This is a genomic window from Pseudomonas moorei (assembly GCF_008801475.1).
Taxonomy (GTDB): Bacteria; Pseudomonadota; Gammaproteobacteria; order Pseudomonadales; family Pseudomonadaceae; genus Aquipseudomonas; species Aquipseudomonas moorei.
In genome coordinates this window covers 1-45,705 of record NZ_VZPP01000026.1, presented here as the reverse complement: position 1 = coordinate 45,705, position 45,705 = coordinate 1, and the positions used below count along the sequence as shown (strand labels likewise).

Here is a 45,705-nt window from a genome sequence, read left to right as displayed (position 1 = left end):
AGTACTGAATCACCCCAGTGTCCTGGCAGCTGGGGCGGTCCAGCTTGTCGGCGTAGTCCTGGTTTTCGGCCATGGAGTCGTAGACGGCAATGGCCAGCGGATTGGTCTCCGCAGCGCGCAACTGGGCGGTCTTTTTCTTCACGTCGGTAGGCAGGCGCTTGCCGATATAGGCCGTAAACTTGGCCAACACGTCGGTCAACGTCTCAACTGCTGATTCTTGTTCCACTTTTTATTCTCCTCACTGCATAACAAGGCTATAAGTTTTTGTTGAGTTCTAGCTCTTAATTTTCTAGCGGTCGATTTAGCGCTAGACCTTGCGAGTCCGATTACGGGCTCAGTTCTGATAGCGAACCGAGCCTGGTCCGTAAATGATAAAGATTCGACGCCACAAGGAGCTAGATGACGGCATAGATCTATAACAAGTTTCTTGCAGTTAAAGTTATCAGCTTTCCTAAGCCATGTAATACGCTCCAGGTTAATTCACTATGTCCTATAGGTTAATGATATCAGCCACTCAAACGTGTCATTTTCATGTTGAGCACTTGCCCTACACTACCTTGGCTCTGATCTCGCTTATCTTTTTTAATTTTTGGTAGTGATCGGCTGATGACCGGACAGTCAATCCCCTGGAACGCAAGTCTCAGACACTGTGCGATACGAGAGTATGTTGAGCGCTTATCTTTTCGAGCACTGCATCTGCTTGATAACTAAAAAACGACCTAGTTAACTTGGAGTAATGAATGAGCGGCCCACAAGACCTGGGTTTTTTTCACCTGTTGGCGAAACAGGGCAACCTCGTCGCAACTGCTCGAGAGCTTGGCATTACACCTCCTGCTATCAGTAAACGGCTTGCGGCTCTGGAATCCAGGTTGGGAGTGCGGCTAGTCAACCGCAACACCCGATCCATGAGTTTGACTCCCGAAGGAGAGCTCTATTATGCGCATATCGCGCGTATTCAGGCGCAGATCGATGAGGTCGAGCAGTTGGTCAGCAGCTCCCGCTCCCCCCCTAAAGGCTTGATTCGGGTTAACGCTTCGCTGGGTTTCGGCCGTCGCCACATCGGTCCCGCACTCGCTGCCTTCTACACCGTGTATCCCGAAGTTGAAATTCAACTGGAGATTAGTGACCATCCCTTGGACTTGGCTTCTCACGGATTCGACGTTGGCATTCGTTTTGGCACCTTGCCCGACGCAGCACTTCACACCCGCAAGATTGCCTCTAACCGCCGTCTTCTGTGCGCGTCCCCGTTGTATATCGAGAAGTATGGAACACCAAAAAAAGTATCTGACTTGCAAACCCACAATTGCATTTTCATTCGCCAGAATGAATCGCCTTATGGCATGTGGAGCTTCAATAATAGCGGACGCATGGAGAGTATCAAGGTTCGAGGGACGCTAAGTTGTAATGACGGAGAAGCAGCCATTAATTGGGCATTGGCAGGTTATGGTCTACTACTACGAGCGGAATGGGATATTGCCCGTTATGTTCGCAGCGGACGATTGCGCCTATTGATGGAAGACCATATTCCAACTCCAGCAGCGTATATGCCGTGCAATTACATCTTTCAGCACGCGTGCGCAGCTTGATCGACTTCTTGAGTGACCGCTTTAAGCAACTTGATTCTATAAAAATGTAGGCTGATAGTCGAAAAAAAAGCTGCCGGTCCATAACGGAGCCGGCAGCAAAGTGGAAACTTTATTTAACCTTGCGCAACTTGTCTTTCCAATGGACGAGCGATATCAGTCTCCAAGCTGCGGCTAGGGGAGTTGGTTGCGACCTCCTCCTCAATCGGCTCGTCTTTCCCATCCAGGGCACGGTTCATCTTGGCTGTGTCCAATGCTCCAACCCATTTGGCAATGGCCATAGTGCCGACGCCGTTGCCGATGGTATTGGTGATCGCACGTGCCTCCGACATGAAGCGGTCGACACCTAGGAGGAGCACCATGCCCGCTACCGGAATGGTGCCAAGGGATGACAGCGTGGCCGCCAGAATGATGAAGCCGGAACCGGTGACACCCGCCGAGCCCTTGGAGGTGAACATCAGCACCGCCAGCACGATCAGCTGATCGGTCAGGGTCAGCGGTGTGTTGGTTGCCTGGGCAATGAAGATCGCGGCGATGGTGTAGTAGATCGCCTGCCCGTCCGGGTTGAAGGTCAGGCCGGAGGGAATGACCATCCCCGCCACGGGTTTGGACACGCCGGCCTTTTCCATTTTGGAGATCATCTGCGGCAGTACCGACTCCGAAGAACTGGTGCCCAGCACGGTGAACAGTTCTTCCTTGATGAACTTGAGGAACTTCCACAGGCTGAAGCCACTGTAACGGCAGATCGGGCCGAGCACGAAGATCACGAATACGGCGCAGGTCAGGTACACACAAGCCATCAGCTTGCCAAGCGAGAACAGCGAGCCAAAACCGTATTTGCCGATGGTGAACGCGATAGCGCCGAACGCACCGATGGGAGCCAGGCGCATGACCATGTTGACGATGCGGAACATGCCCTGCATCAGGCTGTCCAGGGTGTCGACGAACACTTTGCCGCGCGGTCCGACATGGGCCAGGGCCACGCCGAGCAGAATCGAAAACAGCAGGATCTGCAGCACGTTACCCTTGGCGAACGCATCGACGATGGTGTCGGGGATGATGTTCATGATGAAGTCCATGAACGACGCGTGCTTCACCGCTGTGGTGTAAGTGGCCAGGCTGGAAGTGTCCAGTGTGGCGACATCGATGTTCATGCCCGCACCGGGCTTGAACACGTCGACCACGACTAGACCGACTACCAGCGCCAATGTGGAGACCACTTCGAAGTAGAGCAGCGCGCGAAAGCCGACACGCCCCAACTCTTTCATGTTTTCCATTTTGGCGATGCCCGTCACCACGGTCAGAAAGATCACCGGAGCGAGGAGCATTTTGATTAGTTTGATGAACGCGTCACCAAACGGCTTTAGGGCGGTTCCGGTCTCGGGTACCAACACGCCAACAATGGCGCCGAGGACCACGGCGATCAACACTTGGACGTAGAGCTTTCCTAGGATACGTTTCATAGCGGGACCTGCTTATATTTGTTGTCAGGAAATCCAAAGGGCAAGTGGCCTCGCAAAAGGCGCACTACCTATAGCGACGCTGTATCGCTTTTGCTGTCCTAGCGCTTGATGATGTTGATCACGGCGTCCGTGATTTGGCGGGTAGTGGCTGTCCCGCCGAGATCTGGAGTGTGCAAGCCGCTTTCGGTTACAGCTTCGATGGCCGACATCAACTGCTTGGCCGCGACTGGTTCGCCGAGGTGTTCAAGCATCATGGCCGCCGTCCAGAAGGTCGCGATCGGGTTGGCGACACCTTTGCCAGTGATGTCGAAGGCCGAGCCGTGGATCGGTTCGAACATCGAAGGGAATTTGCGCGACGGGTTGAGGTTGGCGGTCGGCGCAATGCCCAGGCTGCCGGACAAGGCAGCGGCTAGGTCGGAGAGGATATCGGCGTGCAGGTTGGTGGCGACGATCACGTCCAGCGTCGACGGCTTGAGCACCATGCGCGTAGTCACCGCGTCGACCAGTTCCTTGTCGATCTTCACGTCAGGGAAGTCCTTGGCGACTTCATAGAAGATCTCGTCCCACAACACCATGCCATGCCGCTGGGCGTTGGACTTGGTGACCATGGTCAGGTGCTTACGCGGACGGCTCTGCGCCAGTTCGAAAGCGAAGCGATGGATGCGCTCCACCCCGGCACGGGTGAATACCGAGACCTCGGTGGCGACTTCTTCCGGTAGGCCCCGGTGCACGCGACCGCCGTTGCCGGAATACTCACCTTCGGAGTTTTCCCGCACTACCACCCAGTCGATCTGGTCACCATTGTGCAGCGGGCTTTTCACTCCAGGTAAGACGCGAGCCGGACGCACATTCGCGTACTGGTCGAAGCCCTGGCAGATAGGCAGGCGCAAGCCCCAGAGAGAGATGTGATCAGGCACATTGAGCGCACCGACGGCGCCAAAGAAGATGGCATCGAAGGTTTTCAGTTCTTCCAGGCCGCCTTCGGGGATGTAGTAACCGTTTTTCAGGTAGCTGTCCGAGTTCCAGTCGAAGTGTTTGAAATCCAGTTCAAAGCCGGATTTTTTCGACAGGGCCTGCAACACTTCGACTCCGGCGTCGATTACTTCAACGCCAATGCCATCACCAGGTACAGCAGCAATTTTGTAAGTATTCATTGTCATTCCCATTAAATTTTATTTTTGTGCACCTGAGATGGAGAGCAGCAGGTGTATGGAAACGACTATAGGGAGGCTTTCAGGGCACGTGGTTAACTCAAAATAACTACATAAATGAATTTTGGTTACTAATGGCGCGTACCGATTTTCTTGTGGCTCGCCTAACCCTGCGAGCGCGAGCAATTTCATGCATCAGTATCCCGCGGACCGTATCAAAGAAATCTCGCGCTGGGCCGACTGACGCCAGCGCCCGGACGATCTGGCCGTCACCCACAGCTGGAAGTTGGAATCCCGAAAATTGTCAAAGCTTTCATTTCTCAACAAGAAGAAGAGGAGTCTCTAGCCGCCTGACTGCGCCATCCGAACCCAATTGAATTCGAAGCTCTTCAACCACCTCTCCCGCCTCGGCCTTGTCGGCCTCATCCAGTTCCGCCAGATACTGGGCTATGCGCTTGTCCAGCTTCTCTTCCTGACGCTTGAGTTGCTTGAGGTTCATTGGCGCCGCGAGGAAGCGACCGCCTGAAACTTACTGCCATCGATGGCCACCAAGTCACCTGCGATCAGGCCTGCCATGCGGCAAGGCGCGACACGTCGCCACAAAGGCGAGTTTGTTGTTTTTACGAAAGTCGGCGATGGTCTTGAAGTCGGGTTTGAGTCGGTTAATCAGCCACATCACTTCATTGCGCTGACACTCGGCTTCAAGGCGCCGCGATGAGCGAATCCGCTGGAAATAGTCGTAGAGGTACAGCTTGAGCTGATCGGCGGGGTCATAGGATGGGCGACCGGTGCTCTTGGGAAGCGCTTTGTCAAAACCCAGTTGCACCAAATCCAGCTCGGCGACGTACAGGTCGATGACCCGAACGAGGTGATCCTCAGGGATCAACTCTTCCAGCGAGACCGGGAATAGACTGGTCTGGCTGCGAGACTCTCCTTGGATGTAGGCCATAACGAAAAATGCTCCGTATCTTTCGATACGGAGCATTTTCTTTGAGCGCTGCACAGATTGCTAGGATTTCACACAGTCTGTTTCGGCGGTTTTTTTGTTATACCGACATACAAAAAACCGCGATTCTTCATGGTCTGTAGACTCCGCAAGATTATAAACGCCAAAACGAGCGAACGAAAATCAGACCAAGAAGCTAGGAACTATAATGAAATAACGAAAGACCCGGACAAAAATAATTCCCCTTGATAGTCATTGGAAAAATTTAATTCCCCTTGAATATCATATTCTGGTCAATTTAAATTGCCCTTAGCCATAGGCTACGCACGCTGCCTCGGCCGGGTTGTTCACCAGGCGCTCAAGGGTGGTGCGATCCAATAGTTCGGTGTCCAATTTGATGTAAATGGCCGCTTCATCAGCGACGATCACTGCATCTGTTACCCCTACGACCGCCTTCAGGCGCTCAACCAAACCCGCTTCGCGGATCGCCTCGGGCGCCAACGGCAAGCGCAGGCTCGTGACGTAGGGAGGTTCGCGCATGGTAACAGCAAAGGCCAGCCAGAGGGCAGCCAGACCCGCGCATCCAAGGAACACAACCGACAAACCGCCATGCTGGAACAACCAGCCACCGAGGATGCCGCCCAGTGCCGAACCCAGGAACTGGCTGGTGGAATACACCCCCATGGCCGTGCCTTTGCCGCCGGCCGGTGAAACCTTGCTGATCAGCGACGGCAAGGAAGCTTCCAGCAGATTGAACGCAGTGAAGAACACCACCGTCCCGATCACCAGAGCCCGCAAGCTATCGCCGAACTGCCAGAAGAATAGCTCAGTGAACATCAGCGTCACGACGGCGCCGAGCAAAACTCGTTTCATTTTGCGTTTCTTCTCGCCGTAGATAATGAACGGGATCATGGCGAAGAAGGAAATCAGCAGCGCGGTCAGGTACACCCACCAGTGCTGCTCTTTAGGCAGCCCGGCTTTTTCGACCAGGGCCAGGGGCAACGCAACGAAGCTCGACATCAACATCGCGTGCAACACAAAGATGCCCAGGTCCAGGCGCAGCAGGTCCGGGTGCTTGAGCGTCGGAATCAATGCCTGACGCGCGACGCCGGACTCACGGTGCTGCAACGGCCCGGTGGAACGCGGCACCATGAACATCACGATCACAATGCCGAACAGCGCCATGCCGCCCGTGGCGAGGAACAATCCGCTCAGGCCGAAAGCACGCGTCAGCAACGGCCCGACCACCATGGCGACGGCAAACGACAGGCCAATCGTCATGCCGATCATGGCCATGGCCTTGGTCCGATGCTGTTCCCGGGTCAGGTCTGACAACAAGGCCATGACCGCAGCGGATATCGCCCCGGCACCTTGCAGGATACGTCCGGCAATCACGCCCCAGATGGAATCGGCGTTGGCCGCCAGTACGCTGCCGAGGGCAAAGATAATCAAACCGAGGTAAATCACCGGGCGGCGGCCGATGCGGTCTGAAATGAAACCGAAAGGAATCTGGAAAATCGCCTGGGTCAGGCCGTAAGCGCCAATCGCCAGCCCGATAAGGGCCGGGGTCGCTCCCGCCAGGTCCATCCCATAGGTCGCCAATACCGGCAACACCATGAACATGCCAAGCATACGGAAGGCAAACACCAGGGCCAGACCACTCGCCGCGCGGGTCTCGCTGCCACTCATGCGTTCGCTGTGGGGATCGTGCATGGAAAAACCTCATGTGAACCGGCGGCGATTCTACCAGTCCCATCGATTGGCGGGGTATATCGCGACGCTTTGACGCGCTCATCTGACAGACTCTTCATGTAAGCCAATCCTCCCGTCATTTGATAGTGTGCATCCATCCAGTATTTGGCCGTATACTCCTACGTTTTCGACGCCCGCCAAGCGAGGCCACTTTGGACAAGATCCTGATTCGTGGGGCTCGAACCCACAACCTGAAGAATATCGACCTGACCCTGCCAAGGGACAAGCTGATCGTCATCACCGGCCTGTCCGGCTCCGGCAAGTCGTCCCTGGCTTTCGACACCCTGTACGCCGAAGGCCAGCGCCGCTACGTCGAATCATTGTCGGCCTACGCCCGCCAGTTCCTGTCGATGATGGAAAAGCCCGATGTCGACACCATCGAAGGCCTGTCGCCGGCCATTTCCATCGAACAGAAGTCGACCTCGCACAACCCGCGCTCGACGGTCGGCACCATCACCGAAATCTACGACTACTTGCGTCTGCTTTATGCGCGGGTAGGCATTCCTCGCTGCCCCGATCACGATATTCCGCTGGAGGCTCAGACCGTCAGCCAGATGGTCGACCTGGTTCTGGCGCAACCGGAGGGCAGCAAGCTCATGCTGTTGGCCCCGGTCATTCGCGAGCGTAAAGGCGAGCACCTGTCGGTGTTCGAAGAGCTGCGTGCCCAGGGCTTCGTGCGTGCCCGGATCAACGGCAAGTTGTATGAGCTGGATGAAGCGCCCAAGCTCGACAAACAAAAGAAGCATTCCATCGATGTGGTGGTCGACCGCTTCAAGGTCCGCGCCGACCTGCAGCAACGTCTGGCCGAGTCCTTCGAGACGGCGCTAAAGCTGGCGGACGGCATCGCCCTGGTGGCACCGATGGACGACGAGCCGGGTGAAGAGATGATCTTCTCCGCGCGCTTCGCCTGCCCGATTTGCGGCCACGCCATCAGCGAACTCGAACCCAAGCTGTTTTCTTTCAACAACCCGGCCGGCGCCTGCCCGACGTGTGATGGCCTGGGCGTGAAGCAGTTTTTCGACGTCAAGCGACTGGTCAATGGCGAGCTTACTCTGGCCGAAGGCGCGATTCGCGGCTGGGACCGGCGCAACGTCTATTACTTCCAGATGCTCGGCTCGCTGGCCTCGCACTACAAATTCAGCCTCGAAGTGCCGTTCAACGAACTGCCCGGCGATCAGCAGAAATTCATCCTGCACGGCAGTGGCTCGCAAAACGTCGACTTCAAGTACCTGAACGACCGTGGCGACATCGTCAAACGTTCGCACCCGTTCGAAGGCATCGTGCCGAACCTGGAACGCCGCTACCGCGAAACCGAATCGGCTTCGGTGCGCGAAGAGCTGGCCAAGTTCCTCAGCACCCAGGCCTGCCCGGATTGCCGCGGCACCCGTCTGCGGCGTGAGGCGCGGCATGTATGGGTCGGCGAGAAAACCCTGCCCGCGGTGACCAACCTCCCCATCGGCGATGCTTGCGACTACTTCGGCGAGCTCAAGCTGACCGGACGTCGTGGGGAAATCGCTGACAAGATCCTCAAGGAAATCCGCGAGCGCCTGCAGTTCCTGGTTAACGTCGGCCTTGATTACCTGTCGCTGGATCGCAGCGCCGACACCTTGTCCGGTGGTGAGGCCCAGCGTATTCGCCTGGCCAGTCAGATCGGTGCCGGCCTGGTCGGCGTTCTCTACATCCTCGACGAGCCGTCGATTGGCTTGCACCAGCGCGACAACGACCGGTTGCTCGGCACCCTCAAGCATCTGCGGGACATCGGCAACACAGTGATTGTGGTCGAGCACGACGAAGACGCGATTCGCCTGGCGGACTACGTGGTGGATATCGGCCCGGGCGCCGGGGTTCATGGCGGGCATATCGTCGCCGAAGGCACGCCGGCCGAGGTCATGGCTCACCCAGACTCGCTGACGGGCAAGTACCTGTCGGGTCGGGTGAAGATCGAAGTGCCGGCCAAACGCACGCCGCGCAACAAGAAGCTGTCGATATCGCTCAAGGGCGCTCGCGGCAACAACTTGCGCAACGTCGACCTCGAGATTCCGATCGGCCTGCTGACCTGTGTGACCGGTGTATCCGGCTCAGGCAAATCGACCCTGATCAACAACACGCTGTTTCCTCTGAGCGCCACGGCACTCAACGGCGCAACCACACTTGAAGCGGCCGCTCATGACAGCATCAAGGGTCTGGAGCATCTGGATAAAGTCGTCGATATCGACCAGAGCCCGATTGGTCGTACGCCGCGTTCCAACCCGGCGACCTACACCGGGTTGTTCACGCCGATTCGCGAGCTGTTCGCCGGCGTGCCGGAATCCCGCTCCCGTGGTTACGGGCCGGGGCGCTTCTCCTTCAACGTGAAGGGCGGACGCTGCGAAGCATGCCAGGGCGATGGCCTGATCAAGGTAGAGATGCACTTCCTGCCGGACATCTACGTTCCTTGTGATGTGTGCAAGAGCAAGCGCTACAACCGCGAAACCCTGGAGATCAAGTACAAGGGCAAGAGCATCCACGAAACCCTCGAGATGACCATCGAGGAAGCGCGGGAGTTCTTCGACGCCGTACCGGCTCTGGCGCGCAAGCTGCAGACGCTGATGGATGTGGGCCTGTCGTACATCAAGCTGGGGCAATCAGCGACCACGCTGTCTGGTGGCGAAGCACAACGGGTGAAACTGTCCCGCGAGCTGTCCAAGCGCGACACAGGCAAAACCCTGTACATCCTCGACGAGCCGACCACGGGCCTGCACTTTGCAGATATCCAGCAATTGCTCGACGTGTTGCACAGACTGCGCGACCACGGCAACACGGTTGTGGTGATCGAGCACAACCTGGATGTGATCAAGACCGCTGACTGGTTGGTGGACCTGGGGCCGGAAGGCGGCTCCAAGGGCGGCCAAATCATTGCCGTCGGCACACCGGAGGAAGTTGCAGAGATGAAACAGTCTCATACCGGCTTCTACCTGAAACCGCTGCTGGAACGCGATCGGGCCTGAGACACGGGTCAAGAAAAAGCCCCTGTCACTTCATCAGTGACAGGGGCTTTTTTATATACGCCGCCATCAGGTGTGCGATTGCAGGTAGTTCTCGAGACCGATCAACTTGATGAGACCCAACTGCTTTTCCAGCCAGTAGGTGTGATCTTCTTCGGTGTCATTGAGCTGAACACGCAAGATCTCGCGACTGACGTAGTCCTTGTGTTGCTCGCACAGCTCGATGCCTTTGCACAGCGCTGCACGGACCTTGTACTCAAGACGCAGATCAGCCTCAAGCATCTCAGGCACTGTGGTGCCCACATCAAGATCATCCGGACGCATGCGTGGCGTGCCTTCCAGCATCAGGATCCGACGCATCAGCGCATCGGCATGCCCGGCTTCTTCTTCCATTTCATGATTGATACGTTCGTAGAGCTTGGTGAATCCCCAGTCCTCATACATCCGCGAATGGACGAAATATTGATCACGCGCGGCCAGTTCGCCGGTCAGCAACGTGTTGAGGTAATCGATAACGTCTGGGTGGCCTTGCATCGCCCTACATCTCCCTGCTTGAAAGTCTGTAGTTTGAACCAACCCGCTTGGCAGGTCACTCGATTACGCAATAAAAGCGAAGATATTCTGAGAAAAGCGGCTTAATTAACGCAAAAACCGCCCAATCAAGGGCGGTTCTGCTTCGCATTTAGACTACGTTAAGCTGTACGTTGAGCTGCTTTGCGATTGCTTCTCCATACGCCGGATCGGCCTTGAAGAAATGCTGCAACTGGCGATCAACTACATCACTTGATACACCTGCCATCGCGCCGGCGATGTTGCTCACCAATAACGCACGCTGCTCGTCACTCATCAAGCGAAACAGCGCACCGGCATGGCTGTAATAATCGGTATCTTCACGATGATCGTAGCGATCAGCCGAACCGTTCAACGGTAAAGCGGGCTCAGCGTAACGAGGAGCCTGCTTCGGGGAATCGACATAACTGTTCGGTTCGTAGTTCGGTGCCGCGCCGCCATTGGAACCCAACGCCATCGAACCATCGCGCTGATAGCTGTTAACCGGGCTGCGCGGCGCATTCACCGGCAATTGCTGATGGTTGGTACCGACACGGTAGCGGTGAGCATCCGCGTAAGCGAATACGCGGCCTTGCAGCATTCGGTCTGGCGACAGACCGACGCCTGGCACCATGTTGCTCGGACCAAAGGCCGCTTGCTCGACCTCCGCGAAGTAATTGAGCGGATTGCGATTGAGCTCCAGTTCACCGACTTCAATCAACGGGAATTCTTTCTGCGACCAGGTTTTGGTCACGTCGAATGGGTTCTCATAATGCGCGGCGGCTTGAGCCTCAGTCATGATCTGGATGCACACACGCCATTTTGGAAAGTCACCACGCTCGATAGCGTTGAACAGGTCCCGTTGGGCGTAATCCGGGTCAGTACCGGCAAGGCGCGCTGCTTCCGCCGGTGCCAGGTTCTTGATCCCCTGCAGAGTCTTGTAGTGCCATTTCACCCAATGACGCTCGCCTGTGGCGCTGATCAGGCTATAGGTATGGCTGCCAAAGCCGTGCATATGACGATAGCCATCAGGAATGCCCCGGTCCGAAAACAGAATGGTGATCTGATGCAATGCCTCGGGCGAATACGACCAGAAGTCCCACATCGCCTGCGCACTTTTGAGGTTGCTTTGCGGCAAACGCTTTTGCGTATGGATGAAGTCCGGGAATTTCAGCGGATCGCGGATGAAAAACACTGGGGTGTTGTTGCCAACGATGTCCCAATTACCTTCCTCGGTGTAGAACTTCAACGCAAAGCCACGAGGGTCGCGCTCGGTATCAGCGGACCCTCGCTCACCGCCCACGGTGGAAAAACGTAGAAATGTTGGCGTTTGTTTGCCCACTGCTTCGAACAGCTTGGCGCTGGTGTAGCGAGTGATGTCACGCGTCACAGTAAATGTGCCGTAAGCACCCGAGCCTTTGGCGTGAACACGACGCTCTGGAATGTTTTCACGGTTGAAGTGTGCAAGCTTCTCGATCAGGTGGAAATCGTCGAGCAACAGAGGACCACGAGGGCCGGCGGAGCGAGAATTCTGGTTGTCGGCGACAGGAGCGCCACTGGCGGTTGTAAGTGTTTTGTTCTGGCTCATGCGTCTCTTCCTTTGTCAGTCTTGAACTGCCGGCGAATCGGCTTGGAGGGAGTATTGATCATCATCATGACAGCAACAAATTCATTAACTTGCTGACATCGATAGAAAATTACTAATGATCAACCTACGGATATAGTGCCGACCGGGAAGGTTTGAAGCTTGTACGTAGAGCGCATTTCTAACAGGCACAAAAAACCGGGCGCTAGGCCCGGTTTCTTGTTTCAGACTGACGTCTTACTCAGCGGATACAGCTTCACCGCCGACAGCACGATCAACCAACTCGACGTACGCCATAGGCGCGTTGTCGCCAGCGCGGAAACCGCACTTGAGGATGCGCAGGTAGCCACCCTCACGGGTAGCGTAACGCTTGCCCAGGTCGTTGAAGAGCTTACCAACGATAGCTTTCGAACGAGTACGGTCGAAAGCCAGACGGCGGTTAGCCAGGCTGTCTGTCTTGGCCAGAGTGATCAGCGGCTCAGCAACGCGGCGCAGTTCTTTGGCTTTTGGCAGAGTAGTTTTGATCAGCTCGTGCTCGAACAGCGACACCGCCATGTTCTGGAACATGGCCTTGCGGTGCGAGCTGGTGCGGCTGAGGTGACGACCACTTTTACGATGACGCATGGTTCATTCCTTACCAAACACTACGTTCGGTGATTACGACGATCAGGCAGTCGCCTTGTCGTCCTTCTTAAGACTTGCAGGCGGCCAGTTGTCGAGGCGCATGCCGAGGGACAGACCGCGGGAGGCCAGAACGTCCTTGATTTCAGTCAAGGATTTCTTGCCAAGGTTCGGAGTCTTCAACAGTTCTACTTCGGTACGCTGAATCAGGTCGCCGATGTAGTAAATGTTTTCCGCCTTAAGGCAGTTAGCCGAACGTACAGTCAGTTCCAGATCGTCAACCGGGCGAAGCAGGATCGGATCGATCTCGTCTTCTTGCTCGATTACCACTGGTTCGCTGTCACCCTTGAGGTCGACGAACGCAGCCAACTGCTGTTGCAGGATGGTTGCGGCGCGGCGGATAGCCTCTTCAGGATCCAGAGTACCGTTGGTTTCCAGATCAATAACCAGCTTGTCCAGGTTAGTACGCTGCTCGACACGGGCGTTTTCCACCACGTATGCGATACGGCGAACCGGGCTGAACGAAGAGTCAAGCTGCAAGCGACCGATGCTGCGGCTTTCGTCTTCATCGCTCTGACGCGAGTCTGCCGGTTCATAACCACGACCACGAGCTACAACGAGCTTCATGTTCAGGGCGCCGTTAGACGCCAGGTTAGCGATTACGTGATCGGGGTTAACGATCTCGACATCATGATCCAGCTGAATATCGGCAGCGGTAACCACCCCCGAACCCTTCTTCGACAAGGTCAGCGTAACTTCGTCACGGCCGTGCAGCTTGATAGCCAGACCTTTAAGGTTCAACAGGATTTCAATTACGTCTTCCTGTACACCTTCGATGGCGCTGTACTCGTGGAGCACACCGTCAATCTCGGCCTCGACTACTGCACAGCCGGGCATTGAGGACAACAGGATGCGGCGCAGCGCGTTGCCCAGGGTGTGGCCAAAACCACGCTCGAGAGGCTCGAGAGTGATCTTGGCGCGGGTTGGACTGACAACCTGCACATCAATGTGGCGGGGTGTCAGGAACTCATTTACCGAAATCTGCATGGATGCACCTATTTTCTAGCCCTTACTTGGAGTAGAGCTCGACAATCAGGCTTTCGTTGATGTCGGCGGACAGATCACTGCGAGCTGGAACGTTCTTGAAAACGCCCGACTTCTTCTCAGTGTCTACTTCTACCCATTCTACGCGGCCACGTTGGGCACACAGATCGAGAGCTTGGACAATGCGAAGTTGGTTTTTTGCTTTCTCGCGAACAGCAACCACGTCACCAGCACGAACCTGGTAGGACGGAACGTTAACGGTTTGACCGTTTACGCTGATCGACTTGTGCGATACCAGCTGACGGGATTCGGCACGAGTCGAACCAAAGCCCATACGGTATACAACGTTGTCCAGACGGCATTCGAGCAGTTGCAACAGGTTTTCGCCAGTTGCGCCTTTCTTGCCAGCAGCTTCTTTGTAGTAGCCGCTGAATTGACGCTCGAGAACGCCGTAGATACGACGGACCTTCTGCTTTTCACGCAGTTGGGTGCCGTAATCGGACTGGCGACCGCGGCGTTGGCCGTGGATACCAGGTGCTGCTTCAATGTTGCACTTCGATTCGATCGCGCGCACGCCGCTCTTCAGGAAGAGATCGGTGCCTTCGCGACGAGCGAGTTTGCATTTTGGACCAATGTAACGAGCCATTCTTTACAATCTCCTGGATTACACGCGGCGCTTCTTCGGCGGACGGCACCCGTTGTGCGGGATTGGCGTCACGTCGGTGATGCTGGCGATCTTGTAGCCACAGCCGTTCAAAGCGCGGACTGCGGATTCACGACCTGGACCTGGACCTTTGACGTTTACGTCGAGGTTTTTCAGGCCGTATTCCAGCGCAGCTTGACCAGCACGTTCAGCAGCTACTTGAGCGGCAAACGGGGTGGACTTGCGGGAACCGCGGAAACCCGTACCACCGGAGGTAGCCCAGGAAAGAGCGTTACCTTGACGGTCGGTAATGGTCACGATGGTGTTGTTAAAAGATGCATGGATGTGGGCGATGCCATCAACCACTGTCTTTTTAACTTTTTTACGAGGACGAGCAGCAGGTTTTGCCATGATTAATTTCCTGTCGATTCGCTGGGGCGATTACTTGCGGATCGGCTTACGCGGACCTTTACGGGTACGCGCGTTGGTCTTGGTACGCTGACCGCGTACTGGCAGACCACGACGATGACGCAGACCGCGATAGCAACCGAGGTCCATCAAGCGCTTGATTTTCATGTTGATTTCGCGACGCAGGTCACCTTCAGTGGTGAACTTCGCCACTTCGCCACGCAGCTGTTCAATTTGCTCGTCGCTCAGATCCTTGATCTTTGCTGCTGGGTTTACCCCAGTATCTGCACAAATTTTCTGTGCAGTAGTGCGACCAACACCATAGATGTAGGTCAGCGAGATAACAGTATGCTTGTTATCTGGAATGTTAACGCCTGCAATACGGGCCATTCAGTGGGACTCCAATTGACAGCTACCTACGCCCCGGAAGCCAAGAAATAGGGCGCGAGATAATATCGCTGTAATAACAAATAATCAACCCGGCAGCGCACTAGCTGCCGGGCTTGAAGCACAATCACACTCAGCCTTGGCGCTGTTTGTGACGCGGTTCCGCGCTGCAAATTACTCGAACAACACCTTCGCGGCGAATAATCTTGCAGTTACGGCACAGCTTTTTCACCGATGCACGAACTTTCATCACCAACTCCTCGAACCTTATGGGTACTCAGCGCAACATGCCGCTGCCGTAACCCTTCAGGTTGGCTTTCTTCATCAGGGATTCGTACTGGTGCGAAACGAGGTGCGATTGTACTTGGGACATGAAGTCCATCACAACCACGACCACGATCAGCAACGAGGTCCCGCCAAGGTAGAACGGAACGTTGGCTGCAACCACCAGGAACTGGGGCAACAGGCAGACGGCCGTCATGTAAAGAGCACCGAACATGGTCAAGCGAGTCAGAACGCCATCAATGTAGCGCGCAGACTGCTCACCTGGACGGATGCCCGGAATAAAGGCACCGGACTTCTTCAGGTTTTCCGCTACGTCTTTCGGATTGAACATCAACGCCGTATAGAAGAAGCAGAAGAAAATAATCCCTGCACTAAACAGCAGAATATTCAACGGCTGACCAGGAGCGATCGACTGCGAGATGTCCTGCAACCAGCCCATACCTTCAGACTGACCGAACCAGGCACCCAACGAAGCCGGGAACAGCAAAATGCTGCTCGCGAAAATAGCCGGAATAACACCGGCCATGTTCACCTTCAGCGGCAAGTGGCTGGTCTGCGCAGCGAAGACCTTCCGGCCCTGCTGACGCTTGGCGTAGTGAACAGCAATACGACGCTGACCACGCTCAATGAACACCACGAAACCGATAATCGCTACTGCCAGCAAACCGATGGCAACCAGGGCGAAGATGTTGATATCACCCTGACGTGCAGACTCGAAAGACTGCCCGATCGCTCTCGGAAGACCGGCGACGATACCCGAAAAAATCAACATCGAGATACCGTTGCCAACACCACGCTCAGTAATCTGCTCACCCAGCCACATCATGAACATCGCACCAGCCACAAAAGTGGATACCGCGACGAAATGGAAGCCAAAGTCACCAGTGAACGCTACGCCCTGCCCCGCCAGACCAATGGACATGCCAATGGCCTGAACGAGAGCGAGGACGACAGTGCCGTAGCGGGTGTACTGGCTGATCTTGCGACGGCCAGCTTCACCTTCCTTCTTCAACTGCTCCAGCTGCGGGCTGACGGCGGTCATCAGCTGCATGATGATCGATGCCGAAATGTACGGCATGATCCCCAATGCAAAGATACTCATCCGTTCCAGCGCGCCGCCGGAAAACATGTTGAACAAGCTAAGAATGGTCCCCTCATTCTGTCGAAACAGGTCCGCGAGACGGTCCGGGTTGATACCTGGAACCGGGATGTGTGCGCCTATTCGGTAGACGATAATCGCCAGGAACAGAAAACGCAGACGAGCCCAGAGTTCAGACATACCGCCTTTGCCGAGCGCAGAGAGAGCACCTTGCTTAGCCATTTATTCCTCGAACTTGCCGCCAGCTGCTTCGATAGCCGCACGCGCACCTTTGGTGGCGCCGATTCCCTTGCCGATAGTGACAGCGCGAGTCACTTCACCGGACAGCATGATTTTCACACGCTGTACGTTGACGTTGATCACGTTGGCATCTTTCAGGGACTGCACGGTGACGATGTCGCCTTCCACTTTAGCCAGCTCGGACAGACGCACTTCTGCGCGATCCATGGCCTTCAGGGAAACAAAACCGAACTTCGGCAGGCGACGATGCAGCGGCTGTTGACCGCCTTCAAAGCCTGGAGCAATGGTGCCACCGGAGCGGGAAGTCTGACCTTTGTGACCACGGCCACCAGTCTTACCCAAACCACTACCGATACCACGGCCCGGACGATGCTTTTCGCGACGGGAACCCGGCGCTGGACTCAGATCATTGAGTTTCATCGATTAACCCTCGACACGCAGCATGTAGTAAGCCTTGTTGATCATCCCGCGATTCTCGGGAGTATCCTGGACTTCTACAGTGTGACCGATGCGACGCAGACCCAGACCCTTAACGCACAGTTTGTGGTTAGGGATGCGGCCGGTCATGCTTTTGATCAGCGTAACTTTAACGGTAGCCATGATCAGAAGATCTCCTTGACGCTTTTGCCACGCTTGGCGGCAATGGATTCAGGAGACTGCATAGCTTTCAAACCTTTGAAAGTGGCGTGAACCACGTTTACCGGGTTAGTCGAGCCGTAGCACTTGGCCAGAACGTTCTGAACGCCAGCAACTTCGAGAACGGCACGCATAGCGCCGCCAGCGATGATACCGGTACCTTCAGAAGCAGGCTGCATGTACACCTTCGAAGCGCCGTGAGCGGACTTCATTGCGTACTGCAGAGTGGTGCCGTTCAGATCAACCTGGATCATGTTGCGGCGAGCAGCTTCCATTGCCTTCTGGATCGCAGCAGGCACTTCACGCGACTTGCCACGGCCGAAGCCAACACGCCCTTTACCATCACCAACCACGGTCAACGCGGTGAAAGTGAAGATACGGCCGCCTTTAACGGTTTTGGCTACGCGGTTAACTTGAACCAGCTTCTCGATGTAGCCTTCGTCGCGCTTTTGGTCGTTATTTGACATAACTTAGAACTCCAGCCCAGCTTCACGAGCAGCATCAGCCAGCGCTTTAACGCGGCCGTGGTACTTGAAGCCAGAGCGGTCGAAAGCCACCTGCGAGACGCCAGCGGCCTTAGCACGCGTAGCGACCAGCTGGCCAACCTTAGTGGCCGCGTCGATGTTGCCAGTGGCGCCATCACGCAGTTCTTTATCCAAAGTCGAGGCGCTTGCCAGGACTTTGTTGCCGTCGGCCGAAATGACCTGGGCGTAGATGTGCTGCGAAGAGCGGAACACGCAGAGACGCACGACTTCGAGTTCGTGCATTTTCAGGCGTGCTTTGCGAGCGCGACGCAGTCGAGTAACTTTTTTGTCGGTCATTTGCTATGCCCTACTTCTTCTTGGCTTCTTTACGACGGACGACTTCGTCCGCGTAGCGCACACCTTTGCCTTTGTACGGCTCTGGTGGACGGAAGTCGCGGATCTCGGCGGCCACTTGACCTACCAGCTGCTTGTCGATGCCCTTGATCAGGATATCGGTCTGGCTAGGAGTCTCAGCGGTGATGCCTTCCGGCAGTTCGTAATCCACTGGATGCGAGAAGCCAAGAGCCAGGTTCAGCACTGTGCCTTTTGCTTGCGCTTTGTAACCAACACCGACCAGCTGGAGCTTGCGCTCGAAGCCTTGGCTTACGCCTTGGACCATGTTGTTTACCAACGCACGAGTGGTACCAGCCATTGCGCGAGTCTGTTGATCGCCATTGCGAGCAGCAAAACGCAGCTCACCAGCCTCTTCAACGATCTCAACGGACGAATGGATGTTCAGTTCGAGAGTGCCCTTGGCACCCTTCACCGAAAGCTGTTGGCCTGCGAATTTTACTTCGACACCGGCTGGCAGCTTAACGGGGTTCTTAGCGACGCGAGACATGCTTATCCCCCCTTAGAACACAGTGCAAAGAACTTCGCCGCCGACACCGGCAGCGCGCGCAGCACGATCAGTCATCACACCTTTGTTGGTGGAGACGATAGACACACCGAGACCGCCACGAACTTTCGGCAGATCTTCGACGGACTTGTACTGACGCAGACCTGGACGGCTAACGCGCTTCACTTCTTCGATAACCGGACGGCCTTCGAAGTATTTCAGCTCGATAGACAGCAGTGGTTTGGTTTCGCTGCTGATCTGATAACCCGCGATGTAACCTTCGTCCTTCAGGACTTTGGCAACAGCTACCTTCAACGTGGAAGATGGCATGCTTACGACGGACTTTTCAGCCATCTGGGCATTACGGATTCGAGTTAGCATGTCCGCTAACGGGTCCTGCATACTCATGGGCTAGACGCTCCTAATACAGAAAAATTAGCCTTGCGGCTACTACGTGTCGCCGAGAATCTCCGAGCATAGAAAACACGGGCTCAGGCGAGCCGGGTATTCTAGACACACCCCAGAAATGAATCAAGCCCCAAAAGGGGCTTGATCCAGATTCAAGGCCACCGGCGGTCAGGATCTTGCAATCCTGAACACCGAGACTTTGACAGTACTTACCAGCTGGCTTTAACCAGACCAGGTACGTCACCACGCATTGCCGCTTCACGCAGTTTGTTACGACCGAGGCCGAACTTGCGGTAAACGCCGTGTGGACGACCGGTCAGGCGGCAGCGGTTACGCATGCGCGAAGCGCTTGCGTCACGTGGCTGCTTCTGCAGTGCTACTGTAGCTTCCCAACGCGCTTCTGGACTTGCGTTCAGATCAACGATGATAGCTTTCAGTGCTGCACGCTTTTTGGCGTACTTGGCAACCGTGAGCTGACGCTTCAGCTCGCGGTTTTTCATGCTCATCTTGGCCATGGTCCTACTCCAATCAGTTGCGGAACGGGAATTTGAACGCACGCAGCAGAGCGCGGCCTTCATCATCGTTCTTGGCAGTGGTGGTCAGGGTGATGTCCAGACCGCGGAGAGCATCGATCTTGTCGTAGTCGATTTCCGGGAAGATGATCTGCTCTTTCACGCCCATGCTGTAGTTACCACGACCATCGAAGGACTTGGCATTCAGGCCGCGGAAGTCGCGAACCCGTGGCAGGGAGATCGACAGCAGACGATCCAGGAACTCGTACATACGCTCACGGCGCAGGGTCACTTTGACGCCGATCGGCCAACCTTCACGGACTTTAAAGCCAGCGATGGATTTGCGAGCGTAGGTCACAACGACTTTCTGGCCGGTGATCTTTTCCAGGTCAGCAACAGCGTGCTCGATGACTTTTTTGTCGCCGATCGCTTCGCCCAGACCCATGTTCAGGGTGATTTTGGTAACGCGCGGAACTTCCATCACGTTCGAAAGCTTAAGTTCTTCCTTAAGTTTCGGAGCGATTTCCTTCCGGTAAATCTCTTTTAGTCGTGCCATGGTCTTCTACCTAGCAGTGTTCAAGCATCAACCGCTTTTTGGGTCGACTTGAAGACACGAATTTTCTTACCGTCTTCTACCTTGAAACCAACGCGGTCAGCCTTGTTGGTTTCGCCGTTGAAAATGGCGACGTTGGAAGCGTGCAGTGGCGCTTCTTTCTCGACGATACCGCCTTGTACGCCCGACATCGGGTTAGGCTTGGTATGGCGCTTGACCAGGTTCAGACCACCAACAACCAGACGGTTGTCAGCAAGAACCTTCAGCACCTTACCGCGCTTACCTTTGTCTTTGCCGGCGATCACGATGATCTCGTCGTCACGACGAATCTTTTGCATGTCGGATCTCCTTACAGCACTTCTGGGGCGAGCGAGACGATCTTCATGAACTTCTCAGTACGAAGTTCACGGGTCACTGGCCCAAAGATACGGGTGCCGATTGGCTCTTGCTTGTTGTTCAGAAGAACAGCAGCGTTGCCATCAAAGCGGATAATGGAGCCATCAGCACGACGTACGCCGTGACGAGTGCGGACTACAACAGCAGTCATCACTTGGCCTTTTTTCACTTTACCGCGAGGAATTGCTTCCTTGACGGTTACTTTGATGATGTCACCGATACCAGCGTAACGACGATGGGAGCCACCCAGCACCTTGATGCACATAACGCGGCGAGCGCCGCTGTTATCGGCCACATCGAGCATGGATTGAGTCTGAATCATATAATTTCTCCGACCCCTAGTCCTTAGACTTCCACAGCGCGTTCGAGAACATCAACCAGCGCCCAAGACTTGGTCTTGGCCAAAGGACGAGTTTCACGAATAGTGACTTTGTCGCCAATGTGGCACTGATTGGTTTCGTCGTGCGCGTGCAGCTTAGTCGAACGCTTAACGTATTTACCGTAGATCGGGTGCTTAACGCGACGCTCGATCAGAACGGTGATGGTTTTGTCCATCTTGTCGCTGACAACACGGCCAGTCAGCGTACGGACAGTTTTTTCGGCTTCAGCCATGATTACTTACCTGCCTGCTGGTTGAGCACAGTCTTCACGCGAGCGATGTCACGCTTAACTTGCGAGAGCAGATGAGACTGCCCCAACTGGCCAGTTGCTTTCTGCATACGCAGATTGAACTGGTCGCGCAGCAAGCCGAGCAGTTGCTCGTTCAGCTGCTGTGCGGATTTTTCACGAAGTTCATTCGCTTTCATCACATCACCGTCCGTTTAACAAAGGAGGTGGCGAGCGGCAGCTTTGCAGCAGCCAGGGCGAAAGCCTCACGCGCCAGCTCTTCAGAAACACCCTCGATTTCATACAGGACTTTGCCTGGCTGAATCTGGGCAACCCAGTATTCGACGTTACCCTTACCTTTACCCATCCGAACTTCGAGTGGCTTCTTGGAAATAGGCTTGTCCGGGAATACACGGATCCAGATCTTGCCACCACGTTTTACGTGACGGGTCAGAGCACGACGCGCTGACTCGATCTGACGAGCGGTGAGACGACCACGAGCAACAGACTTCAGCGCGAACTCGCCGAAGCTGACTTTGCTACCGCGCAATGCCAGGCCACGGTTGTGACCAGTCATTTGCTTGCGGAACTTCGTACGCTTTGGTTGCAACATTTGGCGTACCCCTTACTTAGCAGCTTTTTTACGAGGCGCTGGTGCTTGTGGTTTCAGTTCTTCTTGGCGACCACCAATTACTTCGCCTTTGAAGATCCAAACCTTTACACCGATCACACCGTAGGTGGTGTGAGCTTCGTAGTTGGCATAGTCGATGTCGGCACGCAGGGTGTGCAGTGGCACACGACCTTCGCGATACCATTCAGTACGTGCGATTTCAGCACCGCCGAGACGACCGCTCACTTGGATTTTGATGCCTTTGGCACCAATGCGCATTGCGTTCTGTACAGCGCGCTTCATGGCGCGACGGAACATAACGCGACGCTCCAGCTGCTGAGCTACGCTCTGCGCAACCAGCATACCGTCGAGTTCCGGCTTGCGGATCTCTTCGATATTGATGTGCACAGGCACACCCATTTGCTTGGTCAGGTCCTGGCGCAGTTTCTCAACATCTTCACCTTTCTTCCCGATAACGATACCTGGACGAGCGGTGTGGATGGTGATACGTGCAGTTTGGGCCGGACGATGGATATCGATACGGCTTACGGACGCGCTTTTTAGTTTGTCTTGGAGATACTCACGCACCTTCAGATCAGCGAACAAGTAGTCCGCATAAGTCCGACCGTCTGCGTACCAGACGGAGGTGTGCTCCTTGACGATTCCCAGGCGAATGCCAATGGGATGTACTTTCTGACCCATCTCTTCGACTCCGTTACTTGTCAGCAACCTTGACAGTGATATGGCAAGACCGCTTGACGATGCGATCAGCACGGCCTTTGGCACGCGGCATGATGCGCTTCAGCGAACGCCCTTCGTTAACGAAAACGGTGCTGACTTTCAGGTCATCAACGTCTGCGCCTTCGTTATGCTCGGCGTTGGCTACGGCCGACTCCAGCACTTTCTTCATGATCTCGGCGGCTTTCTTACTGCTGAAAGCCAACAGGTTGAGCGCTTCGCCCACCTTCTTCCCGCGGATCTGGTCGGCGACCAAGCGGGCTTTCTGGGCGGAGATTCGAGCGCCCGACAACTTAGCGGCTACTTCCATTTCCTAACCCCTTAACGCTTGGCTTTCTTGTCTGCCACGTGCCCGCGATAAGTGCGGGTACCGGCGAACTCGCCCAGTTTGTGGCCGACCATGTCTTCGTTAACGAGAACTGGGACGTGTTGACGACCGTTGTGTACTGCGATGGTCAGACCGACCATTTGTGGCAGGATCATCGAGCGACGCGACCAGGTTTTAACTGGTTTGCGATCGTTCTTTTCCGCCGCCACTTCGATCTTCTTCAGTAGGTGAAGATCGATAAAAGGACCTTTTTTCAGAGAACGTGGCACTGTCGTATCCCTCTATTTACTTGCGACGACGGACGATCATTTTGTCGGTACGCTTATTACCACGAGTCTTCGCGCCCTTAGTCGGGAAGCCCCATGGCGATACCGGATGACGACCACCAGAGGTACGACCTTCACCACCACCATGTGGGTGGTCAACCGGGTTCATGGCAACACCACGAACGGTTGGGCGAACGCCACGCCAGCGTTTGGCACCAGCTTTACCCAGCGAACGCAGGCTGTGCTCGGAGTTCGAGACTTCGCCCAGGGTCGCGCGGCATTCAGCCAGCACTTTACGCATCTCACCAGAACGCAGACGCAGGGTCACGTAGACACCTTCACGAGCGATCAGCTGAGCCGAAGCACCAGCGGAACGAGCGATCTGTGCGCCTTTACCTGGCTTCAATTCGATGCCGTGTACGGTGCTACCAACTGGAATGTTACGCAGTTGCAGAGCGTTGCCCGGCTTGATCGGTGCCAGAGCACCTGCGATCAGCTGGTCGCCAGCGCTCACGCCTTTAGGGGCGATGATGTAGCGACGCTCGCCATCTGCGTACAGCAGCAGAGCGATGTGAGCAGTACGGTTTGGATCGTATTCGATACGCTCGACAGTGGCAGCGATGCCATCTTTGTCGTTGCGACGGAAATCGACCAGACGATAATGCTGCTTATGACCACCACCGATGTGACGAGTGGTAATACGGCCATTGTTGTTACGACCACCAGACTTCGATTTCTTCTCGAGCAGCGGTGCGTGAGGAGCGCCTTTATGCAGCTCCTGGTTGACCACCTTGACCACAAAACGGCGGCCAGGGGAAGTCGGTTTGCATTTAACGATTGCCATGATGCACCCCTTCCTTACTCAGCACTGCTGCTGAAATCGAGATCTTGGCCTGGCTGAAGGGAGATAACTGCCTTCTTCCAGTCATTACGCTTGCCCAGACCGCGAGCAGTGCGCTTGCTCTTACCCAGAACGTTCAGGGTAGTGACGCGCTCTACTTTCACGCTGAACAGGCTTTCGACGGCCTTCTTGATTTCCAGCTTGGTTGCATCAGTAGCAACCTTGAAAACGAACTGGCCTTTCTTGTCTGCCAGAACCGTAGCCTTCTCGGAAACGTGCGGGCCAAGCAGAACTTTAAATACGCGTTCCTGGTTCATCCCAGCAGCTCCTCGAATTTCTTCACGGCCGACACGGTGATCAACACCTTGTCGTATGCGATCAGACTAACTGGATCGGAACCTTGCACATCACGTACATCTACGTGTGGCAGGTTACGAGCAGCCAGGTACAGGTTCTGATCAACAGCGTCCGACACGATCAATACATCGGTCAGGCTCATGTTGTTCAGCTTGCCCAGCAGGTCTTTGGTTTTCGGCGTTTCAACAGCGAAATCCTGAACCACGACCAGACGATCAGTACGCACCAGCTCAGCAAGAATGGAACGCATTGCTGCGCGATACATCTTCTTGTTCAGCTTCTGGGAGTGATCCTGAGGACGAGCTGCGAAAGTGGTACCGCCGCCACGCCAGATTGGGCTACGGATAGTACCGGCACGAGCACGGCCAGTACCTTTCTGACGCCATGGGCGCTTACCGCCACCAGAAACGTCGGAACGGGTCTTTTGCTGCTTGCTACCTTGACGGCCGCCAGCCATGTAGGCCACGACTGCTTGGTGAACCAGCGTCTCGTTGAATTCGCCGCCAAATGTCAGTTCGGAAACTTCGATCGCTTGAGCGTCATTTACATTTAATTGCATGTCAGCTTCCCCTTAACCGCGAGCCTTGGCTGCTGGACGTACAACCAAGTTGCCGCCAGTAGCGCCAGGAACAGCGCCCTTGACCAACAACAGATTGCGTTCAGCGTCCACGCGCACTACTTCGAGGGACTGCACGGTCACGCGCTCAGCGCCCATATGACCGGACATTTTTTTGCCCTTGAATACACGACCAGGAGTCTGGCACTGGCCGATAGAGCCTGGAACGCGGTGGGATACGGAGTTACCGTGGGTGTTATCTTGCCCGCGGAAGTTCCAACGCTTGATCGTACCCTGGAAGCCTTTACCCTTGGACTGACCGGTTACATCAACCAGTTGACCAGCGGCAAAGATTTCAGCGTTGATCAGATCGCCGGCCTGGTACTCGCCTTCTTCAAGGCGGAATTCCATTACGGTACGACCAGCGGCTACGTTCGCCTTAGCGAAGTGGCCAGCCTGAGCTGCTGTTACACGCGAAGCGCGACGCTCGCCGACAGTGACTTGCACTGCACGATAGCCATCGGTCTCTTCAGTTTTGAACTGGGTGACGCGATTCGGCTCGATCTCAATGACCGTGACCGGAATGGAGACACCTTCTTCGGTGAAAATACGGGTCATACCGCATTTACGACCGACTACACCAATAGTCATGTTGTAAACCTCATGAGTGTACGGGGCTTTCACCCGCTATGGCCGCCCATTTCAGAGCGTTACACGACTAAGACCGAGTCTTAGCCGAGGCTGATCTGCACTTCCACACCGGCCGCAAGATCAAGCTTCATAAGTGCATCAACGGTTTTATCCGTTGGCTGGACGATGTCCAGAACGCGCTTATGAGTACGGATCTCGTACTGGTCACGCGCGTCTTTGTTGACGTGCGGGGAGACCAGAACGGTGAACCGCTCTTTACGGGTAGGCAGTGGAATTGGACCACGCACTTGAGCACCAGTACGTTTCGCGGTTTCCACGATTTCCTGGGTGGATTGGTCGATCAGGCGATGGTCGAAAGCCTTCAACCTGATACGGATTTGCTGATTTTGCATTGGATTTCAGACTCCGGCTGCTATTCCCACCGGGCGCAATACGCCCGTTAAAAGGAGGCGCAATTCTATAGACGCCCCCGATAGGTGTCAACCCAATAAAAAAGCCCCCGCTGAGCGGGGGCTTTTTCAAAGCATCAAAGCTGACTCGAAAAGAGCTTACTCGATGATTTTAGCTACAACGCCAGCACCAACGGTACGGCCGCCTTCACGGATAGCGAAGCGCAGACCGTCTTCCATTGCGATGGTTTTGATCAGGGTAACAGTCATTTGAATGTTATCGCCTGGCATTACCATTTCAACGCCTTCTGGCAGCTCGCAGTTACCAGTCACGTCAGTAGTACGGAAGTAGAACTGTGGACGGTAGCCTTTGAAGAACGGAGTGTGACGACCGCCTTCTTCCTTGCTCAGAACGTAAACTTCTGCGGTGAACTTGGTGTGCGGCTTAACCGAACCTGGCTTAACCAGAACCTGGCCACGCTCAACGTCGTCACGCTTGGTACCACGCAGCAGAACGCCGCAGTTCTCGCCAGCACGACCTTCGTCGAGCAGCTTGCGGAACATCTCAACACCGGTGCAGGTGGTGGTGGTGGTGTCACGCAGACCAACGATTTCCAGAGCATCTTGAACGCGAACGATACCGCGCTCGATACGACCAGTCACAACAGTACCACGACCGGAGATCGAGAATACGTCTTCGATTGGCATCAGGAATGGCTTGTCGATAGCACGCTCTGGCTCTGGGATGTAGCTGTCCAGAGTCTCAACCAGCTTACGAACGGCAGTGGTGCCCATTTCGTTATCGTCCAGACCTTCCAGCGCCATACGGGCAGAGCCGATGATGATTGGAGTGTCGTCGCCTGGGAAGTCGTAAGTGCTCAGCAGATCGCGCACTTCCATCTCAACCAGTTCCAGCAGCTCAGCGTCGTCTACCAGGTCAGCCTTGTTCAGGAAAACCACGATGTACGGAACGCCTACCTGACGGGACAGCAGGATGTGCTCACGAGTTTGTGGCATCGGACCATCAGCGGCCGAGCAAACCAGGATCGCGCCGTCCATCTGGGCAGCACCAGTGATCATGTTCTTCACGTAGTCAGCGTGACCTGGGCAGTCAACGTGAGCGTAGTGACGAATGTTCGAGTTGTACTCAACGTGTGCAGTGTTGATGGTGATACCGCGAGCTTTCTCTTCTGGTGCGCTGTCGATCTTGTCGAAGTCAACACGAGCCGAACCGAAAACTTCGGAGCAGACGCGAGTCAGAGCAGCGGTCAGAGTGGTTTTACCGTGGTCAACGTGACCGATAGTGCCAACGTTGACGTGCGGTAGGGAACGATCAAATTTTTCTTTAGCCACGACAATTAACTCCTTGCCTAAAGGACTGAATCAGCCTTGTTTTTTGGTAACGGTTTCGACGATGTGCGACGGAGCCGTATTGTATTTTTTGAATTCCATAGAGTAGCTTGCGCGACCCTGGGACATCGAACGAACGTCGGTCGCATAACCGAACATCTCGCCCAACGGAACTTCAGCACGGATAACCTTACCGGAAACCGTATCTTCCATACCCAGAATCATGCCGCGACGACGGTTAAGGTCGCCCATCACGTCACCCATATAGTCTTCAGGCGTAACAACCTCTACCGCCATGATCGGCTCAAGCAACTCACCACCGCCCTTCTGGGCCAGTTGCTTGGTCGCCATGGAAGCAGCCACCTTAAACGCCATCTCGTTCGAGTCGACGTCGTGGTAAGAACCATCAAACACGGTAGCCTTCAGGCCGATCAGCGGATAGCCGGCAACAACACCGTTCTTCATCTGCTCTTCGATGCCCTTCTGGATAGCCGGGATGTATTCCTTAGGAACCACACCACCCACTACTTCGTTCAGGAATTGCAGACCTTCCTGACCTTCGTCAGCAGGTGCAAAACGGATCCAGCAATGACCGAACTGGCCACGACCGCCGGACTGACGAACGAACTTGCCTTCGATTTCGCAACTCTTCGTGATGCGCTCACGATAGGAAACCTGAGGCTTACCGATGTTGGCTTCGACGTTGAACTCACGGCGCATCCGGTCAACCAGGATGTCCAGGTGCAACTCGCCCATGCCGGAGATGATCGTTTGACCAGTCTCTTCATCAGTTTTGACGCGGAAAGACGGGTCTTCCTGAGCAAGTTTGCCCAGAGCGATACCCATTTTTTCCTGGTCATCCTTGGTCTTGGGCTCAACGGCAACCGAAATAACCGGTTCCGGGAAGTCCATACGAACCAGGATGATTGGCTTGTCAGCGTTGCACAAAGTTTCACCAGTGGTGACGTCCTTCATGCCGATCAAGGCCGCGATGTCACCAGCGCGTACTTCCTTGATTTCTTCGCGGGCGTTTGCGTGCATTTGCACCATACGACCCACACGCTCTTTCTTGCCTTTAACCGAGTTGATCACGCCGTCGCCGGAGGCCAACACACCCGAGTAAACACGGACAAAGGTCAAGGTACCCACGAATGGGTCGGTAGCGATCTTGAACGCCAGAGCCGAGAACGGCTCGTTGTCGTCTGCGTGACGCTCCATCTGCTTTTCCTCGTCATCCGGGTCAGTACCCTTGATGGCAGGAATGTCAGTTGGCGCAGGCAGGTAGTCGATAACGGCGTCGAGAACCAGGGGAACACCCTTGTTCTTGAAGGAAGAACCGCAAACAGCCAGAACGATCTCACCGGCGATGGTACGCTGACGCAGAGCGGCCTTGATTTCCTCGATGGAGAGCTCTTCGCCTTCGAGGTACTTGTTCATCAGCTCTTCGCTGGCTTCGGCCGCAGCCTCAACCATGTTGCTGCGCCACTCTTCAGCCAACTCCTGCAGCTCAGCAGGGATAGGCTCGCGACGTGGAGTCATGCCCTTGTCAGCATCGTTCCAGTAAACCGCTTCCATGGTCATCAGATCAATCTGACCCTGGAAGTTGTCCTCGGAACCGATAGCCAACTGGATCGGCACCGGAGTGTGACCCAGACGCTGCTTGATCTGAGCGATCACGCGCAGGAAGTTCGCACCGGCACGGTCCATCTTGTTCACGTAAACGATACGTGGAACACCGTACTTGTTGGCTTGACGCCATACGGTTTCGGACTGAGGCTCAACGCCGGAAGTACCGCAGAACACAACGACCGCGCCGTCGAGCACACGCAGGGAACGCTCAACTTCAATAGTGAAGTCTACGTGACCCGGGGTATCGATGACGTTGAAACGGTATTGGTCCTTGTGCTGCTTAGCGGAACCCTGCCAGAAGGCGGTAATAGCAGCAGAAGTAATGGTAATACCACGCTCCTGCTCCTGCACCATCCAGTCCGTGGTCGCGGCGCCGTCATGCACCTCGCCCATCTTGTGACTTTTGCCAGTGTAAAAAAGGACGCGCTCAGTGGTGGTGGTTTTACCAGCATCCACGTGAGCAACGATACCAATGTTACGGTAGCGATTAATCGGTGTAGTACGAGCCATAAAGCCCTCGCAAAATTAGTGACGCTAAAATTAGAAGCGGTAGTGCGAGAAAGCTTTGTTAGCTTCAGCCATACGGTGCACGTCTTCACGCTTCTTAACTGCAGCACCTTTACCTTCGGCAGCGTCCAGCAGTTCGCCAGCCAAACGCAGAGCCATAGACTTCTCGCCGCGCTTACGGGCGAAGTCTACCAACCAGCGCATTGCCAGAGCGTTACGACGGGACGGACGAACTTCAACCGGAACCTGGTAAGTAGCACCGCCTACACGGCGCGACTTTACTTCGACCAGCGGAGCGATGGCGTCGAGAGCTTTCTCGAAGATTTCCAGGGGGTCGCTGTTCTTGCGTTCTTTAACCTTTTCCAGCGCGCCATAAACGATACGCTCGGCAACGGCTTTCTTACCGCTTTCCATCACGTGGTTCATGAACTTGGCCAGGATTTGGCTTCCGTATTTTGGATCGTCAAGCACTTCGCGCTTGGCTGCTACGCGTCTTCTTGGCATGGATAAGCCCTCAAACGGTCTTCAGGTTCGCTCGGAATCGGTGCCCTTGACGGGACGCCTCCGACCTTACTCTTATCGACTCAGAAAAATAGAAATCAGTTTTTTGCAGCAAGCGACTATTACTTCGGACGCTTGGTACCGTACTTCGAACGACCCTGGTTACGACCTTTAACGCCGGAAGTATCCAAAGAACCGCGTACGGTGTGGTAACGAACACCTGGCAAGTCTTTTACACGACCGCCGCGGATCAGTACCACGCTGTGCTCTTGCAGGTTGTGGCCTTCACCGCCGATGTACGAGGAAACCTCGAAACCGTTGGTCAGACGCACACGGCATACTTTACGCAGTGCCGAGTTAGGTTTTTTCGGCGTAGTGGTGTACACACGGGTGCACACGCCACGACGTTGCGGGCAGTTCTGCAGCGCAGGCACGTCGGATTTCTCGACGATACGCTTACGCGGCTGACGTACCAGCTGGTTGATAGTTGCCATCTACTAGCTCCACTGTTGTCTTGCGACGCTATTGTCTTGCAAGAAAAGCAAAATGGCAGGAACGAGTTCCCGCCAAATTTAGGGGTACAAGAGTCTAAAGAGGATCTTGTCCCCAGTCAAGGCAAGGCCCCGACCTCCCCGCTCATCCAACCTCGACAATTTGTCTCGATTCGATGAACGGAGTGACCAGGGCCTTACGCTCATTTACCGCAGAACTCAGTTACCGCTCGAGTTCAGCGCTTCGGTCAGTGCAGCTTCCACTTCACTGGCGCTTACGCGCAACGGCTTGTCTGCATCACGGCGACGCTTACGCTCGCTGTGATAAGCCAGACCGGTACCAGCCGGGATCAGACGACCCACGACCACGTTTTCTTTCAGGCCGCGCAGGTAATCGCGCTTGCCGGTTACCGCCGCCTCGGTCAGTACGCGAGTGGTTTCCTGGAAGGAAGCCGCCGAGATGAACGATTCGGTGGACAACGACGCCTTGGTGATACCCAGCAGAACGCGAGTGAACTTGGAGACAAACTTGTCTTCCGCGCTCAGACGCTCGTTCTCTACCAGTACGTGAGTCAGTTCCATCTGGTCGCCCTTGATGAAACTGGAATCGCCGGATTCAGCGATCTCAACTTTACGCAGCATCTGACGCAGGATGGTCTCGATGTGCTTGTCGTTGATTTTCACGCCTTGCAGACGGTAAACGTCCTGGATCTCGTTGACGATGTACTTGGCCAGCGCACTCACACCCAGCAGACGCAGGATGTCGTGTGGATCGCTTGGGCCGTCGGAGATAACTTCGCCGCGGTTTACCTGTTCGCCTTCGAACACGTTCAGGTGACGCCACTTCGGAATCAGCTCTTCATACGGATCGCTACCGTCGTTCGGAGTGATAACCAGACGGCGCTTGCCTTTGGTCTCTTTACCGAACGCGATGGTGCCGCTGACTTCAGCCAGAATCGACGCCTCTTTCGGACGACGAGCTTCGAACAAGTCGGCAACACGCGGCAGACCACCGGTGATGTCACGGGTCTTCGAAGTTTCTTGCGGGATACGGGCGATAACATCACCGATCGCAATCTTCGCACCGTCCGCTACACCGACCAGGGCGTTGGCTGGCAGGAAGTACTGAGCGATAACGTCAGTGCCTGGCAGCAACAGATCCTTGCCGTTGTCGTCGACCATCTTCACGGCAGGACGGATGTCTTTACCGGCAGCTGGACGATCTTTGGCGTCGAGTACCTCAATGTTGGTCATACCGGTCAATTCGTCAGTCTGACGCTTGATCGTGATGCCTTCTTCCATGCCCACGTAGGTCACGGTACCTTTCATTTCGGTAACGATCGGGTGAGTGTGCGGGTCCCACTTGGCCACGATTGCGCCAGCGTCGACCTTGTCACCTTCTTTAACCGAAATCACGGCACCGTACGGCAGCTTGTAACGCTCGCGCTCACGACCGAAGTCATCAGCGATAGCCAGTTCGCCAGAACGGGACACGGCAACCAGGTGGCCATCCACTCGTTCAACGTGTTTCAGGTTGTGCAGACGGACGGTACCGCCATTCTTCACCTGAACGCTGTCGGCTGCGGAGGTCCGGCTTGCCGCACCACCGATGTGGAACGTACGCATCGTCAGCTGGGTACCCGGCTCACCGATGGACTGGGCAGCGATAACGCCGACTGCTTCACCGATGTTCACCTGGTGACCACGAGCCAGATCGCGGCCGTAGCACTTGGCGCAAATGCCATAGCGGGTTTCACAGCTAATCGGCGAGCGAACGATCACTTCGTCGATGCTGTTGAGTTCGATGAACTCGACCCACTTCTCGTCTACCAGGGTGCCGGCAGGAACGATGACGTCCTCGGTACCTGGCTTGAATACGTCACGGGCGATAACACGACCCAATACGCGCTCACCCAATGGCTCTACAACGTCACCGCCTTCAATGTGCGGAGTCATTACCAGGCCGTGTTCGGTGCCGCAATCGATCTCGGTTACAACCAGATCTTGCGCTACGTCTACCAGACGACGAGTCAGGTAACCGGAGTTAGCTGTTTTCAACGCGGTATCCGCAAGACCCTTACGAGCACCGTGAGTGGAGATGAAGTACTGGAGTACGCTCAAACCTTCACGGAAGTTCGCAGTAATCGGCGTTTCGATGATGGAGCCGTCCGGCTTGGCCATCAGGCCACGCATACCGGCGAGCTGACGGATCTGCGCGGCAGAACCCCGTGCGCCCGAGTCGGCCATCATGTACATCGAGTTGAAGGATTCCTGGTCGACTTCGACGCCATGACGGTCGATGACCTTCTCTTTCGAGAGGTTGGCCATCATCGCCTTGGAAACTTCGTCGTTCGCCTTGGACCAGAGGTCGATCACTTTGTTGTACTTCTCGCCCTGGGTTACCAGGCCGGAGGCGTACTGACTTTCGATCTCTTTCACTTCATCGGTGGCTGCACCGATGATGCGGGCTTTTTCATCCGGGATAACGAAGTCGTTAACACCGATGGAAACGCCGGAAATGGTCGAATAGGCAAAACCGGTGTACATCAACTGGTCAGCGAAGATCACGGTCTCTTTCAGACCAACCACGCGGTAGCACTGGTTGATCAGCTTGGAGATCGCCTTCTTCTTCATCGGCAGGTTGACGACGTCGTACGACAGACCTTTTGGCACAACCTGGAACAACAGCGCACGGCCGACAGTGGTGTCGACGATACGGGTGTTGGTCACGCTGCCGCCATCACGGTCGTTGACGGTTTCGTTGATCCGCACTTTGACCTTGGCGTGCAGAGCGGCTTCGCCGGCACGGAACACACGGTCAACTTCCTGCAGGTCCGCGAATACACGACCTTCGCCCTTGGCGTTGATCGCTTCACGAGTCATGTAGTACAGACCCAATACAACGTCCTGCGACGGAACGATGATTGGCTCACCGTTGGCTGGCGACAGAATGTTGTTGGTCGACATCATCAACGCACGCGCTTCCAACTGGGCTTCCAGTGTCAGCGGTACGTGCACGGCCATTTGGTCGCCGTCGAAGTCGGCGTTGTACGCGGCGCAGACCAGAGGGTGCAGCTGGATAGCCTTACCTTCGATCAGTACCGGTTCAAACGCCTGGATACCCAGACGGTGAAGGGTCGGTGCACGGTTGAGAAGCACTGGGTGTTCGCGAATCACTTCAGCGAGAACGTCCCAAACTTCTGGCAGCTCGCGCTCGACCATCTTCTTGGCGGCTTTGATGGTGGTCGCGAGACCACGCATTTCCAGCTTGCCGAAAATGAACGGCTTGAACAGCTCAAGAGCCATTTTCTTCGGCAGACCGCACTGGTGCAGACGCAGGGTCGGGCCTACGGTAATTACCGAACGACCCGAGTAGTCAACACGCTTACCGAGCAAGTTCTGACGGAAACGACCTTGCTTCCCCTTGATCATGTCAGCCAAGGATTTCAGAGGACGTTTGTTGGAACCAGTGATAGCGCGGCCACGACGACCGTTGTCGAGCAATGCATCGACGGCTTCCTGCAACATACGCTTTTCGTTGCGCACGATGATGTCCGGAGCGGACAGATCCAGCAGGCGCTTCAAACGGTTGTTACGGTTGATCACACGACGATACAGATCGTTGAGGTCGGAAGTCGCGAAACGACCGCCATCCAGCGGGACCAGTGGACGCAGATCTGGCGGCAGAACCGGCAGAACGGTCAGCACCATCCACTCTGGCAGGTTGCCGGAACCCTGGAAGGCTTCCATCAACTTCAGACGCTTGGACAGCTTCTTGATCTTGGTTTCGGAGTTGGTTTGCGGAATTTCTTCACGCAGGCGACCAATCTCGTGCTCCAGGTCGATAGCGTGCAGCAGTTCGCGGACAGCTTCGGCACCCATACGGGCATCGAAATCGTCGCCGAACTCTTCCAGCGCTTCGAAATACTGCTCGTCGTTGAGCAGTTGACCTTTTTCAAGGGTGGTCATGCCTGGATCGATAACGACATAGCTCTCGAAGTAGAGAACGCGCTCGATATCACGCAGGGTCATGTCCATCAGCAAGCCGATACGAGACGGCAGCGACTTCAGGAACCAGATGTGGGCAACCGGCGAAGCCAGTTCAATGTGCGCCATGCGCTCACGACGAACTTTTGCCAGTGCTACTTCAACGCCGCACTTCTCGCAGATCACACCGCGGTGCTTCAAGCGCTTGTACTTACCGCACAGGCACTCGTAATCCTTTACCGGGCCAAAGATTTTGGCGCAGAACAGACCGTCACGCTCAGGTTTGAACGTACGGTAGTTGATGGTTTCCGGCTTTTTAACTTCACCGAACGACCACGAACGGATCATCTCAGGCGATGCCAATCCGATACGGATGGCGTCGAACTCTTCGACTTGACCCTGGTTTTTCAGCAAATTCAGTAGGTCTTTCAAGGCCTTTCCTCCTGGCGGAGCAGAGAGCGGGCAATCCAGCCCCGCTCTCGATTCGCGTCACGTGTTATTCGGTTTCCAGATCGATATCGATGCCGAGGGAACGAATTTCCTTGATCAACACGTTGAAGGACTCGGGCATGCCCGGCTCCATACGGTGATCGCCGTCCACGATGTTTTTGTGCATCTTGGTCCGGCCGTTCACATCGTCCGACTTCACTGTGAGCATTTCTTGCAGAGTGTATGCAGCACCGTATGCTTCCAGTGCCCAGACCTCCATCTCCCCGAAACGCTGACCACCGAACTGCGCCTTACCACCCAGCGGCTGCTGGGTAACCAGGCTGTACGAACCGGTAGAACGAGCGTGCATCTTGTCGTCTACCAAGTGGTTCAGCTTCAGCATGTACATGTAGCCAACGGTAACCGGGCGCTCGAACTTGTTGCCGGTACGGCCATCGGTCAGCTGCATCTGGCCGCTTTCTGGCAGGTCTGCAAGTTTCAGCATGGCCTTGATTTCGCTTTCCTTGGCACCGTCGAACACCGGAGTGGCCATCGGTACGCCGCCGCGCAGGTTTTGAGCCAGATCCAGAATTTCCTGGTCCGAGAAGTCATCGAGGCTTTCCTGACGACCGCCGATTTCGTTGTAGATCTCGTGCAGGAATTTACGCAGCTCGGCAACTTTACGCTGCTCTTCAATCATGCGGTTGATCTTCTCGCCCAGACCTTTGGCCGCGAGGCCCAGGTGGGTTTCAAGGATCTGACCAACGTTCATACGCGAAGGTACGCCCAACGGGTTAAGGACAACGTCGACCGGGGTGCCATTGGCATCGTGCGGCATGTCTTCAACCGGCATGATCACGGAGACCACACCCTTGTTACCGTGACGACCGGCCATCTTGTCACCCGGCTGGATGCGACGACGGATTGCCAGGTAAACCTTGACGATTTTCAGCACGCCCGGAGCCAGGTCATCGCCTTGCTGCAGTTTGCGCTTCTTGTCTTCGAACTTGTCATCCAGCAGACGACGACGATCAACGATGTAGGCCTGGGCCTTCTCGAGCTGCTCGTTCAGAGCATCTTCAGCCATGCGCAGCTTGAACCACTGGCCGTGCTCAAGACCGTCGAGTACTTCGTCGGTGATGTCCTGGCCCTTCTTCAGACCGGCGCCGCCTTCGGCTTTGTGGCCGACCAGAGCGGAGCGCAGACGTTCGAAAGTAGCGCCTTCGACGATACGGAACTCTTCGTTGAGGTCCTTGCGAATCTCGTCCAGCTGGGACTTCTCGATCGACAGGGCACGAGCATCGCGCTCAACACCATCGCGGGTGAAGACCTGTACGTCGATGACAGTACCCTTGGTACCGGTAGGTACGCGCAGGGAGGTGTCTTTAACGTCGCTGGCTTTTTCACCGAAGATCGCACGCAGCAGCTTCTCTTCCGGAGTCAGCTGGGTCTCGCCTTTCGGAGTGACCTTACCAACCAGGATGTCGCCAGCGCCTACTTCAGCACCTACGTAAACGATACCGGCTTCGTCCAGCTTGTTCAGTGCAGCTTCACCCACGTTCGGGATGTCCGCAGTGATTTCCTCTGGGCCAAGCTTGGTGTCACGAGCCACACAGGTCAGTTCCTGGATGTGGATCGTGGTGAAACGGTCTTCCTGAACAACACGCTCGGACAGGCAGATGGAGTCTTCGAAGTTGAAGCCGTTCCATGCCATGAACGCGATGCGCATGTTCTGACCCAGTGCCAGTTCACCCATATCGGTGGACGGACCATCGGCCATGATGTCGCTACGCTGAACCCGATCACCTTTACGCACCAGCGGACGCTGGTTGATGCAGGTGTTCTGGTTGGAGCGGGTGTATTTGGTCAGGTTGTAGATGTCGACACCGGCTTCACCGGTTTCAACTTCGTCATCGGCAACACGAACCACGATACGGCTGGCATCAACGGAGTCGATCACGCCGCCACGACGAGCCACGACGCAAACGCCGGAGTCACGGGCTACGTTACGCTCCATACCGGTACCGACCAGCGGCTTGTCAGCACGCAGGGTTGGTACGGCTTGACGCTGCATGTTCGAACCCATCAACGCGCGGTTGGCGTCGTCGTGCTCGAGGAACGGGATCAGCGACGCTGCAACCGAAACTACCTGCTTCGGCGATACGTCCATCAAGGTGACGTCTTCAGGCGCCTTGACGGTGAACTCGTTCAGGTGACGAACAGCTACCAGCTCGTCGATCAGGACTTTTTTGTCGTTCATCGTGGCCGAGGCCTGAGCGATCACGTGATCAGCTTCTTCGATGGCGGACAGGAACACGATCTCGTCGGTGACCAATGCGTCCTTCACCACGCGGTACGGGCTCTCGAGGAAGCCGTACTGGTTGGTGCGCGCATAAGCAGCCAGGGAGTTGATCAGACCGATGTTCGGACCTTCCGGCGTTTCGATCGGGCAAACACGACCGTAGTGCGTCGGGTGTACGTCACGAACTTCGAAGCCCGCGCGCTCACGAGTCAGACCGCCAGGGCCGAGTGCAGAAACACGGCGCTTATGGGTGATTTCGGACAGCGGGTTGTTCTGGTCCATGAACTGGGACAGCTGGCTGGAACCGAAGAACTCTTTCACCGCCGCCGCGACAGGCTTGGCGTTGATCAGGTCTTGCGGCATCAGGCCTTCGCTTTCAGCCATCGACAGACGCTCTTTGACCGCACGCTCAACACGTACCAGGCCAACGCGGAACTGGTTCTCGGCCATTTCGCCTACGCAGCGAACACGACGGTTACCCAGGTGGTCGATGTCATCGACGATGCCTTTACCGTTACGGATGTCGACCAGGGTCTTCAGTACCGCGACGATGTCTTCCTTGCACAACACGCCCGAACCTTCGATTTCGGTACGACCGATACGACGGTTGAACTTCATCCGGCCGACCGCAGACAGGTCATAGCGCTCAGGGCTGAAGAACAGGTTGTTGAACAGGGTTTCGGCAGCGTCTTTGGTTGGCGGCTCGCCAGGACGCATCATGCGATAGATCTCGACCAGCGCTTCGAGTTGGTTGCTGGTGGAGTCGATCTTCAGCGTATCGGAGACGAACGGACCGCAGTCGATATCGTTGGTGTACAGAGTTTCGATGCGAACAACGCCGGCCTTGGCGATTTTCGCCAGGATCTCGGTGTTCAGCTCGGTGTTGCACTCTGCCAGGATTTCACCGGTTGCCGGATGCACGATGACCTTGGCGGTGGTGCGACCTAGGACGTAGTCCAGAGGCACTTCCAGCTCTTTGATCCCTGCTTTTTCCAGCTGGTTGATGTGGCGAGCGGTGATACGACGACCTTGCTCGACAATAACCTTGCCTTTGTCATCCTGGATATCCAGGACCGCAATTTCACCACGCAGGCGCTGAGGCACCAGCTCCAGGCTCAGGCTCTCGCCTTTCACGTGGAATACGTTGGTGGTGTAGAACGCGTCCAGCACTTCTTCGGTGGTATAGCCGAGCGCGCGCAGCAGTACCGATGCAGGCAGCTTGCGACGACGGTCGATACGCACGAATACGCAGTCTTTCGGGTCGAACTCGAAGTCCAGCCACGAACCGCGATAAGGAATGATGCGCGCGGAGTACAGCAGTTTACCGGAGCTGTGCGTCTTGCCACGGTCGTGGTCGAAGAACACGCCCGGGGAACGGTGCAGCTGGGAAACGATTACACGCTCGGTACCGTTGATTACGAAGGTACCGTTTTCAGTCATCAGGGGGATTTCACCCATGTAGACTTCTTGCTCTTTGATGTCCTTGATCGCTTTGTTCGACGACTCTTTGTCGAAAATGATCAGGCGCACTTTTACCCGCAAAGGTACGGCGTAAGTTACACCGCGCAATACGCATTCTTTGACATCAAATGCCGGTTCGCCCAGGCGATAACCGACGTACTCCAGCGCAGCATTGCCGGAGTAGCTGATGATCGGGAAAACGGATTTGAAGGCCGCATGCAGGCCCACGTCGCGGAACTGATCTTTAGTCGCTCCCGCTTGCAAGAATTCACGATACGAATCCAGCTGGATGGCCAGGAGGTAAGGCACATCCATGACGTCCGGCAACTTGCTAAAGTCCTTGCGGATACGTTTTTTCTCAGTATATGAGTAAGCCATCAGCGTTCCCCAGCTTGGTCACCTGCTTGTTTGGCCCCTCCCGACGGGAGCAGCCAGAAAATCGTGCAAACCCCATGGTTTGCGCCACCACATCGGGTGGTTACAGCTCGTTATCGGCGCCGACCGTGCCGGCTGCCAATAACGGAAAAAGGCCGGTGGCAAGAGCCACCAGCCATCAGCCTGTCGCTTAACGCTCGGGCTGGAAACGCAAAGTCAATGCTTACTTCAGCTCGACTTTAGCGCCTGCTTCTTCCAGAGCTGCTTTGGCTTTGTCAGCTGCGTCTTTGGCAACGCCTTCCAGAACCATTGCAGGAGCACCGTCAACTACAGCCTTGGCTTCTTTCAGGCCCAGACCGGTCAGTTCACGTACAGCCTTGATCACGTTAACTTTCTTCTCGCCAGCTTCGGTCAGCATGACGTTGAATTCAGTTTGTTCTTCAACAACGGCAGCAGCAACAGCTGGACCAGCAGAAGCAGCAGCAGCCGAAACGCCGAACTTCTCTTCCATTGCCTTGATCAGCTCAACGATTTCCATTACGGATTTTTCGCCGATTGCTTCGATGATTTGCTCGTTAGTCAGAGACATGACTATTAATTCCTGTATTGGGGTGACAGCCTACGCGGCCATCGAAATAAACAATAAACGCTGAAAGGAGTCGCTCAGCCTTAGGCTGCAGCAGCTTCTTTCTGGTCGCGAAGGGCCGCCAGAGTACGAGCCAATTTGCTGGTTGCGCCTTGAATCACGCTCATCAGCTGAGAAATTGCTTCGTCACGGGTCGGCAGAGTTGCCAGCACGTCGATTTGGTTAGCTGCGAGGAACTTGCCCTCGAACGCAGCTGCCTTGATCTCGAACTTATCCTGACCTTTTGCGAACTCTTTGAAGATACGGGCAGCAGCGCCCGGATGCTCTTTCGAGAATGCAATCAAGGTAGGGCCGGTGAACACGTCGTTGAGGACACTGTATTCAGTGTCAGCAACAGCGCGCTTGAGCAGGGTGTTACGTACAACACGTACGTAAACGCCAGCTTCACGAGCCTCTTTACGGAGTCCGGTCATCGCGCCTACTGTTACGCCACGGGCATCAGCCACGACAGCGGACAGAGCGACTTTGGCAGCCTCGTTGACTTCAGCGACGATGGCCTTCTTGTCTTCGAGTTTAATTGCCACGGGTTTAACTCCTGCTTGTTACCGTTTCATCCAGTCGAAACCAGATGTCGTTTTGGTGTCTGATTCGGTAAGGAACCGGGAGCACCATCTGCGTAGGCTTGAGGTTTAAGACTTGCGTCGCCTACGGTCTTGGACAGCCCCCGCCAGGCAGGGACCCCAATTTTTCAATTGACGCAATCGCTTACGTCAATCCGCGTCTTACGCGTCCAGCGAGCTCTGGTCGATGACCAGACCTGGGCCCATAGTGGTGCTCAGGGTAACGCGCTTGACGTAAATACCTTTCGAGGAAGCCGGCTTGATACGCTTCAGATCAGCGATCAGGGCTTCAACGTTTTCCTTCAGCTTGACGGCGTCGAAGCCGATCTTGCCAACGGAAGTGTGGATGATGCCGTTTTTGTCGGTGCGATAACGAACCTGACCAGCCTTGGCGTTTTTAACCGCGGTAGCTACGTCTGGAGTTACGGTGCCGACTTTAGGGTTAGGCATCAGACCACGTGGACCGAGGATCTGACCCAGTTGACCTACTACGCGCATGGCATCCGGGGATGCGATCACTACGTCATAGTTCAGGTCGCCGCCTTTCATTTCGGCAGCGAGATCGTCCATACCTACGCGATCAGCGCCGGCGGCCAGAGCAGCTTCAGCAGCTGGACCCTGGGTAAACACGGCAACGCGTACGGTCTTGCCAGTGCCGTGTGGCAGCACAGTAGCGCTACGAACGACCTGGTCGGATTTACGCGGGTCAACGCCCAAGTTTACAGCAACGTCGAACGACTCGCTGAACTTGACAGTCGACAGCTCGGCCAGCAGTGCAGCGGCGTCTACAAAGTTGTAGGCCTTGCCTGCTTCGATTTTGCCGGCGATAGCCTTTTGACGCTTGGTCAGCTTAGCCATTACACACCCTCCACGTTAAGGCCCATGCTACGAGCAGAACCGGCGATAGTACGCACGGCTGCTTCCATATCAGCTGCAGTCAGATCCGCGTTTTTGGTTTTCGCGATTTCTTCCAGCTGAGCACGGGTAACGGTGCCAACCTTAACGGTGTTCGGACGAGCGGAACCGCTGGTCAGACCGGCCGCCTTCTTCAGCAGAACCGAAGCAGGAGTGGATTTGGTTTCGAACGTGAAGCTACGGTCGCTGTAGACAGTGATGATCACTGGAGTCGGCAGACCTGGCTCAAGACCCTGAGTACGGGCGTTGAAAGCCTTGCAGAACTCCATGATGTTCACGCCGTGCTGACCCAGAGCAGGACCAACAGGTGGGCTTGGGTTAGCCTGAGCGGCCTTCACTTGCAGCTTGATGTAAGCGGTAATCTTCTTGGCCATGAGGCACTCCAATTACGGGTTCAAACGCCTCGAAAGGCTCCCCGGTTACTTGCGCGTTTATCCCAGTGACGACAAAACCCCACAGCCTAAGGCTGCGGGGTTGGGATGCTTGCTCAGTTAGACCTTTTCGACCTGACTGAACTCCAACTCTACCGGAGTAGAGCGACCGAAAATGAGCACAGCCACCTGGATGCGACTCTTTTCGTAGTTAACCTCTTCGACCGTGCCGGTAAAGTCAGCAAACGGACCATCGTTGACGCGTACCGACTCGCCCGGCTCGAACAGCGTCTTCGGCTTAGGCTTATCGCTACCATCGGCGACGCGACGCAGAATCGCTTCTGCCTCTTTATCAGTGATCGGTGCTGGCTTATCAGCGGTACCGCCGATAAAACCCATCACCCGAGGAGTATCCTTGACCAAGTGCCAAGTACCCTCGTTCATATCCATCTGAACCAGCACGTAACCAGGGAAGAACTTCCGCTCGCTTTTGCGTTTCTGGCCATTACGCATCTCAACCACTTCTTCAGTGGGAACCAGAATTTCGCCGAAGCCATCTTCCATGCCAGCCAGCTTTACGCGCTCGATCAACGAACGCATGACATGCTTCTCGTAACCCGAGTAAGCATGCACAACATACCAACGCTTAGCCACGGGACACCCTTAGCCGACAATCAAGGAAACAAGCCAGCCGAGCAGGGAATCAAGCCCCCACAACAGCAACGCCATAACCAGAACAACAGCCACAACGATCAACGTGGTCTGCGTGGTTTCTTGACGAGTTGGCCATACGACTTTACGAATCTCGGTACGCGCTTCCTTGACAAGCACAAAGAAAGACTTGCCCTTGACCGTCTGCAAGCCTACAAAGGCAGCTACAGCAGCAATCACAAGCAAAGCGAGCACACGGTACAGGATCGGCGAAGCAGAGTAATACTGATTGCCAACAACGCCAACAACCACCAAAGCAACTACTACTAGCCACTTGAGCAGATCGAAGCGCGAGCCTTGAGCTTCAGCTTTAGGAGTCATCTATGAAGATCCTGTGAAAAGAAAGCCAGACACACCTGGTGAATCTGGCAGGTCAGGAGGGAATCGAACCCCCAACCTACGGTTTTGGAGACCGTCGCTCTGCCAATTGAGCTACTGACCTAAAACAAAATCAGGCCGACCATTATGCCGGCCCGAAAAAGACTTTACAACATTTTACTCAATGACCTGGAATGCTTCATCTGCACCGGAGCGAACACCTCACCCTCACGAACAACAAAGCACCATCGCCAGCCATTAAAACAAAGGCAGATATTTTCATATCTGCCTTGTCATATGGAGCTCTTGAGCGGATTTGAACCGCTGACCTCACCCTTACCAAGGGTGTGCTCTACCAACTGAGCTACAAGAGCGAAACACTGCGCAAAACCTGCAAACGTGGAGCGGGTAGCGGGAATCGAACCCGCATCATCAGCTTGGAAGGCTGAGGTTCTACCACTAAACTATACCCGCGAGGCTTGCAGCTCTCGCTAAAAATGGTGGAGGGGGAAGGATTCGAACCTTCGAAGTCGTAGACGTCAGATTTACAGTCTGATCCCTTTGGCCGCTCGGGAACCCCTCCTAAGCGAGCCGGCATTCTACATCATGCCAGCCTTCTGTCAAGCACTTTTCTCATAAAAAACCTGAGGTTAGCTGCATTGACCTCGCTTCACACCGCTTACCGCTTTAGGTCTTCGCTGTGGAGCGGGCGCCATTCTATGCAAACTATTCGGCGGGTGCAACCCCCTCGCAAGGCATTATTTTATGTTTTAACTCATTGAATTCTTTAGAAAGGTTTTGCAACTGCACATCGTCCAGCCAACGCCTGCTTTCCGGAGCCACTCGCACCCAGTAACCAGCGACTTCGGAGCTCCCCTTGGGCAATGACTGATACTTCACATCCATCCCGTTTAACCTGCGCTCAAGCCCCTGAGCCACGTCCTGCCGAGCAAAACCACCTATATAGAGACAGCCTGCGTCGACCTGTGCAGTTTTTCCTTTATCTCTCCCCACATCAGGCGCCTCACTCAACAGGCGAATATCCTGCTGAGACCCTCGGTACAAACTCAAAGGCGTTACGTCTTTCGCACGCAGAGGGGCTTCCTGTTGATGCCAGATGTAATAGAAGACGTTGAGAACAAGCAAAAGCAGAAACAACCAACGCATAAGGACCTCAGGACAAAGGACACGCCATAGCCAAACCTACGAACACGAGGTCCGGAACCACCCTCGCCTGTGGCACAACTCCTGATACCAGGGCCGCATCCCCACCCGTAAGGAACACCACGAACTCTTCCCCCCAGTAGCTGCGCGCCAGCTCCATCTGAGTCAGCACAAAGCCTTGAAGCATCAACAAGCACCCACGTTCGACTGCTTCAACAGTTGTCCTACCCGGAGCAAGGCTTTCCAATGCCTGCTCTGCAGCGACATCGCCGTAGCGAATTTTGCGGGTATGCGTACGAAGCTGATTACGCATCAAGGGCATTCCCGGACAGATAAACCCTCCAAGGTGCTCTCCATCCCCAGCAACAAAATCAGCGGTAACAGCCGTGCCAAAATCAAGCACGAGGCACGCACCCGCCGCCAGATGAAACCCACCCAGCATCGCAAGCCAACGATCGAGCCCCAGGCGCTCGAACTCCTCATAGCCATTACGAACGCCGGACATCTCTCGAGCAGGAGCAGCACAGACCACCGATACATTGAATGCCCCCTTCAGCGAAGCGATCAATTCACCGGTCTCCTCTGCAGTCCTGACACTCACCAACCGACAAAATCTGAGCGAGAGGCCCTTCAGCGCCTTCAACCCTTGCAGCAACGCAAAGTCAGAGTCGACGACACCTTCTCCCACGATCAACAGGGTGCCTGCATCCAGCACGCGCCACTTGATGAAACTATTTCCGCAGTCGAGCTCAAGAATCATTGCGCAACCTCAGACTCAACTCACCACCACTGAAAATTTTTTCAACACCGGCGACCCTCAAGCGCAAAGCACCCTGGGTATCGATACCCAGCACTTCGCCATCTATTTGGTTAACACCAGCGATCAACGACACTGCATGCCCCTGCCATAGATGATTCTGCTCCCACTCAGCATGCACAGCTGAGAACCCACCAGCCTGATGGCGAGCCAGGTATCGCTGCAGCATGGTACCGAGCTCCGCAACCAGATGATTACGATCAAACACCCTGCCCGACTCCAGCCTCATGGACGTCCACTGCTGATCAACCTCATCGGTCATCTGCATGTTCACATTAATTCCAACGCCTAGTACCACATGACAAACGTCGGCAGGATCCCCGACCAGCTCAAGCAGAATTCCCGCAATTTTCTTTTGGCCAACCAGGACATCGTTGGGCCACTTCAACCCCACTCCCGAGACGCCAAGCTCGCGCAAGGCTTGCATAACCGCGAGCCCCACAACGAGACTCAAGCCTTCCAGCTGACGCATTCCGCCATCAATACGCAAAACCAGGCTGTAGTAGATATTTTCAGCGAAGGGGCTAGCCCATTTCCTTCCCCGCCGCCCACGACCCGCCGTCTGACGCTCGGCAAGCACAAGAAAGGGGGCAGCCTGACCACGATCTATGGCACGCAATGCCTCGGCGTTTGTAGAGTCGATAGAATCGAAAACCAAGACAGGCCAGTCACAGGAAGGCGCCAGCTGCCCTATCACCGCAGGATCAAGCAGCGTCAACGGTGCGGCCAACTGATAACCACGCCCTCGAACCTTATGTATGGAAAGACCCAGCTCAGCCTCCAGGTGCTGAAGCTGCTTCCAGACAGCGCTACGACTGACACCCAGGGCAGCACCCAGGGCTTGCCCCGAATGGAATCGGCCATCTTTAAGAAGCTTTAACAACGTCAGCATGCAAGTCTCGCCTCACAATGAGGCCCGCATGATAGCCACGCCCCGAGCAGTTGCATAGAAACCCAGAGAGACAGATTTTCCTGCGGACAAAAACAAAACCCCTACCTGCATACGCAGATAGGGGTTTCGGAATTTAATCTTGACGATGACCTACTCTCACATGGGGAAACCCCACACTACCATCGGCGATGCATCGTTTCACTTCTGAGTTCGGGATGGGATCAGGTGGTTCCAATGCTCTATGGTCGTCAAGAAATTCGGGTACCGAACCGTCTTTCGACGCTTCAGCAAATTGGGTATGCGATAGTTTGTGTGTGGTGCGAACTTTCG

Annotated in this window: 50 protein-coding genes, 4 tRNA genes, 1 rRNA gene and 2 pseudogenes; 2 read left to right on the top strand and 55 right to left on the bottom strand. The window is 55.3% G+C overall.

Annotated features, from left to right (window positions below; all coding sequences use genetic code 11):
• Nucleotides 1-226: fumarate hydratase (locus F7R06_RS29920; RefSeq protein WP_212613256.1), on the bottom strand; the 226-nt coding region annotated here is incomplete at its 3' end.
• A gap of 514 nt (nucleotides 227-740) precedes the next feature.
• Between F7R06_RS29920 and F7R06_RS29915 the strand changes: the two are divergent.
• A pseudogene (locus F7R06_RS29915) lies at nucleotides 741-1,636 on the top strand (LysR family transcriptional regulator).
• A gap of 63 nt (nucleotides 1,637-1,699) precedes the next feature.
• Here the strand turns inward: F7R06_RS29915 and F7R06_RS29910 are convergent.
• From F7R06_RS29910 to F7R06_RS29895, 4 genes and pseudogenes are all read right to left on the bottom strand, one after another.
• On the bottom strand, nucleotides 1,700-3,046 hold the full coding sequence (locus tag F7R06_RS29910; RefSeq protein ID WP_090325630.1) for a dicarboxylate/amino acid:cation symporter: 1,347 nt from the start codon (nucleotides 3,044-3,046) through the stop codon (nucleotides 1,700-1,702).
• 98 nt (nucleotides 3,047-3,144) lie between these two features.
• On the bottom strand, nucleotides 3,145-4,200 hold the full coding sequence (locus F7R06_RS29905) for a tartrate dehydrogenase (RefSeq protein WP_090325632.1): 1,056 nt from the start codon (nucleotides 4,198-4,200) through the stop codon (nucleotides 3,145-3,147).
• 370 nt (nucleotides 4,201-4,570) lie between these two features.
• Nucleotides 4,571-5,146: pseudogene (locus F7R06_RS29900) on the bottom strand (transposase); the annotation flags it as partial.
• Between the two features lie 306 nt (nucleotides 5,147-5,452).
• Nucleotides 5,453-6,856, bottom strand: a complete 1,404-nt coding sequence (locus F7R06_RS29895) for an MFS transporter (protein ID WP_090325634.1) — start codon at nucleotides 6,854-6,856, stop codon at nucleotides 5,453-5,455.
• A 191-nt stretch (nucleotides 6,857-7,047) separates the two neighbouring features.
• Here F7R06_RS29895 and uvrA point away from each other — a divergent pair, with 191 nt between their 5' ends.
• Nucleotides 7,048-9,882 (top strand): excinuclease ABC subunit UvrA, encoded by a 2,835-nt coding sequence (uvrA, locus tag F7R06_RS29890; RefSeq protein WP_090325636.1) that lies wholly within the window; start codon nucleotides 7,048-7,050, stop codon nucleotides 9,880-9,882.
• A gap of 66 nt (nucleotides 9,883-9,948) precedes the next feature.
• On the opposite strand, the gene bfr is transcribed toward uvrA, so the two are convergent.
• The 50 genes from bfr to rrf form a co-directional block, all read right to left on the bottom strand.
• Nucleotides 9,949-10,413 (bottom strand): bacterioferritin, encoded by a 465-nt coding sequence (gene bfr / locus F7R06_RS29885; protein ID WP_003228714.1) that lies wholly within the window; start codon nucleotides 10,411-10,413, stop codon nucleotides 9,949-9,951.
• A 148-nt stretch (nucleotides 10,414-10,561) separates the two neighbouring features.
• Nucleotides 10,562-12,016, bottom strand: a complete 1,455-nt coding sequence (locus F7R06_RS29880) for a catalase (RefSeq protein ID WP_090325637.1) — start codon at nucleotides 12,014-12,016, stop codon at nucleotides 10,562-10,564.
• A gap of 234 nt (nucleotides 12,017-12,250) precedes the next feature.
• Nucleotides 12,251-12,637, bottom strand: coding sequence for a 50S ribosomal protein L17 (gene rplQ, locus F7R06_RS29875; protein WP_007924175.1), 387 nt, complete (start codon nucleotides 12,635-12,637; stop codon nucleotides 12,251-12,253).
• 42 nt (nucleotides 12,638-12,679) lie between these two features.
• The gene (locus F7R06_RS29870) at nucleotides 12,680-13,681 is read right to left on the bottom strand and encodes a DNA-directed RNA polymerase subunit alpha (protein ID WP_007924176.1); all 1,002 of its coding nucleotides are present in this window, start codon (nucleotides 13,679-13,681) and stop codon (nucleotides 12,680-12,682) included.
• Nucleotides 13,682-13,703: 22 nt separating this feature from the next.
• The gene (gene rpsD / locus F7R06_RS29865; RefSeq protein WP_003176404.1) at nucleotides 13,704-14,324 is read right to left on the bottom strand and encodes a 30S ribosomal protein S4; all 621 of its coding nucleotides are present in this window, start codon (nucleotides 14,322-14,324) and stop codon (nucleotides 13,704-13,706) included.
• Nucleotides 14,325-14,342: 18 nt separating this feature from the next.
• Entirely contained in the window at nucleotides 14,343-14,732 is a 390-nt protein-coding gene (gene rpsK, locus F7R06_RS29860) for a 30S ribosomal protein S11 (RefSeq protein ID WP_090325639.1), read from the bottom strand.
• 30 nt (nucleotides 14,733-14,762) lie between these two features.
• Entirely contained in the window at nucleotides 14,763-15,119 is a 357-nt protein-coding gene (gene rpsM / locus F7R06_RS29855; protein ID WP_008374135.1) for a 30S ribosomal protein S13, read from the bottom strand.
• 130 nt (nucleotides 15,120-15,249) lie between these two features.
• Nucleotides 15,250-15,366 carry a 50S ribosomal protein L36 gene (gene rpmJ / locus F7R06_RS29850; RefSeq protein ID WP_002555468.1) on the bottom strand — a complete coding sequence of 39 codons (117 nt, stop codon included), beginning with the start codon at nucleotides 15,364-15,366 and terminating at the stop codon, nucleotides 15,250-15,252.
• 27 nt (nucleotides 15,367-15,393) lie between these two features.
• Entirely contained in the window at nucleotides 15,394-16,722 is a 1,329-nt protein-coding gene (secY, locus tag F7R06_RS29845; protein ID WP_003228718.1) for a preprotein translocase subunit SecY, read from the bottom strand.
• The gene (gene rplO / locus F7R06_RS29840) at nucleotides 16,723-17,160 is read right to left on the bottom strand and encodes a 50S ribosomal protein L15 (protein WP_003228720.1); all 438 of its coding nucleotides are present in this window, start codon (nucleotides 17,158-17,160) and stop codon (nucleotides 16,723-16,725) included.
• A 3-nt stretch (nucleotides 17,161-17,163) separates the two neighbouring features.
• Nucleotides 17,164-17,340, bottom strand: coding sequence for a 50S ribosomal protein L30 (gene rpmD / locus F7R06_RS29835; protein WP_003176408.1), 177 nt, complete (start codon nucleotides 17,338-17,340; stop codon nucleotides 17,164-17,166).
• A gap of 2 nt (nucleotides 17,341-17,342) precedes the next feature.
• Entirely contained in the window at nucleotides 17,343-17,843 is a 501-nt protein-coding gene (gene rpsE, locus F7R06_RS29830; RefSeq protein WP_003186035.1) for a 30S ribosomal protein S5, read from the bottom strand.
• Between the two features lie 3 nt (nucleotides 17,844-17,846).
• Entirely contained in the window at nucleotides 17,847-18,197 is a 351-nt protein-coding gene (gene rplR, locus F7R06_RS29825) for a 50S ribosomal protein L18 (protein ID WP_003186037.1), read from the bottom strand.
• A 10-nt stretch (nucleotides 18,198-18,207) separates the two neighbouring features.
• Entirely contained in the window at nucleotides 18,208-18,741 is a 534-nt protein-coding gene (rplF, locus tag F7R06_RS29820; protein ID WP_003176412.1) for a 50S ribosomal protein L6, read from the bottom strand.
• A 12-nt stretch (nucleotides 18,742-18,753) separates the two neighbouring features.
• Nucleotides 18,754-19,146, bottom strand: a complete 393-nt coding sequence (rpsH, locus tag F7R06_RS29815) for a 30S ribosomal protein S8 (protein WP_003228724.1) — start codon at nucleotides 19,144-19,146, stop codon at nucleotides 18,754-18,756.
• A gap of 209 nt (nucleotides 19,147-19,355) precedes the next feature.
• On the bottom strand, nucleotides 19,356-19,661 hold the full coding sequence (gene rpsN / locus F7R06_RS29810; RefSeq protein WP_003176414.1) for a 30S ribosomal protein S14: 306 nt from the start codon (nucleotides 19,659-19,661) through the stop codon (nucleotides 19,356-19,358).
• Nucleotides 19,662-19,674: 13 nt separating this feature from the next.
• Nucleotides 19,675-20,214: a 50S ribosomal protein L5 gene (gene rplE / locus F7R06_RS29805; protein ID WP_003210069.1), complete on the bottom strand. Its 540-nt coding sequence runs from the start codon at nucleotides 20,212-20,214 to the stop codon at nucleotides 19,675-19,677.
• Between the two features lie 20 nt (nucleotides 20,215-20,234).
• Nucleotides 20,235-20,549 carry a 50S ribosomal protein L24 gene (gene rplX / locus F7R06_RS29800; protein ID WP_003186046.1) on the bottom strand — a complete coding sequence of 105 codons (315 nt, stop codon included), beginning with the start codon at nucleotides 20,547-20,549 and terminating at the stop codon, nucleotides 20,235-20,237.
• 11 nt (nucleotides 20,550-20,560) lie between these two features.
• A complete protein-coding gene (rplN, locus tag F7R06_RS29795) occupies nucleotides 20,561-20,929 on the bottom strand; it encodes a 50S ribosomal protein L14 (protein ID WP_002555479.1) in 369 nt (122 codons plus the stop codon).
• Nucleotides 20,930-20,952: 23 nt separating this feature from the next.
• Entirely contained in the window at nucleotides 20,953-21,219 is a 267-nt protein-coding gene (rpsQ, locus tag F7R06_RS29790) for a 30S ribosomal protein S17 (protein WP_003176419.1), read from the bottom strand.
• A gap of 2 nt (nucleotides 21,220-21,221) precedes the next feature.
• The gene (gene rpmC / locus F7R06_RS29785) at nucleotides 21,222-21,413 is read right to left on the bottom strand and encodes a 50S ribosomal protein L29 (RefSeq protein ID WP_002555481.1); all 192 of its coding nucleotides are present in this window, start codon (nucleotides 21,411-21,413) and stop codon (nucleotides 21,222-21,224) included.
• On the bottom strand, nucleotides 21,413-21,826 hold the full coding sequence (gene rplP, locus F7R06_RS29780) for a 50S ribosomal protein L16 (protein ID WP_003228729.1): 414 nt from the start codon (nucleotides 21,824-21,826) through the stop codon (nucleotides 21,413-21,415). The genes rpmC and rplP overlap by 1 nt, the downstream gene beginning before the upstream one ends.
• A gap of 12 nt (nucleotides 21,827-21,838) precedes the next feature.
• Nucleotides 21,839-22,525 (bottom strand): 30S ribosomal protein S3, encoded by a 687-nt coding sequence (gene rpsC, locus F7R06_RS29775; protein ID WP_003176422.1) that lies wholly within the window; start codon nucleotides 22,523-22,525, stop codon nucleotides 21,839-21,841.
• Between the two features lie 13 nt (nucleotides 22,526-22,538).
• Nucleotides 22,539-22,871 (bottom strand): 50S ribosomal protein L22, encoded by a 333-nt coding sequence (gene rplV, locus F7R06_RS29770; RefSeq protein ID WP_003103908.1) that lies wholly within the window; start codon nucleotides 22,869-22,871, stop codon nucleotides 22,539-22,541.
• 11 nt (nucleotides 22,872-22,882) lie between these two features.
• Entirely contained in the window at nucleotides 22,883-23,158 is a 276-nt protein-coding gene (rpsS, locus tag F7R06_RS29765; RefSeq protein WP_002555486.1) for a 30S ribosomal protein S19, read from the bottom strand.
• A gap of 16 nt (nucleotides 23,159-23,174) precedes the next feature.
• Nucleotides 23,175-23,999, bottom strand: a complete 825-nt coding sequence (rplB, locus tag F7R06_RS29760; RefSeq protein ID WP_003186055.1) for a 50S ribosomal protein L2 — start codon at nucleotides 23,997-23,999, stop codon at nucleotides 23,175-23,177.
• 14 nt (nucleotides 24,000-24,013) lie between these two features.
• A complete protein-coding gene (rplW, locus tag F7R06_RS29755) occupies nucleotides 24,014-24,313 on the bottom strand; it encodes a 50S ribosomal protein L23 (protein WP_002555488.1) in 300 nt (99 codons plus the stop codon).
• Nucleotides 24,310-24,912: a 50S ribosomal protein L4 gene (gene rplD, locus F7R06_RS29750; protein WP_007924200.1), complete on the bottom strand. Its 603-nt coding sequence runs from the start codon at nucleotides 24,910-24,912 to the stop codon at nucleotides 24,310-24,312. Before rplD ends, rplW begins: the two co-directional genes overlap by 4 nt.
• Before the next feature lie 12 nt (nucleotides 24,913-24,924).
• Entirely contained in the window at nucleotides 24,925-25,560 is a 636-nt protein-coding gene (gene rplC, locus F7R06_RS29745) for a 50S ribosomal protein L3 (protein WP_003186059.1), read from the bottom strand.
• 80 nt (nucleotides 25,561-25,640) lie between these two features.
• Entirely contained in the window at nucleotides 25,641-25,952 is a 312-nt protein-coding gene (rpsJ, locus tag F7R06_RS29740; protein ID WP_003186070.1) for a 30S ribosomal protein S10, read from the bottom strand.
• Between the two features lie 156 nt (nucleotides 25,953-26,108).
• Nucleotides 26,109-27,302 (bottom strand): elongation factor Tu, encoded by a 1,194-nt coding sequence (tuf, locus tag F7R06_RS29735; RefSeq protein ID WP_090325641.1) that lies wholly within the window; start codon nucleotides 27,300-27,302, stop codon nucleotides 26,109-26,111.
• 30 nt (nucleotides 27,303-27,332) lie between these two features.
• Complete coding sequence (fusA, locus tag F7R06_RS29730; protein WP_090325643.1) at nucleotides 27,333-29,438, bottom strand: elongation factor G; 2,106 nt, start codon at nucleotides 29,436-29,438, stop codon at nucleotides 27,333-27,335.
• A 30-nt stretch (nucleotides 29,439-29,468) separates the two neighbouring features.
• On the bottom strand, nucleotides 29,469-29,939 hold the full coding sequence (gene rpsG / locus F7R06_RS29725) for a 30S ribosomal protein S7 (RefSeq protein WP_002555493.1): 471 nt from the start codon (nucleotides 29,937-29,939) through the stop codon (nucleotides 29,469-29,471).
• Between the two features lie 119 nt (nucleotides 29,940-30,058).
• Nucleotides 30,059-30,430, bottom strand: a complete 372-nt coding sequence (rpsL, locus tag F7R06_RS29720) for a 30S ribosomal protein S12 (protein WP_003186084.1) — start codon at nucleotides 30,428-30,430, stop codon at nucleotides 30,059-30,061.
• A gap of 216 nt (nucleotides 30,431-30,646) precedes the next feature.
• Nucleotides 30,647-34,846: a DNA-directed RNA polymerase subunit beta' gene (gene rpoC, locus F7R06_RS29715; RefSeq protein ID WP_047534044.1), complete on the bottom strand. Its 4,200-nt coding sequence runs from the start codon at nucleotides 34,844-34,846 to the stop codon at nucleotides 30,647-30,649.
• A 64-nt stretch (nucleotides 34,847-34,910) separates the two neighbouring features.
• On the bottom strand, nucleotides 34,911-38,984 hold the full coding sequence (rpoB, locus tag F7R06_RS29710) for a DNA-directed RNA polymerase subunit beta (RefSeq protein WP_090325645.1): 4,074 nt from the start codon (nucleotides 38,982-38,984) through the stop codon (nucleotides 34,911-34,913).
• Between the two features lie 220 nt (nucleotides 38,985-39,204).
• Nucleotides 39,205-39,570, bottom strand: a complete 366-nt coding sequence (gene rplL / locus F7R06_RS29705) for a 50S ribosomal protein L7/L12 (RefSeq protein WP_090325646.1) — start codon at nucleotides 39,568-39,570, stop codon at nucleotides 39,205-39,207.
• Nucleotides 39,571-39,650: 80 nt separating this feature from the next.
• A complete protein-coding gene (rplJ, locus tag F7R06_RS29700) occupies nucleotides 39,651-40,151 on the bottom strand; it encodes a 50S ribosomal protein L10 (RefSeq protein ID WP_007933724.1) in 501 nt (166 codons plus the stop codon).
• A 198-nt stretch (nucleotides 40,152-40,349) separates the two neighbouring features.
• Nucleotides 40,350-41,045, bottom strand: a complete 696-nt coding sequence (gene rplA, locus F7R06_RS29695; RefSeq protein ID WP_003186095.1) for a 50S ribosomal protein L1 — start codon at nucleotides 41,043-41,045, stop codon at nucleotides 40,350-40,352.
• Complete coding sequence (rplK, locus tag F7R06_RS29690) at nucleotides 41,045-41,476, bottom strand: 50S ribosomal protein L11 (RefSeq protein WP_007933726.1); 432 nt, start codon at nucleotides 41,474-41,476, stop codon at nucleotides 41,045-41,047. The genes rplA and rplK overlap by 1 nt, the downstream gene beginning before the upstream one ends.
• Nucleotides 41,477-41,593: 117 nt before the next feature.
• Complete coding sequence (nusG, locus tag F7R06_RS29685; protein ID WP_007933727.1) at nucleotides 41,594-42,127, bottom strand: transcription termination/antitermination protein NusG; 534 nt, start codon at nucleotides 42,125-42,127, stop codon at nucleotides 41,594-41,596.
• Between the two features lie 9 nt (nucleotides 42,128-42,136).
• On the bottom strand, nucleotides 42,137-42,505 hold the full coding sequence (secE, locus tag F7R06_RS29680; protein WP_007896620.1) for a preprotein translocase subunit SecE: 369 nt from the start codon (nucleotides 42,503-42,505) through the stop codon (nucleotides 42,137-42,139).
• 45 nt (nucleotides 42,506-42,550) lie between these two features.
• A tRNA-Trp gene (locus F7R06_RS29675) sits at nucleotides 42,551-42,626 on the bottom strand.
• A gap of 174 nt (nucleotides 42,627-42,800) precedes the next feature.
• Nucleotides 42,801-42,876: transfer RNA gene (locus F7R06_RS29670), tRNA-Thr, on the bottom strand.
• A 26-nt stretch (nucleotides 42,877-42,902) separates the two neighbouring features.
• Nucleotides 42,903-42,976, bottom strand: a tRNA-Gly gene (locus F7R06_RS29665).
• Nucleotides 42,977-43,000: 24 nt separating this feature from the next.
• Nucleotides 43,001-43,085: transfer RNA gene (locus F7R06_RS29660), tRNA-Tyr, on the bottom strand.
• 143 nt (nucleotides 43,086-43,228) lie between these two features.
• Entirely contained in the window at nucleotides 43,229-43,669 is a 441-nt protein-coding gene (locus F7R06_RS29655) for a hypothetical protein (RefSeq protein WP_090325648.1), read from the bottom strand.
• A 7-nt stretch (nucleotides 43,670-43,676) separates the two neighbouring features.
• Complete coding sequence (locus F7R06_RS29650; protein WP_090325650.1) at nucleotides 43,677-44,426, bottom strand: pantothenate kinase; 750 nt, start codon at nucleotides 44,424-44,426, stop codon at nucleotides 43,677-43,679.
• Nucleotides 44,416-45,375 (bottom strand): bifunctional biotin--[acetyl-CoA-carboxylase] ligase/biotin operon repressor BirA, encoded by a 960-nt coding sequence (birA, locus tag F7R06_RS29645; RefSeq protein ID WP_090325652.1) that lies wholly within the window; start codon nucleotides 45,373-45,375, stop codon nucleotides 44,416-44,418. The genes F7R06_RS29650 and birA overlap by 11 nt, the downstream gene beginning before the upstream one ends.
• Before the next feature lie 137 nt (nucleotides 45,376-45,512).
• Nucleotides 45,513-45,628 (bottom strand): 5S ribosomal RNA (gene rrf / locus F7R06_RS29640).
• Nucleotides 45,629-45,705: the final 77 nt, after the last annotated feature.

Coding starts and splice junctions, on each gene's coding strand:
- rpmD (WP_003176408.1), bottom strand. CDS start 17,340: ATGGCTACCGTTAAAGTTACGCTGATCAAAAGCATGACCGGCCGCATC.
- rplO (WP_003228720.1), bottom strand. CDS start 17,160: ATGAAACTCAATGATCTGAGTCCAGCGCCGGGTTCCCGTCGCGAAAAG.
- rplQ (WP_007924175.1), bottom strand. CDS start 12,637: ATGCGTCATCGTAAAAGTGGTCGTCACCTCAGCCGCACCAGCTCGCAC.
- rpmC (WP_002555481.1), bottom strand. CDS start 21,413: ATGAAAGCGAATGAACTTCGTGAAAAATCCGCACAGCAGCTGAACGAG.
- birA (WP_090325652.1), bottom strand. CDS start 45,375: ATGCTGACGTTGTTAAAGCTTCTTAAAGATGGCCGATTCCATTCGGGG.
- F7R06_RS29905 (WP_090325632.1), bottom strand. CDS start 4,200: ATGAATACTTACAAAATTGCTGCTGTACCTGGTGATGGCATTGGCGTT.
- fusA (WP_090325643.1), bottom strand. CDS start 29,438: ATGGCTCGTACTACACCGATTAATCGCTACCGTAACATTGGTATCGTT.
- rplF (WP_003176412.1), bottom strand. CDS start 18,741: ATGTCTCGCGTCGCTAAGAACCCCGTTAAGCTGCCAGCCGGTGTCGAA.
- rpsJ (WP_003186070.1), bottom strand. CDS start 25,952: ATGCAAAATCAGCAAATCCGTATCAGGTTGAAGGCTTTCGACCATCGC.
- rpsL (WP_003186084.1), bottom strand. CDS start 30,430: ATGGCAACTATCAACCAGCTGGTACGTCAGCCGCGTAAGCGTATCGTC.
- rpsQ (WP_003176419.1), bottom strand. CDS start 21,219: ATGGCTGAAGCCGAAAAAACTGTCCGTACGCTGACTGGCCGTGTTGTC.
- F7R06_RS29880 (WP_090325637.1), bottom strand. CDS start 12,016: ATGAGCCAGAACAAAACACTTACAACCGCCAGTGGCGCTCCTGTCGCC.
- rplD (WP_007924200.1), bottom strand. CDS start 24,912: ATGCAATTAAATGTAAATGACGCTCAAGCGATCGAAGTTTCCGAACTG.
- rplC (WP_003186059.1), bottom strand. CDS start 25,560: ATGACTATTGGTGTAGTCGGTCGTAAATGCGGTATGACCCGTATTTTC.
- rpsG (WP_002555493.1), bottom strand. CDS start 29,939: ATGCCAAGAAGACGCGTAGCAGCCAAGCGCGAAGTGCTTGACGATCCA.
- rpsD (WP_003176404.1), bottom strand. CDS start 14,324: ATGGCTCGTTACATTGGTCCAAAATGCAAACTCGCTCGTCGCGAAGGC.
- rplA (WP_003186095.1), bottom strand. CDS start 41,045: ATGGCTAAGCTGACCAAGCGTCAAAAGGCTATCGCCGGCAAAATCGAA.
- rplW (WP_002555488.1), bottom strand. CDS start 24,313: ATGAACCAGGAACGCGTATTTAAAGTTCTGCTTGGCCCGCACGTTTCC.
- secY (WP_003228718.1), bottom strand. CDS start 16,722: ATGGCTAAGCAAGGTGCTCTCTCTGCGCTCGGCAAAGGCGGTATGTCT.
- rpsM (WP_008374135.1), bottom strand. CDS start 15,119: ATGGCCCGTATTGCAGGCGTTAACATTCCAGATAACAAGCATACTGTT.
- rplL (WP_090325646.1), bottom strand. CDS start 39,570: ATGTCTCTGACTAACGAGCAAATCATCGAAGCAATCGGCGAAAAATCC.
- bfr (WP_003228714.1), bottom strand. CDS start 10,413: ATGCAAGGCCACCCAGACGTTATCGATTACCTCAACACGTTGCTGACC.
- secE (WP_007896620.1), bottom strand. CDS start 42,505: ATGACTCCTAAAGCTGAAGCTCAAGGCTCGCGCTTCGATCTGCTCAAG.
- rplN (WP_002555479.1), bottom strand. CDS start 20,929: ATGATTCAGACTCAATCCATGCTCGATGTGGCCGATAACAGCGGCGCT.
- F7R06_RS29870 (WP_007924176.1), bottom strand. CDS start 13,681: ATGCAGATTTCGGTAAATGAGTTCCTGACACCCCGCCACATTGATGTG.
- rpsH (WP_003228724.1), bottom strand. CDS start 19,146: ATGAGTATGCAGGACCCGTTAGCGGACATGCTAACTCGAATCCGTAAT.
- rplR (WP_003186037.1), bottom strand. CDS start 18,197: ATGACCGACAAAAAAGTTACTCGACTGCGTCGCGCTCGCAAAGCACGC.
- rpsC (WP_003176422.1), bottom strand. CDS start 22,525: ATGGGTCAGAAAGTACATCCCATTGGCATTCGCCTGGGAATCGTCAAG.
- rplB (WP_003186055.1), bottom strand. CDS start 23,999: ATGGCAATCGTTAAATGCAAACCGACTTCCCCTGGCCGCCGTTTTGTG.
- rplX (WP_003186046.1), bottom strand. CDS start 20,549: ATGCAAAAGATTCGTCGTGACGACGAGATCATCGTGATCGCCGGCAAA.
- rplK (WP_007933726.1), bottom strand. CDS start 41,476: ATGGCCAAGAAGATTACCGCTTACATCAAGCTGCAAGTGAAGGCCGCT.
- rpsE (WP_003186035.1), bottom strand. CDS start 17,843: ATGTCAAATAACGACCAAAAGCGCGACGAAGGCTACATCGAGAAGCTG.
- F7R06_RS29895 (WP_090325634.1), bottom strand. CDS start 6,856: ATGCACGATCCCCACAGCGAACGCATGAGTGGCAGCGAGACCCGCGCG.
- rplP (WP_003228729.1), bottom strand. CDS start 21,826: ATGTTGCAACCAAAGCGTACGAAGTTCCGCAAGCAAATGACTGGTCAC.
- rplE (WP_003210069.1), bottom strand. CDS start 20,214: ATGGCACGACTAAAAGAGATTTACCGGAAGGAAATCGCTCCGAAACTT.
- F7R06_RS29910 (WP_090325630.1), bottom strand. CDS start 3,046: ATGAAACGTATCCTAGGAAAGCTCTACGTCCAAGTGTTGATCGCCGTG.
- rpmJ (WP_002555468.1), bottom strand. CDS start 15,366: ATGAAAGTTCGTGCATCGGTGAAAAAGCTGTGCCGTAACTGCAAGATT.
- F7R06_RS29655 (WP_090325648.1), bottom strand. CDS start 43,669: ATGCGTTGGTTGTTTCTGCTTTTGCTTGTTCTCAACGTCTTCTATTAC.
- F7R06_RS29650 (WP_090325650.1), bottom strand. CDS start 44,426: ATGATTCTTGAGCTCGACTGCGGAAATAGTTTCATCAAGTGGCGCGTG.
- rplV (WP_003103908.1), bottom strand. CDS start 22,871: ATGGAAGTAGCCGCTAAGTTGTCGGGCGCTCGAATCTCCGCCCAGAAA.
- rpoB (WP_090325645.1), bottom strand. CDS start 38,984: ATGGCTTACTCATATACTGAGAAAAAACGTATCCGCAAGGACTTTAGC.
- rpsK (WP_090325639.1), bottom strand. CDS start 14,732: ATGGCAAAACCTGCTGCTCGTCCTCGTAAAAAAGTTAAAAAGACAGTG.
- rpsN (WP_003176414.1), bottom strand. CDS start 19,661: ATGGCCAAGATGAGCATGAAAAACCGCGAGCTGAAGCGTCAGCTCACG.